Genomic DNA, 57,671 nt, shown 5'->3' with positions numbered 1-57,671 from the left:
CGGATCGAGACGATCTACGCCCACACCGGCTTCGCCGGCATCGACCCGAACGACCTGCGCGGGCGTATGCGCTGGTGGGGGCTGTACACCCAGCGCCGTCAGGGAATCGACGGCGGCAAGACCGCCATCCTCGAGCCGCACGAGCTCGACGACGAGTACTTCATGCTGCGCGTCCGCGTCGACGGCGGCCGGCTGACCGTCGCCCAACTGCGGACCATCGGCGAGGTCTCGCAGACCTACGCCCGCGGCACCGCGGACCTCACCGACCGGCAGAACATCCAGTTCCACTGGATCCGGATCGAGGACATGCCGGCCGTCTGGCAGAAGCTGGAGGCCGTCGGGTTGTCGACCACCGAGGCGTGCGGTGACTGCCCGCGTGTCATCCTCGGCTCGCCGGTCGCCGGAATCGCTGCGGACGAGATCATCGACGGCACCCCGGCGTTGGAGGAGATCCACCGCCGCGTCATCGGCAACAAGGACTTCTCCAACCTGCCGAGGAAGTTCAAGTCCGCGATCTCCGGCTCCCCGCTGCTGGACGTGGTCCACGAGATCAACGACGTGGCCTTCGTCGGCGTCGAGCACCCCGAGCACGGTCCCGGCTTCGACCTGTGGGTCGGCGGCGGCCTCTCCACCAATCCGCGCCTCGGCGAGCGTCTCGGCGCCTGGGTGCCGCTGGACGAGGTCGCCGACGTCTTCGTCGGCGTCATCTCGATCTTCCGCGACTACGGCTACCGCCGTCTGCGCAACCGCGCCCGCCTCAAGTTCCTGATGGCCGACTGGGGCCCGGCCAAGTTCCGCCAGGTGCTGGAGGACGAGTACCTGCACCGCAAGCTCGTCGACGGCCCGGCCCCGGCCGAGCCCGTCGAGCGCTGGCGCGACCACGTCGGCGTCCACCGGCAGCAGGACGGCAACTACTACGTCGGCTTCGCCCCGCGCGTCGGCCGCGTCGACGGCTCGCTGCTCACCAAGGTCGCCGACCTGGCCGCCCAGCACGGTTCGGACCGCCTGCGCACGACCGCCGAGCAGAAGATGATCGTGCTGGACGTGGCCGAGGAGCAGGTCGCCTCGCTCGTCGCCGGGCTTGAGGCGCTGGACCTCCAGGTCACGCCCTCCCCCTTCCGCCGCGGCACGATGGCCTGCACCGGCATCGAGTTCTGCAAGCTCGCCATCGTCGAGACCAAGGAGCGCGGTAAGACGCTCATCGACGAACTGGAGGCGCGCCTGCCGGAGTTCGACGAGCCGCTGACGATCAACATCAACGGCTGCCCGAACGCCTGCGCCCGCATCCAGGTCGCCGACATCGGCCTCAAGGGCCAGCTCGTCACGGACGAGAACGGCGAGCAGGTCGAGGGTTTCCAGGTCCACCTCGGCGGCGCACTGGGCCTGGAGGCCGGGTTCGGCCGCAAGGTCCGCGGCCTGAAGGTGACCAAGGACGGCCTGCCCGACTACGTCGAGCGCGTGCTGCGCCGCTACCTGGCGGACCGCCAGGACGGCGAGCGCTTCGCGCAGTGGACCACCCGGGCCAGTGAGGAGCAGCTGTCATGAGCGAGCGTGCCGCGCCCTTCTACTGCCCCTACTGCGGGGACGAGGACCTGCGCCCGAGCGAGACCGGCGGGCACGGAGCCTGGGAGTGCGCGTCCTGCCGACGCGCGTTCACGCTGAAGTTCCTGGGGCTGCTGTCGGCCTCGTCCACGACCGGGGGAGACGCAGATGACGACCGAGACTGAGTCCGCGTACACCCCCGCGCAGTTGGAGGCCCTGGCCGCCGACGCCGCGCGGGAGCTGGAGGAGGCCTCCGCGCAGGAGATCATGCGTTGGGCCGCCGAAACGTTCGGCCGGCGGCTCGCGGTGACCTCCTCGATGGAGGACGCCGTCGTGGCGCACCTGGCCTCGACCGCGCTCCCCGGCATCGACGTGATCTTCCTGGACACCGGCTACCACTTCGTGGAGACCATCGGCACCCGTGACGCGGTGGCGGCGACAATGCCGGTCAACGTCATCACGCTGACGCCGCGCCAGTCCGTGGCCGAGCAGGACGCCGAGTACGGTCCGCGGCTCCACGACCGCGACCCGGACCTCTGCTGCAAGCTGCGCAAGGTCGAGCCGCTCAACCGCGGACTGGCCGGCTACGACGCGTGGGCGACGGGCCTGCGCCGCGACGAGTCCCCCACCCGGGCGAACACCCCGGTCGTGGCGTACGACCCGAAGCGGCAGAAGGTGAAGATCGCCCCGATCGCCCGCTGGACCCAGGAGGACGTGGACGCCTACGTCGCGGCCAACGGCATCCTGCTCAACCCGCTGCTCTTCGACGGCTACGCGTCGATCGGCTGCTCGCCGGAGTCCTGCACCCGCCGGGTGCTGGAGGGCGAGGACGCCCGCTCCGGCCGCTGGGCCGGCGCCGGCAAGACCGAGTGCGGCATCCACCTCTGACACCCCGTCCGCCCCTACTCCTGTTCTCCCACGGATCCCCTGTCTGGAGCAGACCTTCATGACCACCACAGCTGACGCACCGGCGGCCGAAGCGGCGGCCGCCGTGCAGGCCTGCGGCGCCACCGTGTGGCTGACCGGCCTGCCCAGCGCCGGGAAGACGACGATCGCCACCGCCCTCGCCGAGCGCCTGCGCGCCGAGGGCCACCGGGTGGAGATCCTCGACGGGGACGAGATCCGCGAGTTCCTCTCGCGCGGCCTCGGATTCACCCGCGAGGACCGCGACACCAACATCCAGCGCATCGGCTTCGTCGCCGAGCTGCTGGCCTCCAACGGCGTCAAGGTGCTCGCCCCCGTGATCGCGCCCTACGCGAACTCGCGCGCCGCGGTCGCCGCCCGGCACGCCGCGAAGCACACCAACTACCTCGAGGTGCACGTCGCGACGCCGGTCGAGGTCTGCTCGGTGCGCGACGTCAAGGGCCTGTACGCGAAGCAGGCGGCCGGTGAGATCTCCGGCCTGACCGGCGTGGACGACCCCTACGAGGCCCCGGCCTCCCCCGACCTGCGCATCGAGGCGCACACCCAGACGGTGGCCGAGTCCGCCGCCGCCCTGCACGCTCTGCTGACCGAGAGGGGACTGGCGTGACCACCGCAATCTCCCTGCCCACCGCCGCCGCGCAGGACAACCCCTACGCGCTCTCGCACCTGGACGCGCTGGAGGCCGAGGCCGTCCACATCTTCCGCGAGGTGGCGGGCGAGTTCGAGAACCCGGTGATCCTCTTCTCCGGTGGCAAGGACTCGATCGTCATGCTGCACCTCGCGCTCAAGGCGTTCGCGCCGGCGTCGGTGCCGTTCGCGTTGCTGCACGTGGACACCGGGCACAACTTCCCCGAGGTGCTCGCCTACCGGGACCGCACGGTGACCGAGCACGGTCTGCGCCTGCACGTCGCCTCAGTCCAGGAGTTCATCGACTCGGGCCGACTGCGCGAGCGCCCCGACGGCACCCGCAACCCGCTGCAGACGGTGCCGCTGCTGGACGCGATCGAGTCGAACCGCTTCGACGCCGTCTTCGGCGGCGGCCGCCGCGACGAGGAGAAGGCCCGCGCCAAGGAGCGCGTCTTCTCGCTGCGCGACGAGTTCGGCGCCTGGGACCCGCGCCGCCAGCGCCCCGAGCTGTGGTCGCTCTACAACGGCCGCCACGCCCCGGGCGAGCACGTGCGCGTCTTCCCGCTGTCCAACTGGACCGAGCTGGACGTGTGGCAGTACATCGAGCGGGAGAAGATCGAGCTCCCGGAGATCTACTACGCCCACGAGCGCGACGTGTTCCAGCGCAACGGCATGTGGCTGACGGCCGGCGAGTGGGGCGGCCCCAAGGAGGGCGAGACGCCGGAGCGGCGCCTGGTGCGCTACCGCACCGTCGGCGACATGTCCTGCACCGGCGCCGTCGACTCCGACGCCGACACCATCGACGCCGTGATCGCCGAGATCGCCGCGAGCCGCCTGACCGAGCGTGGCGCGACCCGAGCGGACGACAAGATGTCCGAGGCCGCCATGGAAGACCGCAAGCGCGAGGGGTACTTCTGATGACCAGCACCACCCAGGCCGACTCCCTCACCGCCTCGGAGCTGGCCGCGACCTCGCTGCTGCGCTTCGCCACCGCCGGTTCCGTCGACGACGGCAAGTCCACCCTGGTCGGCCGCCTGCTGCACGACTCCAAGTCGGTGCTCGCCGACCAACTGGAGGCCGTCGAGCACGCGTCGCGCAAGCGCGGCCAGGAGGCCCCGGACCTGGCGCTGCTCACCGACGGCCTGCGGGCCGAGCGCGAGCAGGGCATCACCATCGACGTCGCCTATCGCTACTTCGCCACGCCGCGGCGCCGGTTCATCCTGGCCGACACCCCCGGGCACGTGCAGTACACCCGCAACATGGTGACCGGCGCGTCCACCGCCGAGCTCGCGGTGGTGCTGGTCGACGCCCGCAACGGCGTCGTCGAGCAGACCCGCCGCCACGCGGCCGTCGCCGCACTGCTGCGCGTCCCGCACGTGGTGCTGGCGGTCAACAAGATGGACCTGGTCGACTACGCCGAGCCGGTCTTCGCGGCCATCGCCGAGGAGTTCGGCGCGTACGCCGCGTCGCTGGGCGTCAGGGACGTCACCGCGATCCCGATCAGCGCGCTGGCCGGGGACAACGTGGTCGAACCGTCCGCCAACATGGACTGGTACGGCGGCCCGACGCTGCTGGAGCACCTGGAGACCGTCCCCGTCGGCTCCGACCCGAGCGAGGAGCCGGCCCGGTTCCCCGTCCAGTACGTGATCCGGCCGCAGTCCGCCGAGCACCCCGACTACCGCGGCTACGCCGGCCAGCTCGCCTCCGGCGTGCTGCGCACCGGCGACCAGGTGACGGTGCTGCCCGCCGGCATCACCACCACCGTCGCCGGGATCGACGTGCTGGGCGAGGAGCGCGACATCGCCTGGGCGCCGCAGTCGGTGACGGTTCGTCTGGCCGAGGACATCGACATCTCCCGCGGCGACCTGATCGCGGCCGGGCCCGCGCCCGAGCCGACCCAGGACGTGGTCGCCACCGTGGCGCACCTGGCCGAGCGCCCCCTGCGTGTCGGCGACAAGGTGCTGCTCAAGCACACCACCCGGACCGTGCGCGCGATCGTCAAGGACATCCCTTACGCGATCTCGGTCGACACCTTGGAACAGGTCGAGCGCCCCGGGAGCCTGAACGTCAACGACCTGGGCCGCGTGGTGCTGCGCACCGCCGAGCCCCTGGCCCTGGACGACTACCGCAGCAACCGCCGAACCGGCTCGTTCCTGCTGATCGACCAGGCCGACGGCACCACCCTCACCGCCGGCATGGCGGGCGAGGCGTTCTGAGCCACCGGTCTCATGAAGGGCAATCACACGATGAGTGGCGAGGTCTTCTCGCTCTTTGCGAAGGAAGGCGGGCGCGTCGGCAGCGGCGCGCTGGGGGCCGGCCGCGGCGCCATCGGCGCCTGTCGACCGATGTGCCGCTGACGCGCGGGCTCACGCCCACGCGTCGGCACGCAGCCGCACCGCCTCGTCCTGTCCTGGCCTGTCCCGACCGAGGACTTGCCACTCGTCACCGTGAGGAACCTCTCCCATGTCGCACCGCACCCGCTCGTCCCGCACCACCCGGATCAGACGTGCCGCGCTGGCCGGCGTCGCCGCTGTGACCGCCGCCGGGCTGCTCAGCGCCTGCGGCTACGGCTCGCAGGCCGCCTCCACCTCCTCTGACAACTCCAGCAGCTCCGCCTCGGCCGCCTCCGGCGCGGCGCTCTCCGCGAGCACCGTGCACATCGGCTACTTCGCCAACCTGACGCACGCGACGCCGCTGATCGGCATCCAGGACGGGCAGTTCGCCAAGGCGCTGGGCGGCACGAAGATCGCCACGCAGATCTTCAACGCCGGCCCCAGCGAGATCGAGGCGCTCAACTCCGGCGCGATCGACATCGCCTGGATCGGCCCCTCCCCCGCGATCAACGGCTATGTGAAGTCGCAGGGCAGCGCCCTGAAGATCATCTCGGGTGCCACCTCGGGCGGCGCCGAGCTGGTCGTCAACCCCGCGAAGATCAAGACTGTGGCCGACCTCAAGGGCAAGAAGATCGCCACCCCGCAGGCCGGCAACACCCAGGACGTGGCGTTGCTCAACTTCCTTGCGGGCAAGGGCTACAAGGAGGACCCGAAGACCGGCGCGGGCGACGTCTCGGTGATCCGCACCGACAACTCGCTCACCCCGGCCGCCTACGCCTCCGGTCAGCTCGACGGCGCCTGGGTCCCCGAGCCCACCGCCTCCAAGCTGGTCGCCGAGGGTGCCAAGGTCCTGGTCGACGAGAAGACGCTGTGGCCGAACGCCCAGTTCGTCTCCACCAACGTCATCGTCTCGCAGAGCTTCCTGGGGGCCCACCCGGACGTGGTCAAGGCCGTGCTCAAGGCCTCGGTGGACACCAACGCCTGGATCGCCGCGAACCCGGCCCAGGCCAAGCAGGACGCCAACGCCGCCCTCAAGGTCCTGACCGGCAAGGCACTCGGCGACAGCGTGCTCAACGCCGCCTGGAGCGAGCTGTCCGTCACCAACGACCCGCTGGCCTCCTCCCTCCAGGCCGAGGCCCAGCACGCCGTCACGGCCGGCTTCATCAAGCAGCCGAACCTCTCCGGGATCTACGACCTGACCCTGCTCAACCAGGTCCTCACCGCGGAGGGCAAGCCCGCCGTCTCCGCCGCCGGACTCGGCGCGCAGTAGCCGGAACTCCGGCCCGACAGACTCCGGGAGCCGCTCCGCTCCGCGTCGATGCCCAGTCAAGGCGGCGCGGAGCGGCCCTCGGCCACAGACCCAAAGCACAGACCGCCCAAGCACAGACCGCTCCACCACAGACCGCTCCACCACAGACTCCCCCCGACCGCAGCCAGTACCAGGAGGTGACCGCATGACCGCCCTGCTGACCGAGGCCACCCCCGTGGTCGACACCGCCGTCCGGCTCGACCACGTCACCAAGTCCTTCGGCCGCAGCTCCGCGGCCCATGTCGTCCTGGACGACATCAGCCTGAACGTCGCCCCCGGCGAGTTCGTCTGCCTCCTGGGCGCCTCCGGCTGCGGCAAGTCCACCCTGCTCAACCTCGTGGCGGGGCTCGACCAGCCGACCTCGGGGTCGATCGAGGTGCCCGGCGGCCGCGCCGCGCTGATGTTCCAGGAGCACGCGCTCTTTCCGTGGCTGACCGCGGGCCAGAACATCGAGCTGGCCCTGCGCCTGCGCGGCGTCCCGCGCGGCGAGCGCCGCGCCGAGGCCCAGCGCCTGCTGGAGCTGGTGCGGCTCGGCGGCGCCCACGGCAAGCGCGTCCACGAGCTGTCCGGCGGCATGCGCCAGCGCGTCGCGATGGCCCGCGCCCTGGCCCAGGACGCCAAGGTGCTGCTGATGGACGAGCCCTTCGCCGCGCTGGACGCGATCACCCGGGACGTCCTGCACGAGGAGCTCATCCAGATCTGGAACGAGACGGAGCTCTCCGTCCTGTTCGTCACCCACAACGTGCGCGAGGCCGTGCGACTGGCCCAGCGCGTGGTGCTGCTCTCCTCCCGCCCCGGGCGCATCGCCCAGGAGTGGGCCATCGACCTGCCGCAGCCGCGCCGCATCGAGTCGGCCGGCGTCGCCGACCTCGCGGTGGAGATCACCGACAAGCTCCGAGGGGAGATCCGCCGCCATGTCCAGCACTGAGCTGACCAGCACCGCACTCGAGCCCGCGGAGACCACGGCCGACTCCTCCTCGGACGTCTCCGACATCAGCGCCGGACTGGACGCGCTGGAGACGCAGACCGTCGAACGGACCCCGCTGGTGCGGGTGTTCACCGGCAAGGTGCTGCCGCCCCTGATCGCCATCGCCCTGGTGCTGGTGGTCTGGCAGCTCGCGTACTCCGCGCACCTCAAGCGCCCGGACCTGCTGCCCAGCCCGTTGGACGTGTGGAACAGCCTGCACGACCAGTGGCTGCAGGGGACCATCCTCTCGGTCATCTGGACCTCCCTGTCCCGGGGTGTGCTGGGTTTCCTGATCTCCGTCCTCATCGGCACCCCGATCGGCCTGCTGGTCGCCCGGGTCAAGCCCGTCCGTGCGGCGATCGGCCCGATCCTCTCCGGGCTCCAGTCCATCCCCTCGGTGGCCTGGGTGCCGGCGGCCGTCATCTGGTTCGGCCTGTCCAACGCCACCATCTACGCCGTCGTGCTGCTCGGCGCCGTCCCCTCGATCGCCAACGGCCTCGTCGCCGGCGTCGACCAGGTGCAGCCGATCTACCTGCGTGCCGGCCGCACCCTGGGCGCCACCGGGCTGCGCGGCGTGCGGCACGTCCTGCTGCCCGCCGCCCTCCCCGGCTACGTCGCCGGGCTCAAGCAGGGCTGGGCGTTCTCCTGGCGCTCCCTGATGGCCGCCGAGCTCATCGCCAGCTCCCCCGCGCTGGGCCTCGGCCTGGGCGCGCAGTTGGAGTTCTCCCGCGAGAATCTCGACATGCCCGGCGTTCTCGCCACCATCATTCTGATCCTGCTCGTCGGCATCGGGATCGAACTGCTCATCTTCAACCCGATCGAGCGACGCGTGCTGCGCTCCCGCGGCCTGCTGACGGCACGGCGGTGACCTGATGGACGCCCGTCTGCTCCTCCTCGCCCACGGCAGCCGCGATCCGCGGCACGCCGCGACGATGGACGCGCTCGTCCTCCGGGCCCGCGCCCTGCGCCCCGGCCTGGACGTGCGCGTCGGCTACCTCGACCACTGCGCCCCGCGGATCCCGCGCACGCTGGAGCAGTTGGCCGAGGAGGGGGACGGGCCCGTCGTGGCCGTGCCGATGCTGCTGGCGCGCGCCTACCACGCGAAGACCGACATCCCCGGCGTGCTGCGGGAGGCCGCGGGGCGACTGCCGCGGCTGACCGTCCACCTGGCCGACGTGCTCGGCCCCTCGCCGCTGCTGTGGCGCGCGCTGGAGCACCGCCTGGCCGAGGTGGGCGTACGCCCCGCCGCCGACACCGGCGTCATCCTCGCCTCCGCCGGCTCCTCCGATCCGGCCGCGAACGCGGCGACCCGGGCGACCGCCGCTGCGTGGCAGCGCGCGGCGGGCTGGGGAGGCGTGGCCGTGGCCCACGCCTCCGCAGCGCCCCCGTCGGTGGCCGAGGCCGCACAGCTCCTGCGTGCGCAGGGCCTGCGCCGACTCGCCGTCGCCCCCTACCTCCTGGCCCCCGGCCTGCTCCCGGACCGCATCGCGGCCCAGGCGGCGACGGCGGACATCGCCGCCGTCGCCGCGCCCATCGGCGCGTCCCCCGACCTCGCCGAGTTGCTGGTGCAACGCTACGCGGAGGCACTGACAACGCGGCCCGCGGAGTTCGCCGCCAGCGCGTAGCCGGGCCCAACGTCCGTGCGGCGCGCGTCATATCCAACGTCACAGTGGTGCCGGATCACCGCGATCCACCAGGTGGCCAACCCTGACAAGCTCCGGGCCCCCGCATCGGCACGGGGCACGACACGGGGACGCACTGAGCGTCGGCGCAGGGTGACTCAGAGGGCGATCCAGTACCGTCGCTTCTTCACCCGTGGGGAGATCGGGCGCACATCCTCCAGCACCCCGTCGTGCGCCTCGATCGTGCGCGCCGACGCGACGTTCCCCTCGTCGCAGGTGAGCAGTACCCGCCGCAGGCTCAGCTCCTGGGCGCGTGGCAGGACCGCGCCGAGCGCCCAGGTGGCGACGCCCCGCCCACGAGCGGAGGGCCGGACGCTGTACCCGATGTGGCCGCCCCTGTCGTACAGGAACTGGTTGACGTAGTGCCGCAGGTCGATCGCACCGAGGTACTCGTCGTCCTCGACGATCCACCAGTGCGTGGCGTGCACCGCCCCCTCGGGCAAGGGCAGTGTCCGGTCGGACTGGACCAGCAGCAGCTCGACCCAGGCGGCGAAGTCCTCGGGGGTGTCCAGATCCAGATCAGCGGCCAGCCGCAGTCCGGTGCCGTCCTGGTGCGCGCCGGCCGGCCACTCCGCACGGGCGGCGAGCCAGGAGGCGTGCAGGCGGGCCGTAGGCAAGAGCAGTTCCGGCATGCGCGTGAGGTTAACACCCGCCCGGACCGGAAGGCCGGAGAGCAGCGCGAGGGCCGCAGCCGAAACGGCTGCGGCCCTCGCGGGTGCCGGAGATTCCGACGCGGACTCAGCTGCCTAGCGGCGGCTGGGATCCAGCTCGTCGTCCTGGGAGCGGGTGCCCGCCGAGGAGGCGACCACGCGGCTGCTCTCCGCCCGGCGGCGGTCCGCGTGACCGGGCCACCAGGCGGCGTGGCCGATGAGCGCGGTGAGCGCGGGGGTGAAGAACATCGCCATCACGAAGGCGGCGAGGAAGATGCCGAAGCTCAGCGCGAAGCTCATCGGGACGAGGAAGGAACCCCCGCCGAGCGCCAGCATCGCGAAGGTCGCGGCAAGGATGAACCCGGCTGCGGCCACCGTCGGACCGGCGTGACGAACCGCCATCGACGCGGCCTCACGCGGCTCTCGACCTTCCTGAGCCTCCTCCCGAAGACGGGCGATCATCAGGATGTTGTAGTCCGTGCCGATCGCCACGACGAAGAGGTACATGATGACGGGCAGCATGAACATCAGCCCGGCGTCGCCCTTGAGGTTCTGGAAGATCAGCACGGTCGAGCCGAGGGTCGCGCCGAAGCCCAGGGCCACGGACGCCATCAGGTACCAGGGGGCGACCACGCTGCGCAGCAGCAGACCCAGGATGATCATGATGAGGATCGCCGCGACCGGGAACACCGTCCCGTAGTCGTGGTTGATCGCCGCGTTGAAGTCCTTGTAGACCGCGGTGAGGCCGCCCACGAGGGCCTTGGTGTCGGCCGGAGCCGCCGCATGCGCGGTGTCCCGCACACCGTTGATGGCGGCGAGGGCGGCGTCGGAGCTCGCGCCGTACTTCAGCTCCAGGTTGTAGTCGGCCGTCGTGCCGTCGGCGCTGAGCTTGGGCGGCGCCACCACGGCGACGCCGTCGGTCGTGGCGAGCTTCTGACCGAAGGCCGGCAGCTGAGCCTGGTCGAGCGGCTTGCCGTCGGTGCTGACCAGCAGGACCGTCGTCGGCTCGGCGGCGCCCGCCGAGTAGGCGGCCGTCATCTCGTTCTGGACGATGGTGGATTCGGCCGTGGCCGGGACCGATCCCGCGGAAAGGTCGAAGGTCGCCTTGAAGCCGGTGGCCCCGAGGCTCAGCGCAACCATGAGCACGCCGGAGACCGCGGCGATGACCGCGGGACGGCGGCCCACCATCCGGCCGAGCGAGGCGAAGCGGGAACCCGTGGGCTCCACCTTCCACGACTTCGACGCCCAGAACAGGGCACGCGGCGGGATCAGCGAGCAGATGGCCGGGAAGAGGGTCAGGCCGGCCAGCAGCGTCACGGCGACGGCGATCGCCAGCGCGGGACCCATCTGCTTGAGGAAGCCGACGCTGGAGAGCAGCAGGGCGAGGAAGGCGATGATGACGGTCCCGGCGGCGGAGGCGATCGCCTCGCCGACCCGGTCCACCGCGTTGATCATCGCTTCCTTGGGCTCGTCACCGAGGCGCAGCCGCTCGCGGTAACGGAACATCAGGAACAGGAAGTAGTCCGTTCCCACGCCCAGAAGCACGACCAGCAGGATCGACGACACCGAGCTGTTGGACTGGAGTCCGAAGATCTTGGTGGCGTCCGCGATGAGGCCGTTGGCGGTCGTGTCGACCAGCGCGAACAGCGTGACGATCGGCAGCAGCGTGAGGATGAAGGAACGGAAGATCAGCGCCATCGAGATGACGATGACCAGGACCGTGCCGAGGCCGGTGAGCCCCATGCCCTTCTCGGAGGCCTTCTGCTGGTCGAGCGCGCTCGCCGCCTGGCCACCGACCTTGGCGTCCAGGCCGGTCCCCTTGACCAGGGCGGGCATGTCGTCACGCAGCTTCTGCACGGCGTCGCTCTGGGCCGGCTGACCGGTGGTCTTGCTGTCCATCTGGATGAGGACCATGTCGTACTTGCCGTCCTTGGACGGCATGCCCGGCACGACCTTCTGGACCTGGTCGATGTGCTTGCCCTCGATCGCCTGCGCGAGCTGGGCGGCCTCGGCGTAGTCCGCCTTGCCCATGGCCGCGCCGTCCGTGCGCTGGAGCAGCACGATCGCGGCCGGGGTGAAGGCGCTCGGGAAGGCCTTCGCCTGCACGTCCGCGGCCTGGATGGACTCATAGCTCTTCGGCAGGAAGGAGCTCTGGTCACTGCTCGACGGCAGCGACGGCGCCGTCAGCACGATGGCGACCGCGGCGACCACCCAGGCCACGATCGTCCAGACAGGGTGTCGGACGACAACCCGCCCAATCCGGTGAAACATGTCGATTGCCCCTCCACGGCATGGATCACCGCCACCCCGGGTGAGGTCGAGGGCAGGGCGATCTGGCCACCCGACGACTCGGACGGCAGGAAAGTTCGTAGTTCGAGCATCCTAAGAAACCTACTTGCCGACCGGCAAGTCAGTTCCAACCCAGGTCTGCCTGGATCATCTTCCCTGCCCCCGGGGGCGGACGTCCTCGTCCCCCGGGTGGATCCGTCTCCTGCTCAGGGTGGAGATCGACCCTGGTGTCCGCCTCCGGGTCCGCTCGACCCGGACTTCAGCGCTACTCGCCCAGCAGCCGGCGCAGCGACCGGCGGGCTCGCTGCGGCGCGGCGGGATCTCCCTGGAGCTGGAGGAAGTGGTTCAGCGCGAGCATGACCCCGACGAGGTCGTAGACGAGCTGCCCCACATCGGTGTCGGCGGGCAGCTCCCCGCCGTGGACGGCCAGCCGCGCCTGGATCCGCAGGTCCCGCTGCCAGACGGCGCTCATCCCGGCGATGGCATCACGGACCGGCCCGCCGCGGTCGTCGAACTCCGTGGCCGCCGCGGTGAAGAAGCAGCCACCCGGCAGCACGTGCCGTTCCAGATAGGCGACCCATGCCTCGCACATCGCCCGCAGCCGCGCCAGCCCGGCGGGAACGTCGTGCACGCGCTCCGGCACCTCGCGGGTGAACACGTCCGCCGCCTCGTCCACCACAGCCAGCTGGAGCGTCTCCTTGGTGCCGAAGTGGCCGATCACTCCCGCCTTGCTCATCCCGAGGTCGGCGGCAAGACGGCCGATGGTCAGGCCCTCCAGCCCCTCCATGGAGGCGATCTCCAAGCCGCGGTCCACGATGCGCCGCCGGGTGAGGCGGGTCTCGGCAACGGACTTCCTGGGGCTCATGGGTGCACATGCTACCCACCCGACCACCCTTTAGCTTCCGAACGATCGGTTGCTATATTCACGACAGTCGGGCGTCGCGTTCTTGCTCGCGTCCTGCTTCAGCCCCGCTTGAGCCCTGGAGAGAAGACCTGTGTCTGGTTCCCGCATCACCGCGCTCGGCCACTACCAGCCCTCCCGCGTCCTGACCAACCTCGACCTCGAGGAGCTCGTCGACACGAACGACGCGTGGATCCGGCAGCGGACGGGGATCGTGACGCGGCGCATCGCCGCAGAGGAGGAGACGGTCGCCGACATGGCCGCCGAGGCGGCGGCCAAGGCGCTGGCGGCCTCCGGCCTCGAGCCCTCCGACATCGGCCTGATCACCGTCGCCACCTGCAGCAACCGGGACCGCTGCCCGTCGACGGCGGCTCAGGTCGCCGCCCGGCTCGGCATCCCCTCGGCCGTGTGCTTCGACCTCAACAACGGCTGCGCGGGCTTCTGCACCGCGCTCGCCACCGCGGACCACACCCTCCGCGCCGGAGCGGCGAAGCACGCGCTGGTGATCGGCGCGGAGAAGATGTCGGACGTGGTGGAGTGGACCGACCGCAGCACCTGCATCCTGCTGGGCGACGGCGCGGGCGTGGCCGTGCTCAGCGCGACGGACGACCCGAAGGACGCGGGCGGCATCGGCCCGGTGGTCTGGGGCTCCGACCCGACGCGCGCCGACGCGGTGCGCCTGATGGGCGCATGGCAGCCGCGCTTCGCCCAGGAGGGCCAGTCGGTGTTCCGCTGGGCCACCAGCGAGCTCCCCAGGATCGCCCGCGAGGCCTGCGCACGCGCCGGCCTCACCCCGGCGGACCTCGGCGGCGTGGTCACCCACCAGGCGAACCTGCGCATCATCGAGTCCCTCACGCGGCAGCTCGGCCTGCGCGACGACGTCGTCATCGCCCGCGACGTCGTCGACTCCGGCAACACCTCGGCGGCGTCCGTGCCGCTGGCGCTCTCCAAGCTCGTCGAGTCCGGCGAACTCCCCTCGGGCTCGCCGGTCCTCCTCTTCGCCTTCGGCGGCGGCCTCTCCTGGGCCGGACAGGTCGTCACCTGCCCGTAGTCGCAACTGCGGCCGGGTGCGCCCAGGTCGGTGCGGGGCACCGTTGGACGCCGGTCGCCCCGCGTCGGCCCGGCCGCCGGGCGCCGCCGGGCGCGGAGCCCCGTTCCCGCCCTCGTCATCGGGATCCGCACGCGGTGATGCGATCACCTCGCCGGCCCTGCCAGGACCTCCGCGGCGTCCTCGGCCGCTACCGCAGGGGCCAGGACCCGTCCACGACCGCCTCCGGGTCCTTGCCCCTGCGCAGCCACGCCTGGAGGCCTGCCGCCCATTCCGCGTGCCACGCGGTCTGACGTTCGTGCAGCTCCTGCGGAGCGAGCTCGCCGACCTGCGCCGGGTACTTCTCCCCCAGGGCCAGCGCGACCCGGACCGCGGCCAGCGCGTCCGCGCCCGCCTCGTGGGCGTCCTTGAGGCGCACGCCGTACAGCGCGCTCGCGTTCTCCAGCGAGCGGGAGCCCTTGCGGTACTTGTCCACCGCCCGGTCGACCACCAGCGGGTCCACCACCGGGCCGACCGCCGCGCCGCCCAACTGCCGCTCCAGTGACGGCAGATCGTGCCGCCGCAGCTCCGCGGCGAGCAGGCTCAGGTCGAAGGGGGCGTTGTAGACCACCACGGGTATACCGATCCGCCAGTAGGCGACGAGCGCGGCCGCCACCTCCGCGACCACGTCCTGGGCCGGGCGGCCCTCGGCGACCGCCTGCCGCGTGGTGATGCCGTGCACGGCCGTCGCCTCCGCCGGGATGGCCACACCGGGATCGGCCAGCCACTCCCGGCGGCGGACCGGCTCGCCCTCCTTGACCTCCACCAGCGCGGCCGTGACGATGCGTGACTCGCCCGGCTCGGTACCGGTGGTCTCCAAGTCGAAACCGACCAGCATGTCGTGCAACCAGCTCATCTAGCGCGTCCTCTCGTCCCGTCGGCCACCATCATCCCGTGCGGCACTGACAGGCCGACGGGCAGGTTCCCGGTCAGGGCCGCTGCGGCCGCGCTCAGGAGACCGGGCGGGAGTCGCCCCAGACGCCCTCGAACTCCTCCTGGTAGACCTGGAAGAGGCCGGGCTCCGGCGCCCGGCCGGGGGAGAGCGGCGCGGCGGAGCCGCCGCGCAGGACCATGACCGGCGACTCCATGCCGCGCGAGCGGCGCAGGTAGGGCTGGACCACCGCAAGACCGTCCGGGCCGTCGCCGTCGACCAGGTAGGCCGAGACGCGCGGCAGCTCGTCGTAGACCCGGATCTCGAAGGCGCCGCCGTCGCGCAGCCGGGAGCGGACCCGGCGGACGTGCATGATGTTCGTCTCCACCTGCTTGCCCAGCTCGCCTCGCCCGAGGCCGAGTTCACGTTCTCTTCGGCGCAGGGCGCTGCTCGCGGGGTTGAGGAAGAGCAGCCGGACGCGGCAACCCGAGTCGGCCAGCTGGACCAGGCGGCGGCCGGTGAAGTTCTGGCAGAGCAGGTTGAGACCGATGCCGACGGCGTCCAGCCGCCGCGCCCCGGCGAGCAGGTCCTCGACGGGCAGGGAGCGCTGGAGCCTGACCCGGTCCGGGTGGACGCCGATGACGTCGGCGTAGCGGTCGCCGATCAGTTCCTCGACGGCGTCGACGGGCGCGCGCAGCGCGTGCTGGCCGACCGCCAGGGCGGCCTCGCGGCCGGCGCCGTCGAGCAGGAGCAGCAGCCGCGCGGAAGCGCGTTCGGCCTGGGCCAGGACGTTCTCGGTGAGCGTGCGGTTGCGCGAGACGACGTGCCGGGCGACCTCCAGCTCGTCCAGCGCCAGTTCTATCTCGCGCCGGTCGCCCAGGAACGGCTCGAAGCACGGCCAGTGCTGGACCATCAGCTCGCGCAGCTGCGGCAGCGTCAGGAAGACCACGAGGGCGTCGTCGTCCGGGTCGAGCAGGTAGCCCTTGCGGCGGCTGACCTCGCGCACGGCCCCGGCGCGCTGCACCCACTCCTCGCCGGCGGGGCCGGCGGCGGCGATGACCCAGTCGTCGCCGTGGGCGGGCTCGTAGACGGGGCGCAGCACCTCGGCGACGACGGAACGCAGGCGCTGCTCGACCAGGTTGAGCCAGACGTAGGCGCGGCCCGCGCGGCCGACGCGCAGCCGGGCCTCCTCCCAGGCGGCGGCGGGCCAGGCGAGCGAGGGTTCCAGCGGACCTGACTGCGTAGGAACGGTCCGGCCGGAGCCGGTGCGGACCACCACGGTGGGGGCGTCGCCCCGCGCCGCGCTCCCCGGGGCACCCCCGTCGGGGACCACCATTCCTTCAGTTCACCGTCCCTATCCCGCAACGCCCCGCTCGGCCACCCGACGGCCGCGCCCACACGCTACCGCGCCGAGCGGCCCGATGCGGGCCGTCCGGGACCTCCCGGACGATCAAGACTACTGCCAATTCCGAATCCAGCGCAGCAGTTCGAGCGCGGGCGACGGTCGCGTCCCCCGGTACAGGTAACGAACAGACACTCGTTCGGGCGAAGAACCGGCAAGTCTTTCATGGGAACCGGTGTGCTAGGTCACGATGCACTCGGACATGACGAACCGTCGGTCCGGGCATGACCCCTTGAGGGCCCACCGCGCGTTCGACCCAGCACCACCACCGAGCAGGATTGGTTGAGGACCATGCAAGTCTGGCCGGGCCAGCCGTACCCCCTCGGCGCCACCTACGACGGCGCCGGGACGAACTTCGCCGTCTTCTCCGAGACGGCGGAGCGGATCGAGCTGTGCCTGCTGGCCGAGGACGGCTCGGAGACCTCGATCGAGCTGCGCGAGACGGACGCCTTCGTCCGCCACGCCTACCTCCCCGGCGTCCAGCCGGGGCAGCGCTACGGCTTCCGTGTGCACGGACCCTACGACCCGAGCCGGGGCCTGCGCTGCAACAGCGCCAAGCTGCTGCTCGACCCGTACGCGAAGGCGATGAGCGGTCGGGTCGACTGGGACGAGTCCGTCTACGGCTACCACTTCGGCGCGCCGGAGCGCCGCAACGACCTCGACTCCGCCCCGCACACGATGGCCTCGGTCGTGGTGAACCCGTACTTCGACTGGGGCAACGACCGCCCGCCGCGCACCGACTACCACCGCACGGTCATCTACGAGGCGCATGTGCGCGGCCTCACCGAACTCCACCCGGGCATCCCGGAGGACATCCGCGGCACCTACGCCGGGATCGCGCACCCGGCCGTCATCGAGCACCTGGTCAAACTCGGCGTCACCGCCCTGGAACTGATGCCGGTGCACCAGTTCGTCGACGACCACCGGCTCACCGACCTGGGCCTGTCCAACTACTGGGGCTACAACACCATCGGCTTCTTCGCCCCGCACGGCGCGTACTCCTCGCTCGGGGACCGCGGCCAGCAGGTCCAGGAGTTCAAGTCGATGGTCAAGGCGCTGCACGCGGCCGGCATCGAGGTCATCCTCGACGTCGTCTACAACCACACCGCCGAGGGCAACCACCTGGGGCCCACGCTCGCCTTCCGCGGCCTGGACAACCCGTCGTACTATCGGCTGGCCGACGACCGCCGGTACTACGAGGACACCACCGGCACGGGCAACAGCCTGCTGATGCGCAGCCCGCACGTGCTGCAGCTGATCATGGATTCGCTGCGCTACTGGGTCACCGAGATGCACGTCGACGGCTTCCGCTTCGACCTGGCGGCCACGCTGGCCCGCCAGTTCCACGAGGTGGACCGGCTCTCCTCCTTCTTCGACCTGGTCCAGCAGGATCCTGTGGTCTCCCAGGCCAAGCTCATCGCCGAGCCGTGGGATCTGGGCGAGGGCGGCTACCAGGTGGGCAACTTCCCTCCGCTGTGGACGGAGTGGAACGGCCGCTACCGCGACACCGTGCGGGATCTGTGGCGCGGCGAGAATGCCACGCTGGCCGAGTTCGGCTCGCGGCTGACGGGCTCCTCCGACCTCTACCAGGACGACGGCCGCCGCCCCATCGCCAGCATCAACTTCGTCACCTGCCACGACGGCTTCACGCTGCGGGATCTGGTCTCCTACAACCAGAAGCACAACGCGGCCAACGGCGAGGAGAACCGGGACGGCGAGTCGTTCAACCGCTCCTGGAACTGCGGCGTCGAGGGCGACACGGACGACCCGACCGTGCTCGGCCTCCGCGCCCGCCAGCAGCGCAACTTCATCGCCACGCTGCTGCTGAGCCAGGGCGTGCCGATGCTGCTGCACGGCGACGAGTTCGGCCGCAGCCAGGGCGGCAACAACAACGCCTACTGCCAGGACAACGAGATCTCCTGGGTACGCTGGCCGCTGCTGGACGAGGAGAGCCCGGCCGGCCAACTGCTGGAGTTCACCCGGCACATGGTGTGGCTGCGCCGTGACCACCCGGTCTTCCGCCGCCGCCGCTTCTTCCACGGCCGCCCGGTCTTCGGCACGCACGACGAGCTCACCGACATCGCCTGGTTCACCAACGAGGGGCAGGAGATGACGGCGCGGGACTGGCGCGCGTCCTTCGCCAAGTCGCTCACCGTCTTCCTCAACGGCAACGCCATCTCCGAGCCGGACCGGCGTGGCGGCCGGATCACGGACGACTCCTTCCTGCTGCTGTTCAATGCGGACGCCCAGCCGCTGGAGTTCGCCGTCCCGGTCAACCACGGCCAGGAGTGGCAGGTGATCGTGGACACCTCGCTGCCGTGGACGATCTCGCCCGGCACAGGCGCCAAGGTGCGGGCCGGGGAGAAGCTGCGCCTGGTGGACCGCTCGATGATGGTGCTGCAGCGCCCCTCCGTCTGAGCTGCACCGTCCGATCTGCACCGTCCGGGCCGTGTCCGTGCCCACTGTCCGAGCCCGGCACACAAGCGGCGCGGGTTCGGCCGATTGTCCGGCCCGGGTCGTGCGCTCCGGCGGGGTGGGGTAGGCGTGTACGTATGACGAATGCAGAGCGACGGGCCCCCACGGCCAGTTACCGGCTGCAGCTCCAGCCCGGCTTCGGATTCGCGCAGGCCGCCGACGCCGTCCCGTACCTCGCCGGTCTGGGCGTGTCGCATCTGCACCTCTCGCCCGTGCTGCAGGCCGTGCCGGGCTCGCGGCACGGCTACGACGTGGTGGACCACGGCCGAATCAGCGCCGAGCTGGGTGGCGAGACCGGCCTGCGGGCCCTCGCCGAGCGCGCCCGGGCCCACGGGCTGGGCCTGATCGCGGACATCGTGCCCAACCACATGGCCGCCCCCACCCCGTTGCACCTGAACCGGGCCCTGTGGCAGGCGCTGCGCGAGGGCCCGGCCTCGCCGTCTGCGGCCTGGTTCGACATCGACTGGACCGCGCAGGGGGGACGGGTTCTGCTGCCCGTCCTCGGCGACCGGCTCGGCGCCGTCCTCGCCGACGGCGGCTTCAGCCTGGCCTCGAACGAGGGTCCGGACGGGGAGGAACGGGTGCTGCGGTACGGCCCGCACGTCTTCCCGCTGCGGCCGGGCACGGAGTCGCTGCCGCTGCCGGAGCTGCTGCGCAGGCAGTGGTACCGACCGGCCTGGTGGCGGCTCGCGGACACCGAGCTCAACTACCGGCGGTTCTTCACCGTCAACGACCTGATAGCCGTCCGCGTGGAGCTGCCCGAGGTCTTCGACGCCACGCACGCGCTGCTGCTGCGTCTGCACGCCGACGGCGTGCTGGACGGCTTCCGGGTGGACCACCCGGACGGCCTCGCCGACCCGCGCGGGTACCTGCGGCGGCTGCGCGAGGCCACCGGCGGCGCCCACGTGGTCGTGGAGAAGATCCTCACGGGCCCGGAGACCCTGCCCGCCGACTGGCCCTGCGCCGGCACGACGGGGTACGACGCACTGCGGCAGATCGACGGCGTGCTGACCGACGGCGCGGGCGTGGTCCGTGCGCTGCGCCCGCCGGCGGCGCAGGCCACGGCGGCCGCGTTGCGCGGGCGCACCGAGCTGACACGCCCCGAGGGCGAGCTCGACACCGAGGTCGCCCGGCTGGTGCGGGAGGTCGAGGCCGCCTGCGCCGGCGATCCCGCGCGCAGCGACCATCCGGCGTGGGCGGTCCGCGCGGCCGTGGCCGGCCTGCTGGCGGCCTTCCCCCGCTACCGCCCGTACCCCGTGCCGGGCGAACCGCTCCCGGACGCCGACGTGGCCGCCCTGCGCGCCGAGCCGGACGAGGCCCTCGTGCCCGCGCCCTTCGCGGCGACGGCCGCGCTGGTCAAGCAGCTGCTGCTGGGCCCCGGCTCCCCCACGTCGCTGCGCGCCCGCTTCGCCCAGACGGCCGCTGCCGTGGCCGCGAAAGGCGTCGAGGACACCGCCTTCTACCGGCACCACCCGCTGCTCTCGCTCAACGAGGTGGGCGGCGACCCGGCCCACCCGGGCGTCAGCCCCGAGGAGTTCCACAGCTACTGCGCCCGCATCGCCCGCGACTGGCCCGCCACGATGACGGCGCTCTCCACGCACGACACCAAGCGCAGCGCGGACGCCCGCGCCCGCCTCGCGGTCCTGGCCGAGCTGCCCGAGGAGTGGTCGGGCGAACGCGCGGCCTGGTCCGCGCTCGCTCCCGGCGGCGGCCTGCCGCAGGACCGGGACGCCGAGGACCTGGTCTGCCAGACCGCGCTCGCGGCCTGGCCGATCGACGGCGAGCGGCTGGGCGCCGTCGCCCTCAAGTCCGTCCGTGAGGCGAAGCTCCGCACCAGCTGGACCGATCCCGACCCGGACTACGAGGACGCGGTCCGCGCGCTCGCACTCTCCCTCCCCGCGGAACCGGCCCTGGCCGCCCGCATCAGCGCCTTCGCGGCCCGCCTCGCCCCCCACGCCCGCGTCAACACGCTCAGTGCGGCGCTGCTCCACCTGACCATGCCGGGAGCACCGGACCTCTACCAGGGCAGCGAGTTCCCGCTGTACACACTCGTCGACCCGGACAACCGCGGCATCGTCACCTTCCCGCCCCCGGAGGCACCGGCCGGCAGCCTCGCCGCCGAGAAGGCGGCACTCACCCGAGCGGCCCTGCGCCTGCGCGCCGGCCTGGATCCGAAGGCCGGTTACTCCGCCTGGGCGACACCCTCCCCCCACGCCCTCGCCTTCCTGCGCGACGAGTCGCTGCTGACCGTCGTCACCCGTCTGCCGTACGTCCTCGCCCGCGCGGGCGGCTGGCGCGACGCGACGCTCACCCTCCCGGAGGGTGTCTGGACCGAGGCCCTGACCGGCCGCCAGGGCCTCACCGGCGCCGTGCCGCTGGCCGAACTGCTCGACCGGCTGCCCGTCGCGCTGCTCTCCCGGCTGTGACGGCGACCTCCGGGCCGGGTAGGAAGGCGGGTATGCCGACACCCGTGCCGCCCGCGCCCCCCGTGCCGTCCGCACCGTCCGCGCAGTCAGCGCCGTCCGCACCGCCCCGTGCGCGCCGTCCGCACCGGTTCGCCGTCTGGGCGCCCGACCACGCGCGCGTGGAGGTGGAGGTCGACGGGACCGTGCACGCCATGCGGCCGGACCCCGCCCGGCCGGGCTGGTGGACGGCGGGCGTGGCGGCCGATCCGGCCGCGAGCCGTTACGGATTCCGCCTCGACAACGGCCCGACCCACCCCGACCCGCGCTCGGCACGCCAGCCCGACGGACCGGACGGACTGTCACAGCTGGTCGACCACGCGGCCTTCCGCTGGACCACCCCGGCCTGGCCGGGCCGGGGCCTGGCCGGGGCCGTCGTCTACGAGCTGCATGTCGGCACGTTCACCCCCGAGGGCACCTTCGACGGCGTCGTCGACCGTCTCCCGTACCTGGCCGACCTCGGCGTGACCCATATCGAGCTGATGCCGGTCTGCCCCTTCCCCGGCCGCCATGGCTGGGGCTACGACGGGGTGGCGCCGTGGGCCGTCCACGAGCCCTACGGCGGACCCGAGGCACTCAAGCGCCTGGTCGACGCCGCCCACGCGCACGGCCTCGGCGTGATCCTCGACGTGGTGCACAACCACCTCGGGCCCTCCGGCAACCACCTGCCCGCCTACGGGCCCTACTTCACCGACCGTCACCAGACCCCCTGGGGCTCGGCGGTGAACCTGGACGCGCCCGGCTCCGACGAGGTCCGCGGCTACTTCGTCGGCAGCGCCCTGGCCTGGCTGCGCGACTACCGGATCGACGGACTGCGGCTGGACGCTGTGCACGCGCTCGTCGACGACCGGGCGCTGACCTTCCTGGAGGAGCTGGCCGCCGCCGTCGACGAGCTGGCCGAGCGCACCGGGCGGCCGCTCTTCCTCGTGGGCGAGTCGGACCTCAACGACCCGCGGCTGATCACCGCCCGCGAGGCCGGGGGCATCGGGCTCTCCGCGCAGTGGAGCGACGACTTCCACCACGCCCTGCACGCGGCGCTGACCGGCGAGGACCAGGGCTACTACGCCGACTTCGCCGAACGCCCGCTCCAGGCCGTGGCCAAGACCCTCTCCCACGGTTACTTCCACGACGGCACCTGGTCCAGCTTCCGCGGCCGGACCCACGGCCGACGCCTCGACCCGGCGCGCATCCCCGCACACCGGCTGTTCGGCTACGCCCAGACCCACGACCAGATCGGCAACCGCGCCCGCGGCGACCGCCTCGCCTCCTCGCTGACGCTCGAACGCCTGGCGGCGGGTGCGGCGCTGGTGCTGCTGTCCCCGTTCACGCCGATGCTGTTCATGGGCGAGGAGTGGGGGGCGACGACGCCCTGGATGTACTTCACCGACCACCAGGACCCGGCGCTGGCGAGGGCCGTCCGTGAGGGCCGCCGTCGCGAGTTCGCCGAGCACGGCTGGAAGCCGGAGGAGGTCCCCGACCCGCAGGCGGACTCGACCTTCACCGGCTCCCGGCTCGACTGGTCCCAGCCCGAGCAGGCCGGCGGCGGCCACGCCGCGCTGCTCGACTGGTACCGCCGCCTGATCCGGCTGCGCCCGCTCGCCCACGGGCCCGCCGAGGTCCACTACAGCGAGACGGAGCGCTGGCTCGTGCTGCGTCGCGGCGAGCTGGTCGTCGGCGTCGACCTCTCCACCGGAACCGGGGCGCGGCACGAACTGCCGCTGTCCGGCGGGACGGTGCTCGCGCAGTTCCCGCCCGCGGTGACCGTGCTCCGCGCCCAGTCCCCGGGCGAGCTCAGGGGCGCGGGGGTCTCAACCTCCGCCCAGAGCCAGGGTTCTGCCTGAGCCAGGGCCCCCGCCCGACGCGCAGGGCTCTGCCGAGGACGCGGGCTCCGCCTAGGACGCCGTCTCGGGCCGGTAGCCGGTCAGCTTCTCCCACACCTCGCGGACCTGCGGCGCGAGCCGCTCCAGCGGCCCGTCGTTGTCGATCACCAGATCCGCGACGGCGAGCCGCGCCTCGCGGGTGGCCTGCGCGGCCATCCGCGCGCGGGCGTCCGCCTCGGCCATGCCGCGCAGCTCGACCAGCCGCCGCACCCGCGTCTCGTCAGCGGCGTCCACGACGACGACCACGTCGTAGAGCGGCGCAAGGCCGTTCTCGGCGAGCAGCGGCACGTCGTGGACGACGACGGCGTCGGGCCCCGCGGCGGCCTCCAGCTCGGCGGACCGGCGCCCGACCAGCGGGTGCACGATCGCGTTGAGCGCGGCGAGCCTCGCCGGATCGGCGAAGACGACCGCTCCCAGCTTCGGCCGGTCGAGGGAGCCGTCCGCCGCCAGCACGTCGTCGCCGAACTCGGCGACGACGGCGGCGAGGCCCTCGGTCCCGGGCGCGACGACCTCGCGCGCGATCAGATCCGCGTCCACGATCACCGCGCCCAGCTCCGCGAGCAGCGCGGACACCGCGCTCTTGCCCGCGCCGATGCCGCCCGTCAGTCCGACCTTCACCATGGGCAGCAACCTAGCAGTGCGCGGTCGGGCCCGTGCGGCTAGCTCGCCTTCATGAGCTGCGGCTGCGCCTGGGGCTGAAGCTGGGCCTGCGGCTGCGGCTCGGCCTCCTCCACACGCTGGACCGGCAGGGCCGTCACCACCGGCAGCGGAGGCAGGACCGCGTGCTCCTTGAAGCCGAAGCGGGCGTGCAGGCGGCGGAGGAGCGGCGGGGCCCACCAGTTCAGTCGGCCGAACATCGACATGGTCGCCGGGACCAGCAGCATCCGCACCAGCGTCGCGTCCACCAGGACGGCGACGGCCAGCGCCAGGCCGATCTCCTTGATGTCCAGCATCCGCCCGGTCGAGAAGCCCAGGAAGACGATCACCATCAGCGCGGCTGCCGAGGTGATGATCCGGCCGCTGCGCTGCACGCCCAGCTCGACCGAGCGCGCACAGGAGTAGCCCTCGTCGTGGAGTTCCTTGATCCGTGAGAGCAGGAAGACCTCGTAGTCCATCGACAGGCCGAAGGAGAAGACGAAGACCAGGACCGGGATCCACGCCTCGAGCCCGCCCGTGGGCGTGAAGCCGAGCAGGCCGCTGAACCAGCCGCCCTGGAAGACCAGGGTCATCATGCCGAGCGCCGCGCCCAGCGAGAGCAGGTTCATCACCAGCGCCTTGATCGGCACGACCACGGAGCCGGTCATCAGGAACAGCAGCACGAACGTCGCGGCGACGATCAGTCCGAGCGCCCAGGGTCCGCGCGAGCTGATCTCGTGGTGGAAGTCGACGACGCTCGCGGCGTCGCCGGTGACCCAGGTGGTCAGCCCCTCGCGGTCGGCGCGGAGCTCGCCCACCACGTGCTGGGCGGTCGCACCCTGGGCGCTGCCGTCGACGTGGACGCCGACTGCGGCCCAGGCGGACGAGCCACTGCCGCCGGCCTCGGTCACGGCCGCGGACTTCACGTCCGGCAGGGTGGCGACGTGCCTGGCGTAGCCGTCGGCCGTGGCCGCGTCGCTCTTGACCAGGACGGTGACGTCGGGGTCCTTCAGCGTCGGGTAGTCGGCGGCGACGGCGTCGGCGACGGTCCGCGCGCTGAAGCTGGTGGGCAGGGTCTGGGTGCCCAGGCTCTGCGCGTGGGCGCCGAAGAACGGCGCGGCCGCGGCGATGAGCAGGGCGACGGTGGCCAGCGCCACCGGCAGCGCGCGGCGGCGGACCTTGCGCACCACCCAGGCGAAGCGGCCCTTGTCCCGGACGCCCTGCTTCGGCGGCTTGATCTTCTTCCCGGCGAAGCCGAGCAGCGCCGGGACGAGCGTCAGCCCGGACAGCACGGTGATGACGACGACGCTGACACCCGCGGCGGCGACGGCGTGGAAGATCGGGCTGGTGAGCACGAAGAGTCCGGAGAGGGCGACGGCGACGGTCAGCGCGGAGAACGCGATGGTCCGGCCGGCCGTGGCGCTGGTGCGCTCCACGGCCTGTTCGATGGTCGCGCCCTTGCTCCGCTCCTCCCGGAAGCGGTTGACGACGAGCAGGGCGTAGTCGATGGAGAGGCCGAGGCCGAGCACGGTGGTGATCGGCAGGACGCTGGTGTCGATCGGCATGATCTGGGTGAAGCCCAGCAGTGCCAGCAGCGCGCCCGCGACCGAGCCGATCGCGCCGATCAGCGGGAGCCCGGCGGCGACGAAGCCGCCGAAGATCAGCACCATCACGGCCAGGGTGATCGGCAGGGCGACGATCTCACCGGTCTCGGTGTCGGACTTGGTCTGCTGCTGCACCTGCTGCGCGAGGACCTGGTTGCCGCCGAGCTTGACGTCCGTGCCGCTGTCGGCGCCGATCCGGGTGAGGCGTGCCTCCGCCTGGTCGGCCGCCTTGGCGTCGCTCAGCTGGACGCTCAGGATCTGCGAGGAGCCGTTCTGGGCGCGGACGTCGGTGACGGAGGCGACGCCCGGCATGACGCGCAGGTCCTGCTCCGCAGAGGCGACGGCCGCCTTCACGCCCGCGTCGTCCGGGGACTTACCGCTGACGAGCGCCTGGAGCGCGTCGCCGCTGGTGCCGTACTGGGACAGGAGGGTCGAGCCGGTTGCGGACTCGGAGCCGGCGGCCTTGGCGGAGGGGGCCGCCGCGCTGAAGACCTTGGTGCCGAAGACCAGACCGATCGCGATGAGCACAGCCCAGGCAAGCGCCACCCAGCGACGGTGGCGGAAGCTGAACCGGCCGAGCGCCGCGAAGGGACCGCGGAGCTTCGAGGAGGTCTGGTGCATGTGGACGGCCTGCTTCCGTTCAGGGCAACTCAGTCAAAGGTGACCGAGTTGTCCCATGATCGGTAGAGGCTACCGATATGGGCTGCACCATAGTCGTCAACGGCGCATAAGCCTGCAGTCAACGGAGCCCGGTTGAACGCACACCAAACGACAGAAACGAACGAACCCCCACCCGGTTGCCCAGGTGGGGGTTCGTCAGACGCTAGCGACTAGCGCGTGGGGCAGAGCCTCAGCTCTGGCCACCCGCCAGCTTCTCGCGGAGCGCGGCCAGGGCCTCGTCGGTCGCCAGGGCGCCCGAGGTCTCCTCGCTGCTGGAGGAGTACGAGCCACCGGAGACGGCACCGCCGGTCTCGGCAGCGGCACCCTCGCCCGCGGCAGCGGCCTCGGCGTCGGCCTCGCGGCTCTTGACGACCTGGGCCTGGTGCTGCTCGAAGCGGGCCTGCGCCTCGGCGTACTGGCGCTCCCACTCCTCACGCTGCTTCTCGTAGCCGGGCAGCCAGTCGTTCGCCTCGGGGTCGAAGCCCTCCGGGTAGATGTAGTTGCCCTGGTCGTCGTAGGACGCGGCCATGCCGTAGAGGGTCGGGTCGAACTCGACCGCCATCGGGTCGGCACCGAAGGACTCGTTGGCCTGCTTCAGCGAGAGGCTGATGCGACGACGCTCGAGGTCGATGTCGATGACCTTGACGAAGATCTCGTCGCCGACCTGGACGACCTGCTCCGGGATCTCGACGTGGCGCTCGGCCAGCTCGGAGATGTGGACCAGACCCTCGATGCCCTCGTCCACGCGGACGAACGCACCGAACGGAACCAGCTTGGTGACCTTACCCGGGACGACCTGACCGATCTGGTGCGTCCGGGCGAACTGCTGCCACGGGTCCTCCTGGGTCGCCTTCAGCGACAGGGAGACGCGCTCGCGGTCCATGTCCACGTCGAGAACCTCGACGGTGACCTCCTGGCCGACCTCGACAACCTCGGACGGGTGGTCGATGTGCTTCCAGGACAGCTCGGAGACGTGCACCAGGCCGTCGACGCCACCCAGGTCCACGAAGGCACCGAAGTTGACGATCGAGGAGACGACGCCGGAGCGCACCTGGCCCTTCTGCAGGGTGGTGAGGAAGGTCTGACGGACCTCGCTCTGGGTCTGCTCCAGCCAGGCACGGCGGGACAGGACCACGTTGTTGCGGTTCTTGTCCAGCTCGATGATCTTCGCCTCGAGCTCCTTGCCGACGTACGGCTGGAGGTCGCGGACGCGGCGCATCTCGACCAGGGAGGCCGGGAGGAAGCCACGGAGGCCGATGTCGAGGATGAGACCACCCTTGACGACCTCGATGACGGTACCGGTGACGATGCCGTCCTCGTCCTTGATCTTCTCGATCGTGCCCCAGGCGCGCTCGTACTGGGCGCGCTTCTTGGACAGGATCAGGCGACCCTCCTTGTCCTCCTTCTGGAGGACCAGGGCCTCGATGCTGTCGCCCACGGCGACGACCTCGTGCGGGTCGACATCGTGCTTGATCGACAGCTCGCGGGACGGGATGACGCCCTCGGTCTTGTAACCGATGTCGAGGAGCACCTCGTCACGGTCAACCTTCACGATGGTGCCTTCGACGATGTCACCATCGTTGAAGTACTTGATGGTCTCGTCGATCGCGGCGAGGAAGGCCTCGGCGTCGCCGATGTCGTTGACCGCAACCTGGGGAGTGGTGGGGGCCTCGGTGCTGCTCGTCATTAGGAAAGGGGCTCCGGTACGGACATGAAGTCGTAGGTACTACCACGCCGGGGACCCGTGATCGCTCCACCAAGGACGCCACGCCCACCAGCCGGATGCCGCACAGAAGACAAGCAAGCAGACAAAGAAAACGTGGAGTCTTCAACAGATGCGAGCGCGACCTGCTCCGTCCGAGGCGCGCAGGCCCGCAGCGCAACTTGTAGCATACGGGGACAGCCATGCACGGTCAATGCGGAAGCCGCACTGCGGAATGGGCCCGGACGGATGGATGTCTATCGTCCGAACGGGACTTTCCGCAAGACCCCGAGGTGACCTCGCTTGCTACGGCGCCAAGGCTACGCTATCGGCGACATGATCAATGACACGCCCCCCGAAAAGATCGAGCCCGGTGTCGACGACGACGCCGAGGCCGTGCGCCGCGAGGCCGGCGCAGCCGAGAGCAGCCGCGCCAACCGCGGCTGGTGGGACCGGAACGCCGACGAGTACCAGCTGGAACACGGCGCGTTCCTCGGCGACGCCCGGTTCGTCTGGTGCCCGGAGGGCTTGGACGAGGCCGACGCCGGCCTGCTCGGCGACCACGCCGCGCTGCGCGGCGCGCGCGTGCTGGAGATCGGGGCGGGCGCGGCGCAGTGCTCGCGCTGGCTCGCCGACCAGGGCGCCCTCCCGGTGGCGCTGGACCTGTCCTACCGGCAGCTCCAGCACGCCCGCCGTATCGACGAGCAGGCGGCCCGCCCGCCGCTGCCGCTGGTCCAGGCGGACGCCACCGTGCTGCCCTTCGCCGACGAGAGCTTCGACCTGGCCTGCTCCGCCTACGGGGCGGTGCCCTTCGTCGCGGACACGACGCGGCTGCTGCGCGAGGTGCACCGGGTGCTGCGGCCGGGCTCACGCTGGGTCTTCTCGGTCACCCACCCGATCCGCTGGGCGTTCCCGGACGAGCCGGGTGTGGAGGGCCTGACGGCCACGGCGTCCTACTTCGACCGCACGCCCTACGTCGAACAGGACGAGACCGGCGCCGCCGTCTACGTGGAGCACCACCGGACCCTCGGCGACCGGGTGCGCGAGCTGGCGCTGGCCGGCTTCCGCCTGGTGGACCTGGTCGAGCCGGAGTGGCCCGAGGAGCTCACCTCAGAGTGGGGCGGCTGGAGCCCCCTGCGCGGACGCCACATCCCCGGCACCGCCGTCTTCGTCTGCGTCCGGGACTGAGCCCGGCGCCGCTCCGCCGTAGGGTGTCCCCCCGGCGGTCCGGCGCCGCGCCCGGCCCTCGACCACGAAGGCCAGCGCGAGTGCCACCAGGCCGGACAGCGGTAGCCCGAGCGGGAGGTAGTCGCGCAGCATCAGCAGCAGCGCGCGCTCCTTCTTCACCAGGGCGACGGTCGCGGCCTGGTAGTCGGGGCGGATCTTCACGTCGCCCGAGAAGATCGTCACCGGCGCCATGCCGGAGCTCGGCGGCATCCGCAACTGCTCGTCGTGCACCTCCTCGCCGTTGATCGGCGCGCCGGTGACGGGGTCGACCCAGAACTTGCGGACGGTGGTGTACCAGCGCTGGTAGCCGAGCTTGTCGATCTGGTCGGGCGTGATCGCGACGCCCGCCGGCATGGCCTTGGGGAACGGCACCTGGGTCCACGGGATCGTCTGCTCGAAGTAGTAGACGATCAGCCCGTCGAGCGTGGTGGTCCCCTTGTAGTGAATCGGCGCCGCGGTACGGGTCTGCGGGTCGAAGTACTGGTAGTCGTGCGGCTGGGTGTCGAAGGGAAACTTGTACTCGATGCCGACCCGGCTGACCGTCTGGCCGTCGACGTTCTCCCCGCAGCAGTGCACCGGGTCCTGGGTGTGCGCGTCGAAGGGGTAGATCTCCGGGATGGCGGAGAGCCGCTTGCCGTCGTTGCCGAGGATGTAGGAGAGCGCGTCCCACACGACGACGTCCCGTCCGGTGCGCTTCTTCTCGGCCTGGGCCGCGGCGGCGTCTCCCTTGAGGGTCTCCACGATGGTGACGTGCTGGTGCGGAACCGCGGTCATCGAGCTGTAGTCGATGAGCGTGGCGTCCTTCGCCTCCAGCACGACGGCCTGGTACTGGTTGTCGGGCACGGCGACGACGTTGGGGTAGACCCACACGCGCAGCATGACGCCGAGCACCGCGAGGAAGGCCGCGAGGGCCACCAGGACGAGAGCGAGCCGCTGCCGCATCCGCGCCCCTCCCTACGGATGCGCCGGAGCGCTGGTGAGCAGCGGCTTGGCCGTCGTCGGCCCGTTCTGGTCGGCGAGCGGCACGGCGACCAGGGCCACCACCACCGCCACCGCGGCTCCCACGGCCGCTGCGATCAGCGCACGCACGTCCCCGCCCCTTCCGCTCGATGCCGGGCAGAAGCGCACCGTAGCGTCGCCCGCCATAAATGAGAACAGGTTCTACCCTTCTGCGCCCGCCAGGTGCCGCTCGGCGGACGGGCCGTGACCCGGCGGCCGCCCCTCGACCGTGACGTCAACACGGCCTTCCAGAACTACGCCCTGTTCTCACATCTGTCGGTACGTCAGAACATCGAGTACGGCCTGAGGGTGAAGCGGGTCGCCAGGGCGGAGCGCGCCGAGCGGGCCGAACGGGCCCTGGCCACCGTCCCCTTGGAGGGACAGGGGGAGAGGCGGGCCGCTGGTGGACGTGGTCGCCTCCGCACTCATCGTGCCGTCCGCACTGCCGGTGTGGCCGGCCCACCGGATGAGCACGGAGGCGTCCGGTGGGCCGGCCGCGTAGCAGCCGACTAGTGGCCGGCGTCCTCCCAGTTGCGGCCCGCGCCGACGGAGACGTCGAGCGGGGCGCGCAGCGGGTAGGCGCCGGCCATCTCGCGGCGGACCAGCTCCTCGACCGCGGCGCGCTCGCCCGGGGCGATCTCCAGCACGATCTCGTCGTGGACCTGGAGCAGCATGCGCGAGCCGAGCTGCGCCTCGCGCAGGGCCGCGTCGACCTTGAGCATGGCGATCTTGACGATGTCCGCCGCCGAGCCCTGGATCGGCGCGTTGAGCGCCATCCGCTCCGCCATCTCACGGCGCTGGCGGTTGTCGCTGGTGAGATCGGGCAGGTAGCGGCGGCGCCCGAGCAGGGTCTCGGTGTAACCGGTGCCCCGGGCCTCCTCCACGACGCGCTGGAGGTAGTCGCGCACGCCGCCGAAGCGCTCGAAGTAGGTGTCCATCAGACGGCGGGCTTCGGCCGTCTCGATGCCGAGCTGCTGGGAGAGGCCGAAGGCGGAGAGACCGTAGGCCAGACCGTAGGACATCGCCTTGACCTTGCGGCGCATCTCCGCGTCGACCGCGTCCGGCGTGACGTCGAAGACGTAGGAGCCGACCGTGGTGTGCAGGTCCTCGCCGGAGGTGAAGGCCGCGATCAGGCCCGCGTCCTCGGACAGGTGAGCCATGACGCGCAGCTCGATCTGGCTGTAGTCGGCCGTCAGCAGCGTCTCGTAGCCCTCGCCGACCACGAAGGCGCGGCGGATCATCCGGCCCTCCTCGGTGCGGACCGGGATGTTCTGCAGGTTCGGGTCCGTGGAGGAGAGGCGGCCGGTCGCGGCGACCATCTGGTTGAAGGTGGTGTGGATCCGGCCGTCGGCCGCGATGGTCTTGATCAGACCCTCGACCGTGCTGCGCAGCCGGGTCTGGTCGCGGTGGCGCAGCAGCAGGACGGGCAGCTCGTGCTCGGTCTGGCCGGCCAGCCAGGTGAGCGCGTCGGCGTCCGTCGTGTAGCCCGTCTTGATCTTCTTGGTCTTCGGCAGGCCCAGCTCGTTGAAGAGGATCTCCTGGAGCTGCTTGGGCGAGCCGAGGTTGAACTCGTGGCCGACCGCGTGGTGAGCCTCCTTGACCGCCTGCTGGACGGCCGCGCCGAACTGGATCTCCAGCTGGGTCAGCCACTCGCGGTCGGCGGCGATGCCGGTGCGCTCCATCCGGGCCAGCAGCTCGGCGATGGGCAGCTCCAGCTCGCGCATGAGGGCGAGCGCGCTGTCCTTGCCGAGGCGCTCCTCCAGCGCCACGGCCAGGTCCAGGACGGTGCGGGCCTCGACCATGAGCAGCTCGGCGGCGGCCGCGGCCGCGTCGTCCTCGGAGGCCTCGTCACCGAAGGCGAGCTGGCCGGAGTCGGCGGCCTCGGCGGAGCCGAGGGTGCGGCCCAGGTACTCCTCAGCGAGCACGTCGAGGCCGAAGGTACGGCGGCCCGGCTTCTCCAGATAGGCGGCGAGGGCGCTGTCGGCCTCGACGCCGGCGATCTCCCAGCCGTGCTCGGCGAAGGCCCGCTGGACCTGCTTGGCGATGTGCAGCGCCTTGGGCCGGGACGCGTCGGCGAGCCAGGCCGCAAAGGCCCGCTCGTCCGCCTCGGCCAGGGCGGTCGGGTCGAACCAGGCCGCGGGCCCGGTCTCGACGGCCAGGGCTACAGCCTTGACGTGGCCCTCCCCGAGCGCCCACCGGTAGTCGGCGGCGAGGCCGACCCGGGCCTCGGCGGCGTGCTCGGCGAGCCACGCGGCGAGCGCGCCGGGCTCGGTCAGCACCACGCCGTGGATGTCGACGCCGGGCCCGGCGTGCATGTCGACCCCGCCCTCGGCGTCGCCCGAGCCCGAGCCCGGGTCGACGGCGAAGAGGCGGTCGCGCAGCTGCTGGTTGCGGAACTCCAGCGTGTCCAGCAGCAGCGTGGTGGCCGGGACGTCGTAGGCCTGCCGGGCCAGGTCGTCGAGGCCGAGCGGCAGCTCGACGGTGCGGATCAGCTCGGTGAGCTCGCGGTTGAGCTTGACGTCCTCCAGACCGGCACGGAGCTTCTCACCGATCTTGCCCTTGACCTCCTCGGCGTGGGCGACCAGCTCGGCGAAGCTGCCGTACTGGTTGATCCACTTGGCGGCGGTCTTCTCGCCGACGCCCGGGATGCCCGGGAGGTTGTCCGACGGGTCTCCGCGCAGCGCGGCGAGGTCCGGGTACTGGGCGGGGGTGACGCCGTACTTCTCGAACACCTTGTCGGGGGTGTACCGGGTGAACTCGGAGACGCCCTTGGTCGGGTAGAGCACCGTGACGTGCTCGGTGACCAACTGGAGCGCGTCCCGGTCGCCGGTGAGGATCAGCACCTCGTAGCCCTCGGCCGCGGCGGCGGTGGCCAGGGTGGCGATGATGTCGTCGGCCTCGTACTCGGGCGAGCGCAGGTGCGGCACGCGCAGGGCGTCCAGCAGCTCGGAGACCAGCTCGACCTGGCCGCGGAAGCCCTCGGGCGAGGCGGAGCGGGTGGCCTTGTACTCCGGGTAGATGCCCGCCCGGAAGGTCTTGCGCGAGACGTCGAACGCCACGGCGAAGTGCGTCGGCTGCTCGTCGCGCAGGATGTTGGCCAGCATCGAGGTGAAGCCGTAGACCGCGTTGGTCGGCTGCCCCGTGACCGTGCTGAAGTTCTCCTCGGGGAGGGCGTAGAAGGCGCGGTAGGCCATGGAGTGGCCGTCCATGAGCAGCAGGCGCCCCTTGGCCCCGCTGGTCGTCCCCTTGCTGCCTGCCATGCCTCGCCACCGCCGCTCTGCCGGCTGCCGCCGACTGTCCGTTTCGTTACCGCTGGAATCCTATGACCCGGCACCGACACTTCTCTGCAGAGTCGCGGCCCGCCGGGTGAGCGCCCGCGGAGCGACCTGGGTCACATCGGCCCCGGACCCTTCGGCGTCGTACGATCGCACGGATCTCGCACCACGGTGATCCCGAACGACAACGGCGTCAGGAGCAACATGGCCGACCAGTCCAGCACCGAGCAGCCCGGCAACGAGGAGCGCGGCATCCAGCTGAACGTCCCGCAGGACGTGCTGGACCACTTCGCGAAGCTGGGGGTGACGCCCGAGACCTTCTCCGGTGGCCACCTCGGCGAGAAGCTCGGCATCCGGATCGTGGAGGCCTCCCCGGAGCGCGTGGTCGGCACCATGCCCGTCGACGGCAACCAGCAGCCCTACGGTCTGCTCCACGGCGGCGCGTCCGCGGCGCTCGCGGAGACGCTCGGCTCCATCGGCTCGATGCTGCACGCGGGTCCCGGCCGCTACGCGGTCGGCGTCGACCTCAACGCCACGCACCACCGCAGCGCGACCTCCGGCCTGGTGACGGGTGTGGCCACGGCCGTCTTCCGCGGCCGCACGGCGGCGACGTACGAGATCGCCATCACCGACGACCAGGGCCGCCGCATCACCAGCTGCCGGCTCACCTGCATGCTGCGTGACCTGTAGGCGCCACACAGCGCAGCCACACAGCGCAAGGGGGAGCCGCACCGCGAAAGGTGCGGCTCCCCCTTCGCGTGCTCCCTCACCGTGTTTGGCTCCCCCGCGCCGCGGGCAGCAAGCGCGCATGGCGGGGTCCGGTCCCGAGCCGGTCGAGATCCTCGAATCCCGCGGCGCGGAGCGCAGGTTCAGCAACTGGTGGCGTCGGCAGAGCGCGCGGCGCAGGCTGACGCTGACGCTCGGCCCCGCCGCGCTTCTCCTGCTGGGCTTGCTGACAGCGGAATTGACACGCCATCAACCTCCGCCTCCCGCACCGACGGCATGGCCCGCCGAACACGCCGCCGTCAGCTACGTCGGATTTGCCGGGATGTCCGCCGACGATCCGGCGGGCCGCACCGCCGTCTTCCTCGTCTCCGTGCGCAACCAGGACGCGGCCGCCCTGACGGTTGTTCAAGTCACGGTCGCCTACCGGGGCTTGACACTGCGTACCGCACCCCGCCTGCCGCTCGCCGTGCAACCCGGACAAACAGTGCGCATCCAGCTCATCGCCACCGCGACGGACTGCTCCCGGATCCCGATGGCGGACGAACTACCCTTCGTCGACGTTACGTTCCGTAACATCCGCGCAATCGGGCAGGAAAGCGAAATACTCGGTGACAGATACACCTTGGACCTGCACCGTGCGATGACCGCCGCCTGCCATCGAGGGTGAAGTCTCAAATCTTCCTCAGCTGATAACAGCTCCATCACATAGCCATCCAATAGCTCCCAGGCGAGCGCAATGGAGGCCTAAAGTCACGGCCAGTCACCGCGCCATGGGTAGACAGGTCGGGGCCTGCGCGCGGATCGACCCCCTCATGCCAGAGGAAGGAATCTCCGTGCGAAACCGTTCCCTGCTTGTGCTGACCGCCATCGCGGCCACCGGCACGCTCACCCTCACCGCCTGTGGCTCCCGTGCGTCGAACAGCGGCAGTGGCGGCTCCAGCTCCGGCTCCACCACCGTCACCATCGGCGTCGACGCGCCGCTCACCGGTTCGCTCTCGGCCCTCGGCATCGGAATCCAGAACTCCGTCGACCTCGCCATCAAGACCGCGAACAAGAACAACGAGGTCCCCGGGGTCACCTTCAAGATCGAGGCCCTGGACGACAAGGCCGCGCCGCAGCAGGGCAGCCTGAACGCCACCCAGCTCGTCGGCGACAGCTCCGTCATCGGCGTCGTCGGCCCGCTGAACTCCGGCGTCGCGCTGACCATGCAGAAGACCTTCAACAACGCCAACCTGGTCGAGGTCTCCCCGGCCAACACCAACCCGGCGCTGACCCAGGGCCCGAACTGGCAGACCGGCACCAAGGCCCGTCCCTTCGCGTCCTACTTCCGCACCGCCACCACGGACGCGATCCAGGGCCCCTTCGCCGCGCAGTTCGCCTTCAGCACCCTGGGCAAGAAGAAGGTCTTCCTGGTCGACAACAAGGACGCCTACGGCGTCGGCCTGGTCGGCACCTTCAAGGACGAGTTCACCAAGCTCGGCGGCACGGTGGCCGGCCAGGACCACGTCACCAGCGGCGCGAGCGACTTCTCCTCCACGGTCAACGCGATCAAGTCCTCCGGTGCCGACTTCGTCTACTTCGGCGGCGAGTACCCGGACGCGGCCCCGCTGACCAAGCAGCTCAAGGCGGGCGGCGCCAACATCCCGGTGATCGGCGGCGACGGCAACTACGACCCGACCTACATCAAGCTGGCCGGCACCGCCGCCAACGGCGACTTCGCCACCTCCGTGGGCGCGCCGGTGGAGTCCCTGCCCTCCGCCCAGACCTTCGTGACCAACTACAAGGCCGGCGGCTACTCCCAGGCCTACGGCGCCTACGGCGGCTACTCCTACGACAGCGCCTGGGCGATCATCGAGGCGGTCAAGGCCGTCGTCAGCGCCAACAACGGCAAGCTGCCCAGCAACCCGCGCCAGGCGGTGGAGAAGGCGATGAGCAACGTCAACTTCTCCGGTGTGACCGGCACGGTCTCCTTCGACCAGTACGGCGACGCCACCAACAAGCAGCTGACCGTCTACGGCGTCAAGAACGGCGTCTGGACCACCATCAAGACCGGCACCTTCTCCGGCTGACGCCGCCTGCACCGGCGCGCATCCGCCGAGGCACCTTCTGAGACACCAACCGCGCGGGGGCACCACACCTTGCCCCCGCGCGGTTCCACGTCCGGTCCGCGGACAGGGTCCGACACCGGCTCGAACACGGAGGACCGCGGTGCACGAACTGCCGCAAAACCTGGTCAACGGCCTGCTTCTGGGCGCGACCTACGGACTGATCGCCGTCGGCTACACGATCGTCTACGGCATCGTCCAGCTCATCAACTTCGCCCACGGCGAGATCTTCATGACCGGTGCCTTCGGCGCCCTGTCGGTCTACCTCGGACTCGGATCCGGGACCTCGATGTGGATCGCCATCCCCCTGATGCTGCTCGGGGCCATCGTCACCTCGACGGTGATCGCCGTGCTCACCGAACGGCTCGCCTACCGGCCGCTGCGTAACGCGCCACGCCTCGCACCGCTGATCACCGCGATCGGTGTGTCGATCACCCTGCAGCAGCTCGTCTGGGGCTTCTACCCCAGCGCCAAGTCGCCCCGCGTCTTCCCCAGCCTGCCGGGCGGCCCGTTCCACGTCGGCGGCGTGCTGATCCAGTCGGCGGACATCTTCGTGGTGGTCGCCGCCGTGCTCTCCACCCTGTTCCTCGCCTACTTCGTGCGCACCACGCGCACCGGCCGGGCCATGCAGGCCACCGCGCAGGACCCGGACACCGCCAAGCTCATGGGCATCAACACCGACCGGGTCATCGTCATCGCCTTCGCGCTCGGCGCCGGCTTCGCCGGGATCGCCGGCGTGGCCTGGGGTCTTCGCTACGGCGAGATCAAGTTCGACATGGGCTTCCTCACCGGCCTCTACGCCTTCACCGCGGCCGTGCTCGGCGGCATCGGCAACATCTACGGCGCCATGCTCGGCGGTCTGGTCCTCGGCCTGGTCCAGAACCTCACCGCGATCTACATCGCCGACATCCCCGGCATGAGCCAGTTCAGCAGCCAGTCCTGGTCCAGCGTCTGGGCCTTCGTCATCCTCATCCTGGTGCTCATGGTCAGGCCGCAGGGCCTGCTCGGCGAGCGCGTCGCGGACAGGGCGTAACCACCATGACCGACACCCTCCAGATCCGACCCGAAGCGGCCGCCGCGCCCAAGCCGGCCATACCGCTCCCGACCGCCGCGGCTCGCGCGGTCACCGCGGCGGGCGCCGTGCTCACCGCCGCCTCCGCCTTCCTGTCCTGGACCTACAGCTCGCAGTTCCCCGGGGACCTGACCCTCAGCGGTTACCCCGGCGGACTGCAGTGGATCACGTTCACCGGCGGGCTGCTCACCCTGGTCTACCTCCTCGTGGGCTACGGCACCCCGGGGCTGCGCGGCCTCGCCCCCGGCGGCGCCGAGGGGACCACGGTGATCCTCGCCGTCGGCGCGGCCGCCAGCACCTGGTTCACCCTGATCGCCATCAGCGTCGAGCTCGGCGGCCTGGCCAACCTCACCACCGGCGGCTGGGTCGCCGGCATCGCCTCGCTGCTCGCCGTCGTCGGCGCGCTCGGACTGCCCCGCGACGGGCAGCACCCGCAGGGCCACCGCCTCGGTGCGCTGCTCTACCCGGGCAAGCGCCCCGAGCTGGCTCCTGCCAAGCGGCTGGCCCCCGCCTTCGAGGTGGGCATCGTCCTGCTGACCCTGGCCGCGGCCCTCGGCGTCTTCGCCTACGGCGTCGACACCTCCTACGCCGAGCTGTTCGCCGGGTTCCTGATCCTCGCCGGCTTCGCCGCCTGGGCCCTGAACCGGTCCGGCGACTTCGCCCGGCTCGGCGAGATCATGCAGCGTCACCGCGTCCTCGCCACCGTCGGCGCCTTCGTCGCGGCGGGGCTCTTCCCGTTCACCCAGACGAGCTCCAACGCGGAGGCCAACGCCAACCTCGGCGTCAGCATCCTGATCTTCGCGGCCACCGCCCTCGGCCTGAACATCGTCGTCGGCCTCGCCGGCCTGCTGGACCTCGGCTACGTCGCCTTCCTCGGCGTCGGCGCGTACACCGCGGCCCTGGTCTCCGGCGCCGCCGGCACCGCGTTCAACGTCCAGTTCCCGTTCTGGGCCGCCGCGCTGCTCGGCGCCGTCGTCTCCGGGATCTTCGGCGTCCTGCTCGGCGCGCCGACCCTGCGGGTGCGCGGCGACTACCTGGCCATCGTGACCCTCGGCTTCGGTGAGATCTTCCGCATCGTCGTGCAGAACCTCGACGGGACCTCCGGTCCGAACGTCACCAACGGCGCCATCGGCATCAGCAACGTCCCCGACCTGAACATCTTCGGGTTCGACTTCGGCTCGGCCCACAGCTTCGGACCGTTCGACATCGGCCGCTTCGCCAACTACTTCGAGCTGATGCTGATCTTCACCGCGATCATCGTGCTGGTGTTCGCCCGCTCCGCCAACTCCCGGATCGGACGCGCCTGGGTCGCCATCCGCGAGGACGAGACCGCGGCCACCGCGATGGGCATCAACGGCTTCCGCTTCAAGCTGCTGGCCTTCGCCCTCGGCGCCACCCTGGCCGGCCTGGCCGGCACCGTCTTCGTCCACGTCAACTACAGCATCGTGCCGGACACCTTCCAGTTCGCCGGGCCCACCCCGCCGAACTCGGCCTTCCTGCTGGCCGCGGTCGTCATCGGCGGCATGGGCACGGTCTCCGGGCCGTTGGTCGGCGCCTCGCTGTTCTTCCTGCTGCAGGCCAAGCTCTCGTTCCTGCACGACTACCAGCTGCTGCTCTTCGGCATCACCCTGATCCTCTTCATGCGTTTCCGTCCCGAGGGCATCATCCCCAACCGCCGCCGCCAGCTGGAGTTCCACGAATCCCAGACCGAGGACGGCCAGGAAGGGCCCACCCCCGAACTCCGCACCGCAGAGGCGTGAACGCGATGACCGACACCACCACCGCCACCGTCGACAACGCACCCGCTCCGGGCACCCCGCTGCTCCAGGCGAGCAACGTCGTCATGCGCTTCGGCGGCCTCACCGCCGTCAACGACGTCTCACTGACCGTCAACACCGGCGAGATCATCGGGCTCATCGGCCCCAACGGAGCCGGCAAGACCACCTTCTTCAACTGCCTCACCGGCCTCTACGTCCCCACCGAGGGGACCGTCACGTACAAGGGAGCGACGCTCCCGCCCAAGCCGCACAAGGTGACGCAGGCGGGGATGGCCCGCACCTTCCAGAACATCCGTCTCTTCCACAACATGACGGTGCTGGAGAACGTCCTCGTCGGCCGGCACACCCGCACCAAGGAAGGCCTCATCTCGGCCATCCTGCGCGGCCCCGGCTACCGTCGCGAAGAAGCCGACTCCAGGGCCAAGGCGATGGAGTACCTCGACTTCGTCGGCCTCGCGAACAAGGCGGGCACCCTGGCCCGCAACCTCCCCTACGGCGAGCAGCGCAAGCTGGAGGTCGCCCGCGCCCTCGCCAGCGAGCCCGGCCTGCTGCTGCTCGACGAGCCCACGGCCGGGATGAACCCGCAGGAGACCCGGGCCACCGAGGAACTGGTCTTCGCCGTCCGCGACCGCGGCATCGCCGTCCTGGTCATCGAGCACGACATGCGCTTCATCTTCAACCTGTGCGACCGCGTGGCCGTCCTGGTCCAGGGCCAGAAGCTCGTGGAGGGCGACGCCGCGACCGTCCAGGGCGACGAGCGCGTCGTCGCCGCCTACCTCGGCACGCCCTACGAGGGCAACGCCGACAGCACCACCCCGGAGGAGAACCAGTGACCGCGCTTCTCGAGGTCCAGGACCTCCGCGTCGCCTACGGCAAGATCGAGGCCGTCAAGGGGATCTCCTTCAGCATCGAGGAAGGACAGGTGGTCACGCTCATCGGCACCAACGGCGCCGGCAAGACCACCACGCTGCGGACCATATCCGGGCTGCACCAGCCCACGGCGGGCACCATCCTCTTCAAGGGCGAGCGGATCGACGGCAAGCCCGCCCACGAGATCGTCAAGATGGGCCTGGCCCACTCCCCCGAGGGCCGCCGCATCTTCGCGCGGATGACCATCGAGGAGAACCTGCTGCTCGGCGCGTTCCTGCGCCGGGACACCCCGGGCATCCAGGCCGACGTCGAGCGGGCGTACGAGCTCTTCCCGATCCTCGGCGAGCGCCGCAAGCAGGCCGCGGGCACGCTGTCCGGCGGTGAGCAGCAGATGCTCGCGATGGGCCGCGCGCTGATGTCGCAGCCGAAGCTGCTGATGCTGGACGAGCCCAGCATGGGCCTGTCCCCGATCATGATGCAGAAGATCATGTCGACCATCACCGAGCTGCGCGCGCAGGGCATGACCATCCTGCTGGTCGAGCAGAACGCCCAGGCCGCACTGTCGCTGGCGGACCAGGGGCACGTGATGGAGGTCGGGCGGATCTCGCTGTCCGGTACCGGCGCGGACCTGCTGCACGACGAGTCCGTCCGCAAGGCGTACCTCGGCGAGGACTGAGACACGGAAGAGGGGTGCGAGGCCGTCGGCCTCGCACCCCTCTTCTTTTTGTCTTCTTCTGTCCCCTACTTCTTGGCGTCCTGCGCGGCGCCTTCCTCGATGACGGCCTCGGCGACGGCCTTCATGGTCATCCGCCGGTCCATCGAGGTCTTCTGGATCCAGCGGAACGCGGCCGGCTCGGTCAGCCCGAACTTGGTCTGCAGCACGCTCTTGGCCCGGTCGACCAGCTTGCGGGTCTCCAGACGCAGGTTGAGGTCCTCGACCTCCAGCTCCAGCGCGCGCATCTCGCTGTAGCGGGAGACGGCCATCTCGATGGCGGGGACCAGGTCGCCCTTGTTGAACGGCTTGACGATATAGGCCATCGCCCCGGCGTCGCGGGCCCGCTCCACCAGCTCGCGCTGGGAGAAGGCGGTCAGCATCAGCGTCGGCGCGATGTGGGCCTGGTGGATCTGCTCGGCGGCCGAGAGGCCGTCCAGGACGGGCATCTTCACGTCCAGGATCACCAGGTCGGGCTTCAGCTCCTCGGCGAGCCGGACGGCCGTCTCACCGTCGCCGGCCTCGCCGACCACGGTGTAGCCCTCCTCCTCAAGCATCTCCTTGAGGTCGAGGCGGATCAGTGCCTCGTCCTCGGCGATGACGACACGGGTGGTCGTCGGCGGGACGTGCGGGTCCTGCGCGTCGGCGGCGGTCACGATGCTCCTCGTAGCTCCGGGGCGTACGGCGCAAGCCTACCTAGCTGCATCGCAGTGGGCGCACACGGTATGGTGCTCATGCACACGACCGGCCGGGTTGGTGGAACGGCATACACGGATGTCTCAAACACATCTGCCGAAAGGCTTGCGGGTTCGAATCCCGCACCCGGCACCCCACGAGGGCCCGCTTCGGCGGGCCTTTTTCATGCCGTCTCACGATGTGGACGGGAGCGGTCGGCTCGGCGTGACACGGCGCAAGGGACGCAGTGCCAGCCCGCCCCTTACGTCCTCAGGCGCCCAACTCTGCATAGATCCAGCGGCCTCCCAGGCGGCCTCCAACGAATCTCAAGGCGTGGGCCCCGTATCCATCAGATTCTTAGGGCAACCCGCGTAGATCACTGAATATTCTGCGCCGTTACGAGCCAGGCTCAAATCTTCCTCAGCGACTTGAGCATTCTCTGAGCTGCGAATACACAGCATCCGAAGGCATCTATTCAGTAACGGCGTCTATGCATGGGATAAATGTCGCCCTTACGGTTGGGCAACTCTCAAGCAACTGCTCCCCACCCTCCGAGAGGCTTGCATGAGCACCAGTACCCAACTGCCCTCATCCCCCGCCAAGGGCAGGACCCTGCGCCGCGAGATCGGCCTGATCGGTCTGATGTGGGCATCCGTCGGTTCGATCATCGGATCCGGATGGCTCTACGGCGCGAAGAACGCCGTCATGATGGCCGGTCCGGCCGCTGTGATCTCCTGGCTGATCGGCGCGGTCGCCATCGTGCTGCTCGCCCTGGTGCACGCCGAGCTCGGTGGCATGTTCCCGGTCGCCGGCGGTACCGCGCGCTACCCGCACTACACCTTCGGCGGCCTCGCCGGCATGTCGTTCGGTTGGTTCTCCTGGCTGCAGGCCGCCACCGTGGCGCCGATCGAGGTCGAGGCGATGATCGGCTACGCCGGTCACTGGTCCTGGGCCACCGGGTTCCAGAACGCCGACGGAACGCTGACGACCTCGGGCTTCGTCGTCGCGGTGATCCTCATGGCCGTCTTCGTGGCCGTGAACTTCCTGGGCGTCAAGGTACTGGCGCACACCAACAGCGCGGCGACCTGGTGGAAGATCTTCATCCCGCTGGTGACGATCTTCGTGGTGGCGCTGACGCACTTCCACGGCAGCAACTTCACCTCGCACGGCTTCATGCCGTTCGGTGGCAAGGGCATCCTGGCCGCGATCAGCACCTCCGGCATCATCTTCGCCCTGCTCGGCTTCGAGCAGGCGATCCAGCTCGCCGGTGAGAGCAAGAACCCGAAGAAGGACATCCCCCGCGCCGTCCTCGGCTCGGTCGCCATCGGCGCCGCGATCTACGTCCTGCTGCAGGTCGCCTACATCGGCGCGCTCCCCGGCGCCTCCTTCGCCAAGGGCTGGGCGAGCCTGGCCTACCAGGGCATCTCCGGCCCGTGGGCGGGTCTGGCCTCGCTGGTCGGCCTCGGCTGGCTGGCCTGGTTCCTCTACCTGGACGCGGTGGTCTCCCCGGCCGGTACCGGCCTGATCTACACCACCTCGACCTCCCGCATCTCCTTCGGTCTGAGCCGCAACGGCTACGCGCCGAAGCTGTTCGAGAAGACCGAGCGCCAGGGTGTCCCGTGGTTCGGCCTGATCATCTCCTTCGTGGTCGGCGTCATCTGCTTCCTGCCCTTCCCGAGCTGGCAGGCGCTGGTCTCCTTCATCACCTCCGCCTCGGTGCTGATGTACGCGGGCGCTCCCCTCGCCTACGGCGCGCTGCGCAAGCAGCTGCCGGCGCGTGAGCGTCCCTACCGCCTGCCGTTCGGCCAGGTCATCTCGCCGCTGTCGTTCGTCATCGCGACCCTGATCATCTACTGGTCCGGCTGGAGCACCCTGTGGCGCCTCGGCCTCGCGATCCTGCTCGGCTACGTGCTGATGGGCTCCTACGCCGCGTACGCCTCCGCCACCGGCAAGCCCTACGCGCCGAAGATGGACTGGAAGTCGGCGCAGTGGCTGCCGGTCTACCTGGTCGGCATCGGCCTCGTCTCCTGGCAGGGCCAGTTCGGCGGCACCGGCAACATCCCGCTGTGGGTGGACATCGCCATCGTCGCCGTCTTCGCCCTGGGCGTGTACTACTGGGCGATCGCAACCTCGCTCAAGGCCGCCGAGATCGAGCGCAACATCGAGGACGTCGAGGTCGTGGACGAGGGTGGGCACTGACCTCCCTCGGATGACATGACCGAGCCCGGTCGGAGCAACGTCGCTCCGGCCGGGCTCTTCTTGTGCGTGCGTTACGGCCGGGTCGGCAGCGGCAGGTCGTCCTGGCCGACGTGGTGGACCCGGACCAGGTTGGTGGACCCGGCCAGCCCCGGAGGGGAGCCGGCGGTGATCACGACGATGTCGCCCACATCGCACCGGCCGATGGCCAGCAGCGCCGCGTCCACCTGGTCGATCATCTCGTCCGTGGTGCCGACGAACGGGCCGAGGAAGGTCTCCACACCCCAGGTCAGCGCCAACTGGCTGCGCACGGCCGGTTCGTAGGTGAAGGCCAGAACCGGGATCGGCGAGCGATAGCGGGACAGCCGCCGCGCGGTGTCGCCGGACTGGGTGAACGCGACCAGGTACTTGGCGTGCAGGAAGTCGCCGATCTCCGCGGCCGCGCGGGCGACCGCGCCGCCCTGGGTGCGCGGCTTGCTGGTGGCGCTCAGCGGCGGCAGCCCGGCCGCGAGGATGTCCTCCTCGGCGGCGCAGACGATGCGGGACATGGTCCTGACCGTCTCCACCGGGAACTTGCCGACGCTGGTCTCGCCGGAGAGCATCACCGCGTCCGCGCCGTCGAGGACGGCGTTGGCGACGTCGGACGCCTCGGCGCGGGTCGGCCGCGAGGCGTTGATCATCGAGTCCAGCATCTGCGTGGCCACGATGACCGGTTTGGCGTTGCGGCGGCAGAGCTTGATGGCGCGCTTCTGGACCAGCGGCACCTGCTCCAGCGGCATCTCGACGCCCAGGTCCCCGCGGGCAACCATGACGGCGTCGAAGGCGTCGACGATCTCCTCGAGCTTCTCGACCGCCTGGGGCTTCTCCACCTTGGCGATGACCGGGACGAAGCGCCCCTCCTCGCTCATGATGCGGTGGACGTCCTTGATGTCGTCCGCGCTGCGGACGAAGGAGAGGGCGACCAGGTCGGCGCCGATGCGAAGGCCCCAGCGCAGGTCGGCGACGTCCTTGTCGCTCAGCGCGGGAACGGAGACGGCCACACCCGGGAGGTTGAGGCCCTTGTGGTCGGAGACCATGCCGCCCTCGACGACGGCGCAGTGCACGTCCTGCCCCTCGACGGCAGTGACTTCGAGCGTCACCCGGCCGTCGTCGACGAGGATGCGCTCACCGGGGGTGACGTCGTGGCACAGGCCCTTGTAGGTGGTGCCGCAGCGGTTTCGGTCGCCCTCGACGTCGGCGGTGGTGATGGTGAAGGAGTCCCCGCGCTCCAGGAGCACGGGCCCCTCGGCGAAGGTGTCCAGGCGGATCTTGGGGCCCTGCAGGTCGACCAGGATGCCGACGCTGCGGCCGGTCTCGTCCGCGGCCTTGCGGACTCGGCGGTAACGGTCCTCGTGCTCGGCGTAGCTGCCGTGGCTGAGGTTGAAGCGGGCCACGTCCATACCGGCTTCCACGAGCGCTTTGATCTGCTCGAAGCTGTCGGAGGCGGGGCCTAGCGTACAGACGATTTTTGCTCGGCGCATAAAACGAGCCTAGTTCCTACCCTCTGGTAGCTTCGTGGCGCTGGCGGTCCGTCAGATGTCTTTTGTCCGACGGAGCGTTGAAGATTCCGAAACGTACACGCGCCGAACGCGCGGATGAACCGCGGGGGAACACTTCCTTGACGTACACCCCTCCCCCTGTCGAACGCCCGTCGCCGCTGCCTAGGCTTCCGCGAGTGGAACGGGTACGACGAACGACGGCACTGGCTGCCGCCGCGGCTGTGGCGCTGACCGGCGCGGCTGTCTGGCAGCTTTCGGGGGGCGCGGGGGCCGCGCCGAGCGCGGGGGGCACGTCCGGGCAGCAGGCGGACGGCTACTCCGGACTGCCGCACACCTTGGTCCAGGTCTCCCCCGGCGGCTGCGGCGCGGGCTGGAGCAGCGGGCACACGACAACCGGGCTCCAGGTCTTCGACATTTCCAACTCCGGGATCGCGCCCGCCGACGTGCAGCTCGTCGAGCCCGCTTCGGGCGCGGTGGTCGGCGAGGTCGAGGGGCTGGCACCGAACCGCTCCCGGCCGCTGCTGGTCCGCCTGGCGGCCGGCTCCTACGCCTTCCGCTGTCTGCAGCAGGACGTCGACGCCGCGACCGGCCCCACCGTCAAGGTCACCGGCGCCGGCACCGGCGCGGGTCAGGGCACCCCGGCCGTCGTGCCGGTCACCCAGCAGGACCTGATCCCGGCCGCGCTCGCCTACCAGCACTGGGTCGCGGGGCAACTGCCCGGTCTGGTGACCGACGTGGACGCGCTGCACAGCGCCGTCGCCTCCGGCGACCTCGCCGGGGCCAAGCAGCGCTGGCTCACCGCGCACCTCGCCTACGAGCGCCTCGGCGCCGCGTACGGGGCCTTCGGCGACGTCGACGACGAGATCAACGGTCCGCGCAGCCACGACACCGGCTTCCACGGCGTCGAGTACGGGCTGTGGCACCAGGGCTCGACCACCGGCCTGGAACCGGTCGCCGCCAAGCTCCTCTCCGACGTGCGGGGGCTGGAGGCTGCCTGGCCGAAGGTCCAGCTGGACCCGGCCGTGCTGGGCGTGCGCGCGCACGAGATCGTCGAGAACGCCATCGAGTTCGAGCTCAGCGGGCGCACCGACTACGGCAGCGACTCCAACCTGGCCACCGTCGGCGCCAACCTGGACGGCACCACGGAGGTGCTGACCCTGCTGCGTCCGCTGCTGATCTCGCGCGTCCCGATGCCGCGGATCGACGCGGCGATGGCGGCGGCCCGCGCCCAGCTGACCGCGGCCGGGAACACCCCGCTGGGCAGTCTGACGCAGCCGCAGCGCGAGAAGCTGAACGCCGTCTTCGGCGACCTGGTCGAGCAGCTCGCACCGGTGGCGTCGGTGCTGGAAGTACGGAGGACGCAGTAGTGGCGCGGGACGCAGTCGGGAAGAACGTGGCACGGCGGTCCGTGCTGGCGGGCGCTCTGGCCACCGGTGCCGCGGCGGCGTTGACGGGGGCGTCGGCGGCGCGGGCGAGCACGCCGTCGCCGGCGGCTCCGCGCGGTTTCCACGGCGCGCACCAGGCCGGCGTGCTCACCCCGAAGCGCAGGGTCGCGGCGTTCGTCTCCTTCGACGTGACCGCCGGCGACCGCGCCGGGCTCGCGGACCTCTTCGGCGCGCTGACCGACCGGGTGCGGACGCTCACCGCGGGGGGCGTGCCCGAGCCGCTCGGGATCAGTGCGCCGCCCGCCGACTCCGGCGTGCTCGGCCCGGTGCCGCCCGGCGGCCTGCTGACCGCTCTCGTGGCGGTCGGCGCCTCCCTCTTCGACGAGCGCTTCGGCCTCGCCGCGCAGAGGCCCGTCAGGCTCGGCACCATGCCGGCCTTCCCCGACGACGACCTCGACCCGTCGGTCTGCCACGGCGACCTGCTGCTCCAGCTGGAGGCCGACGACACCGACGTGATCGCCAACGCCCTGCGTGACATCGCCCGGCACACCCGGGGCGCGATGCAGGTGCGGTGGCGCATCGACGGCTTCGCCTCGCCGCCGCGTCCGGTCGGCACGCCGCGCAACCTGATGGGCTTCCGCGACGGCACCGCCAACCCCGACACGACGGACACCCGCCTGATGGACCAGCTGCTGTGGGTCGACGCGGGACAGGGCGAGCCGGCCTGGGCCACGGACGGCTCCTACCTCGCCGTCCGGCTCATCCGGATGCTGGTGGAGTTCTGGGACCGCGTCGGCATCACCGAGCAGGAGCGGATGTTCGGGCGCCGCAAGGACTCCGGCGCCCCGCTGGACGGTCAGACCGAGACGGACACGCCCGACTTCGGCGCCGACCCGACCGGCGACGTCATCCCGATGGACTCGCACATGCGGCTCGCCAACCCGCGCACCGCGCAGACCGCCGAGCAGCGGCTGCTGCGCCGCGGGTTCAACTACGACCGCGGCACCGACGCCGACGGCAACCTCGACATGGGTCTGGTCTTCTGCGCCTTCCAGCAGGATCTGGAGCGTCAGTTCGTCACGGTGCAGAAGCGTCTGGCCGGAGAACCCCTCGTCGACTACATCCGACCGTTCGGCGGCGGGTACTTCTTCGTCCTGCCGGGTGTTCGGGATGCGAACGACCGTTATGCTCGGGGCCTGCTCGGGTGATCTACGCGCGCAGAGACCAGGCTTCGTGTGGCGTTTACGGACACGTCACCTGAGCGGTCCCAGCGCGTCGGCCGTCACGCGAAGGATGCGGACGCACAGTTGATGAGCGTTCAGCTTGAGGAACGTGCAGTTACCGGAGGGGATGCGGCATGAGCGGCAACACGGATAGAGCGAAGGGCGTGCGCCGGGGACGGCGCTTCGCGGCGCTCGCAGGCGCGGCAGCACTGACGGTCGCCGCGGGCACCGCGCCGGCCTGGGCGGCCTCTGCGGACCACGGCAGCCACGGCCACGGCAAGGTGCACACCACCACGCCGATCAAGCACCTCGTGGTGATCTTCCAGGAGAACGTCTCCTTCGACCACTACTTCGGCACCTACCCGAAGGCCACCAACACCGACGGCACCCCGTTCACCGCGGCCAAGAACACGCCGAAGAAGGTGAACAACCTGGTCAACTCGGGTCTGCTGACCAGCAACCCGAACCTCTACGCGCCGCAGCGCCTCTCCGGCCAGCAGGCCCTGACCTGCGACCAGAACCACAACTACACGCCGGAGCAGTACGCCGCGGACGGCGGCAAGATGGACAAGTTCGTCCAGAACACCTCCAAGGACACCTGCTCCGGCGGCCTGTACGGCGCGCCCGGCCTGGCCATGGACTACTACGACGGCAACACCGTCACCGGTCTGTGGAACTACGCCCAGCACTACACGCTGAGCGACAACTCCTTCTCGGACGTCTACGGCCCGTCCACCGTCGGCGCGCTCGGCCTGGTCTCCGGCCAGACCCACGGCGTCATCTCGGTCACCGGCAACGGCAGCACCACCAACCCGACGCAGACCACCACGCCGGACTCCTACACGGTGCACTCGCCCAACGCCCAGGGCGTCGGCACCGTCACCGCCGACCCGGACCCGGCCTACGACGACTGCGCCAACAACAACCACGCCTCCAACAACGCGCTGGCCGAGATGCAGGGCACCAACGTCGGTGACCTGCTCAACACCAAGCACGTCACCTGGGGCTGGTTCCAGGGCGGCTTCCGCCCGACCACGGCGTACAACGGCACCAGCGGCTACGCGGTCTGCGGCGCCTCGCACACCAACATCGGCGGCGCCTCGGTCGCGGACTACAGCGCGCACCACAACCCGTTCGAGTACTACAAGTCGACCTCCAACCCGCACCACCTGCCGCCGGCGAGCGAGGCGGAGATCGGCAACGCCGGTCAGGCCAACCACGAGTACGACCTGACCGACTTCGACTCGGCGCTGGCCAAGGGCAACCTCCCGGCCGTCAGCTTCCTCAAGGCGGGCGAGTACCAGGACGGCCACGCGGCCTACTCCGACCCGATCGACGAGCAGAACTTCCTGGTCAAGGAGATCAACGCGCTGGAGTCCTCCCCGGAGTGGTCCTCCACCGCGGTCGTCGTCGCCTACGACGACTCCGACGGCTGGTACGACCACGTCTACCACGCGCCGACCAACGGCTCGACGGACTCCACGGTCTCCGGCACCGTCACCACCGACTCCCCGGCCTGCCAGGCCGGCCCGGCCGCCAAGAAGGGCTACGCCGACCGCTGCGGCGTCGGCCCGCGTCAGCCGCTGCTGGTGATCTCGCCCTACGCGCGAACCAACAACATCTCGCACACCTTCACCCAGCAGGCCTCGATCACCCGCTTCATCGAGGACAACTGGAAGCTGGGCCGCATCGGCGACGGCTCCTTCGACGCCACCGCCGGCAGCCTGAACTCGGACTTCGACTTCTCCTGCCCGAACAACGTCCGAGTGCTGCTCAACACCAACGGCTCGGTCGCCTCGGTGACGCGGATCAAGCACCACGACAACAGCGACACCCCCGAGGCCATCCAGGCCTCCCCGGCCGCGGCCTCGGCCACGTCCGACAACGGCTCGACGATGCTCTCCATCAGCCTGGGCGCGGCCGCCATCGCCGCCCTCGGGACCGGCTGGACGGTCTCCCGCCGGGCGCGCCGCAAGGCCACCGTGTAACAAGGCCCCCGTCCAACGCTGCCCGAGTGCACCAAGGGCCGGATCCGCGTCGCGGGTCCGGCCCTCCTCGCGTTCCCTGGAACCGGTCAGCGGGGACGTGCGTCGCAGGGGTATGCGACCTGTTCGTGCTCTTGCCGTTCCTGTCCTGGCGCTCGCCGGTGCCCTGCTCACCGCTGCCCTCACCGGTTGCGCGAGCGCGAGTCCTCCGGGCGTGTCCGTCCAGGCGTCACCGAGCCCGTCGGGGCCGGGCTTCCAGACGCGCGCGAGCGAGCTGGCGTCCCGCTGGCTCGGTTCGCCCCTGCAGCAGGCGTGGGAGTCCGGCTACGTGCCGCTCCAGGACACCACGCACGAGCCTGCGGGTGTCTTCCACTCGGGGGCGGACAAGGCCGCCTACGAGGCCGGACAGTTCCATGTGACCGTCCCCCTGCCGTACGGACCGGCCACGCAGACCGTGCGCTTCGACCACGGCACCACCCGCACCCTGCCGGCTCTCGGCGCCGACAAGGCGCTGCACACCGAGAGCCTCGGGCACTGCCCGACCGCGAGCTGTCCGGCCTGGCTCACGGTCACGGGCATCCGCGCCACCACCGAGCGCGTGCGGACCAGCCAGGGCGAGGCGACCGTGCCCGCCTGGGCCTTCCAGATCAAGGGCTACCAGGGCGAGTTCGTGTTCGCGGCGGTCAGGCCCGAGGCGTCCCTGGGTTCGGCCCCCGGCCAGGAGCCCACGCCGCCCCCGACGCTGCCCGGCTACCAGGGCGCCTCCTTGATCTCGGTCTCCGCCGACGGCCGCACCCTCACCCTCGGCGCGGCCACCGGCTGCGGCAAGCTGCCGCCGACCGGCCTGGTCTACGAGACCAAGGACGTCGTGGTGGTCGGCGCGACCGACAAGCCCGCACCAACGTCGCCGGGCACCGTCTGCGCAGCCGACGAGCGCCTGGTCCGGCTCCAGGTGCACCTCGGCGACGTCCTGGACGGCCGCACGGTGCTCGATGTCGCGAACGGGCAGCCGGAGGCGGCCATGGGGTAGGCCCCGCCGGAGACGAACAACGGCACCAGCCCCCCGAACTTGGTCGGGGACAGGGGGCGGGTGCCGCTTTCTTGGTTCGCCGCGTGCGATCCGGCGCCGTTGCAGGCCACGCGGACGTACTTGCTCGTCAGACCGTCAGCGGGCGGTCCGTCGGGCGGATCGGGGAGGGCAGCGTGGAGGCGCGGCCCGAGAGGTAGGAGTCGACCGCCTTGGCCGCGGAGCGGCCTTCGGCGATGGCCCAGACGATCAGCGACTGGCCGCGGCCGGCGTCACCGGCCACGTAGACGCCATCGACGTTGGTGGCGAATCGACTGTCGCGGGCGACGTTGCCTCGCGCGTCAAGGTCCACACCGAGCTGCTCGACCAGGCCGTTCTTCACGTCGGTGCCCGTGAAGCCCATGGCCAGGGTGACCAGCTGGGCCGGAATGGCCCGCTCGGTGCCGGGGACCGGCTCGAAGCGGCCCTCGGTGAACACTACCTCAACCAGGTGGAGCTGCTGGACGTTGCCCACTGCCTGTCCCTCTTCGGGGGCGGACCCGCTGAAGTGGGTGGTGTTGACGGAGTAGATCCGCTCACCGCCCTCCTCGTGGGCCGAGGTGACCTTGAAGACCATCGGCATGGTCGGCCAGGGCTGGCCGGTCGGACGGTCGTCGCCCGGACGCGGCATGATCTCCAGCTGGGTCACGGACGCCGCGCCCTGACGGTGCGCGGTGCCGACGCAGTCGGCGCCGGTGTCGCCGCCGCCGATGACCACGACGTGCTTGCCCGCGGCGCTGATCGGCGAGTCGACGTAGTCGCCCTCCTGCACCTTGTTGGCCAGCGGCAGGTACTCCATGGCCTGGTGGATGCCGTGCAGCTCGCGGCCCGGCACGTTCAGGTCGCGGGCCGTGGTCGCGCCGGCGGCGATGACCACCGCGTCGAAGCGCTCGCGCAGCTGACGGCCGGTGATGTCGACGCCCACCTCGACGCCGGTGCGGAACCGGGTGCCCTCCGCGCGCATCTGCTCGACGCGGCGGTTGACGTGGCGCTTCTCCATCTTGAACTCGGGGATGCCGTAGCGCAGCAGGCCGCCGACGCGGTCGGCGCGCTCGTACACCACCACGGTGTGCCCGGCGCGGGTCAGCTGCTGGGCGGCGGCCAGGCCCGAGGGGCCGGAGCCGATGACCGCGACGGTCTTGCCCGAGAGGCGGTCCGGGGCCTGCGGCGTGACGCCGCCGTTGTCCCAGGCCTTGTCGATGATGGTGACCTCGACGTTCTTGATGGTCACCGGGTCCTGGTTGATGCCGAGGACGCACGCCGACTCGCACGGGGCCGGGCAGAGGCGACCGGTGAACTCCGGGAAGTTGTTGGTCGCGTGCAGGCGCTCGCTGGCGCCCTTCCAGTCGTCGCGCCAGGCCAGGTCGTTCCACTCGGGGATGAGGTTCCCGAGCGGGCAGCCGTTGTGGCAGAACGGGATGCCGCAGTCCATGCAGCGGCCGGCCTGCTTGCTGATGATGGGCAGCAGCGACCGCTCGACGTAGACCTCGTTCCAGTCGCGGACGCGGTCGGCGACCGGACGGCGCTCGGCGAGCTGCTTGGGCGTGGTGAGGAAGCCCTTCGGGTCAGCCATTAGCCGCCTCCATCATCTTCCGGGTGGTGTCGGACTCGGAGAGCCCGTCTCGCTCGGCGGCGTCCTTGGCGGCGAGCACAGCCTTGTAGTCGGTGGGCATGATCTTGGAGAAGCGGGAGACGCCGCTCCCCCAGTCCGCGAGCAGCTCGGCCGCGACCGTGGAGCCGGTCTCCTCGTAGTGCTGCTGGACGGTCTCGCGCAGCCATTCGCGGTCGCCCGCGTCGGGCGCCTCGATGCCGACCATGCCGCCGTTGACGTTGGCGGGACGCAGGTCGAGGACGTAGCTGATGCCGCCGGACATGCCGGCCGCGAGGTTGCGGCCCGTCTCGCCGAGGATGACGACGCGGCCGCCTGTCATGTACTCCATGCCGTGGTCGCCCACCCCCTCGACGACCAGGGTGGCGCCGGAGTTGCGGACGGCGAAGCGCTCACCGGCCTTGCCGCGCAGGTGGATCCGGCCCGCGGTGGCGCCGTAGCCGACGGTGTTGCCGGCGATCACGTGGCTCTGCGCGTCGGCGCCGATGGCGGAGGCGTCGCGGGACGGGCGGACGATCACGACACCGCCGGAGAGGCCCTTGCCGACGTAGTCGTTGGCGTCGCCCTCGAGGCGGATGGTGATGCCGCGCGGCACGAAGGCGCCCAGCGACTGACCGGCCGAGCCAGTCAGGGTGACGTCGACGGTGCCCTCCGGCAGGCCCTCGCCGCGGTAACGCCTGGTCACCTCGTAGCCGAGCATGGTGCCGACGGTGCGGTTGACGTTGCGGACCGGCAGCGCGATCTTGACGGCGTTGCCGCGCTCCAGGGCGTCCTCGGCCAGCTCGATGAGCTGGTTGTCGAGCGCCTTGTCCAGACCGTGGTCCTGCTGGGTGGTCTGGTGCAGGGCGGAGCCCGTGTCGGGGACGTGCAGCAGCGGGGCGATGTCCAGGCCGCTGGCCTTCCAGTGGTCGACGGCGTCGGTCGCGTCGATGAACTCGGCGTGGCCGACGGCCTCCTCGATCGAGCGGAAGCCCAGCTCGGCGAGGATCTCGCGGACCTCCTCGGCGATGAACTCGAAGAAGTTCACCACGAACTCCGGCTTGCCGGAGAAGCGCTCGCGCAGCACCGGGTTCTGCGTGGCGACGCCGACCGGGCAGGTGTCCAGGTGGCAGACGCGCATCATGATGCAGCCGGAGACCACCAGCGGGGCGGTCGCGAAGCCGAACTCCTCGGCGCCGAGCAGCGCGGCGATCACCACGTCGCGGCCGGTCTTCAGCTGGCCGTCGGTCTGCACGACGATGCGGTCGCGCAGGCCGTTGAGCAGCAGCGTCTGCTGGGTCTCGGCGAGGCCGAGCTCCCAGGGGCCACCGGCGTGCTTGAGGGAGGTGAGCGGGCTCGCGCCGGTTCCGCCGTCGTGGCCGGAGACCAGCACCACGTCCGCGTGGGCCTTGCTGACGCCCGCCGCGACCGTGCCGACGCCGACCTCGGAGACCAGCTTCACGTGGATGCGGGCGACCGGGTTGGCGTTCTTCAGGTCGTGGATGAGCTGGGCGAGGTCCTCGATGGAGTAGATGTCGTGGTGCGGCGGCGGAGAGATCAGGCCGACGCCCGGGGTCGAGTGCCGGGTCTTGGCCACCCACGGGTAGACCTTGTGGCCGGGCAGCTGGCCGCCCTCGCCGGGCTTGGCGCCCTGCGCCATCTTGATCTGGATGTCGTCCGCGTTGACCAGGTACTCGGAGGTCACGCCGAAGCGGCCGGAGGCGACCTGCTTGATCGCGGAACGGCGGGCCGGGTCGTAGAGGCGGTCCGGGTCCTCGCCGCCCTCACCGGTGTTGGACTTGCCGCCCAGCTGGTTCATCGCGACGGCGAGCGTCTCGTGCGCCTCCAGCGAGATGGACCCGTAGGACATCGCGCCGGTGGAGAAGCGCTTGACGATCTCGCTGACCGGCTCGACCTCCTCGATCGGGATCGGCCCGCGGTCCTCGCCCGGCTTGAACTTGAAGAGGCCGCGCAGCGTCATCAGACGCTCCGACTGCTCGTTCACGCGCGAGGTGTACTGCTTGAAGATGTCGTAGCGCTTGGTGCGGGTCGCGTGCTGGAGCCGGAAGACGGTGTCCGGGTCGAACAGGTGCGGCTCGCCCTCGCGGCGCCACTGGTACTCGCCGCCGATCTCCAGGCGGCGGTGCGCCGGGGAGATGCCGGAGGCCGGGTAGGCCTGGGCGTGGCGGGCGGCGGTCTCCTTGGCGATCTCCTCCAGGGTGATGCCGCCGAGCTTGGTGGTCGTGCCGGCGAAGTAGGCGTCGACCAGCTCCTGGCCGAGGCCGATGGCCTCGAAGACCTGGGCGCCGCGGTAGGAGGCGACGGTGGAGATGCCCATCTTGGACATCACCTTCAGCACGCCCTTGCCCAGCGCCTTGATCAGGTTGCGGATCGCCTTCTCCGGCTCGATGCCGGTGATGAAGGTGCCCTGCGCGACCAGGTCCTCGACGGACTCCATGGCCAGGTAGGGGTTGACCGCGCCGGCGCCGTAACCGATCAGCAGCGCGACGTGGTGCACCTCGCGCACGTCTCCGGCCTCGACGATCAGGCCGACGTGGGTGCGCTGCTTGGTGCGGATCAGGTGGTGGTGGATCGCGGAGGTGAGCAGCAGCGAGGGGATCGGCGCGTGCTCGGCGTCGGAGTGGCGGTCGGAGAGCACGACCAGGCGGGCGCCGTCGGCGATCGCCGCGTCGGCCTCGGCCGCTATCTCCGTCAGGCGGGCGGCCAGGGCCGCGCCGCCGCCGGAGACCTTGTACAGGCCGGAGAGCGTGACCGCCTTCAGGCCCGGCAGGTCGCCGTCCGCGTTGATGTGGATCAGCTTGGCCAGCTCGTCGTTGTCGATGACCGGGAAGGGCACGACGACGGAACGGCAGGAGGCGGCCTCGGCGTGCAGCAGGTTGCCCTCGGGGCCCAGGTTGGAGCCGAGCGAGGTGACGAGCTCCTCGCGGATGGCGTCCAGCGGCGGGTTGGTGACCTGCGCGAACAGCTGCGTGAAGTAGTCGAAGAGCAGCCGGGGCTTGGAGCTCAGCGCGGCGATGGGCGAGTCGGTGCCCATCGAGCCGAGCGCCTCGGCGCCGCTCTTGGCCATCGGCGCGAGCAGGACCCGCAGCTCCTCCTCGGTGTAGCCGAAGGTCTGCTGGCGGCGCGTCACCGACGCGTGGGTGTGCGCGATGTGCTCGCGCTCGGGCAGCGCGTCCAGCTTGATCGAGCCGGCGTGCAGCCATTCCGCGTAGGGGTTCTCGGCGGCCAGCGCGGACTTGATCTCCTCGTCGTCGACGATGCGGCCCTCGGCGGTGTCCACCAGGAACATCCGGCCCGGCTGCAGGCGGCCCTTGCGGGCGACCTGGTCCTGCGGGATGTCGAGGACGCCGACCTCGGAGGCGAGCACGACGAGGCCGTCGACGGTGACCCAGTAGCGGGCCGGGCGCAGCCCGTTGCGGTCGAGCACGGCGCCGATCTTGGTGCCGTCGGTGAAGGTGACGCAGGCCGGGCCGTCCCAGGGCTCGATCAGGTTCGAGTGGAACTGGTAGAAGGCGCGGCGGGCCGGGTCCATGGTGGCGTGGTTCTCCCACGCCTCCGGGATCATCATCAGCACCGCGTGCGGCAGCGAACGGCCGCCGAGGTGGAGCAGCTCCAGCACCTCGTCGAAGGAGGCGGTGTCGGAGTGGTCCGGGGTGCAGATCGGGAAGATCCGGTTGAGGTCGCCCGGGATGAGGTCGGTCGCCAGCTGCGACTCGCGGGCCGTCATCCAGTTGCGGTTGCCCTTGACGGTGTTGATCTCACCGTTGTGGGCGACGAAGCGGTACGGGTGCGCCAGCGGCCAACTCGGGAAGGTGTTGGTGCTGAAGCGGCTGTGCACGAGGCAGAGCGCGGAGGCGAAGGACCGGTCCGAGAGGTCCGGGAAGAACGGCTCCAGCTGCCCGGTGGTGAGCATGCCCTTGTAGACGATCGTGCGCGAGGACAGCGAGGGGAAGTAGATCCCGCTCTCCCGCTCGGCGCGCTTGCGCACGACGAAGGCGATCCGGTCGAGCTCCAGGCCGGTCTTGTGCGCTTCGGCGTCGGTGACGAAGAGCTGACGGAAACGCGGCATGACCGAGCGCGCGGTGGCGCCCAGCAGGTCGGGCGTGACCGGGACGTCGCGCCAGCCGAGGACCTTCAGGCCCTCCTCGGCGGCGATCGTCTCGATGGACGAGACGGCGGCGGCGTCGGCCGCGTCGTCGTCCGGCAGGAACGCGATGCCCACGGCGTAGCGGCCCTGCTCGGGCAGCTCGAAGCCGGCCTCGGCGGCCTTGGCCGCCAGGAAGGCGTGCGGGATCTGAGTCAGAATGCCGGCACCGTCACCCGAGTCCGGTTCGGAGCCGGTGGCTCCGCGGTGCTCGAGGTTGCGCAGAACGGTGAGCGCCTGCTCGATGATGCGGTGCTCAGCGACACCGCTGAGCGAGGCGACGAAGCCGACGCCGCAGGCGTCGTGCTCGTTGCTGGGGTCGTACAGGCCCTGCTTGGCGGGGCGTGCGTCCGCCAGGGCGGCATAAGGCCGCGGGGCGGGGTACGCAGACGCAGGCAGCATTGGCTCTCCCGTCGTCGTGATCGGCATGGAGGTCAATTCACATGCGCATCCGGGACGACGCTGGCCCTTAGCGATTGCGTGTCGTGCAGGTTACATGATGCCCCGAGTTCCACTCAGTGGATTTTTCAGTCCATCATGTGGACGAGCCAGCTGCGTGCGGCCGTGGGTGGAGGCCGTAGTGAAGGACATCCCGTGGGAGTACGTCCGCCTCGACCCCGGGTCCGGGGTCTTAGGACGTCCTCGCAAGTCTGCCCGATCGCCGCGCTCGCGAAACAGGGGGTTCATGCAATTGCACTGTGTGAGTAACACCACCTCGTGCCTGGTCAGGCGCATGAGGTAGACGTGACCCACAGGGCTGGAGGGCGAGGGCGGCGGTCAGCCGATGTGTCCGCCGATCAGGTGGCCGAGCAGGAAGGTCACTCCCGCCGCGGCCCCGCCCAGCACCAGCTGGCGCAGGCCCGAGAACCACCAGCTGCGCGCCGTCACCTTGCTGACCACCGCGCCGGCCGCGAACAGGCCCACCGCCGCGACGGCCACCGCCGGCAGCAGCGAGGTGGCGCCGAGGAGATACGGCAGCAGCGGGAGCAGCGCGCCCAGCGCAAAGGCGGTGAACGAGGAGACCGCGGCGACCAGCGGCGACGGCAGGTCGTCCGGATCGATGCCCAGCTCCTCGCGGGCGTG

43 protein-coding genes and 1 tRNA gene (2 of these 44 only partly in view) are annotated in these 57,671 nt (G+C 70.9%); 28 read left to right on the top strand and 16 right to left on the bottom strand.

What is annotated here, in order from left to right:
- From TR49_RS21150 to TR49_RS21105, 10 genes are all read left to right on the top strand, one after another.
- Window positions 1–1,545, top strand: the 3' portion of a protein-coding gene (locus TR49_RS21150) for a nitrite/sulfite reductase (protein ID WP_042383765.1). Its footprint begins 144 nt before the window's first position; the window shows 1,545 of its 1,689 coding nt (coding positions 145–1,689); the start codon falls outside the window, past its left edge; its stop codon occupies window positions 1,543–1,545.
- Window positions 1,542–1,727, top strand: coding sequence for a hypothetical protein (locus tag TR49_RS21145; RefSeq protein WP_042383763.1), 186 nt, complete (start codon window positions 1,542–1,544; stop codon window positions 1,725–1,727). The genes TR49_RS21150 and TR49_RS21145 overlap by 4 nt, the downstream gene beginning before the upstream one ends.
- Complete coding sequence (locus tag TR49_RS21140; protein ID WP_042383761.1) at window positions 1,711–2,430, top strand: phosphoadenylyl-sulfate reductase; 720 nt, start codon at window positions 1,711–1,713, stop codon at window positions 2,428–2,430. The genes TR49_RS21145 and TR49_RS21140 overlap by 17 nt, the downstream gene beginning before the upstream one ends.
- A gap of 58 nt (window positions 2,431–2,488) precedes the next feature.
- Window positions 2,489–3,073, top strand: coding sequence for an adenylyl-sulfate kinase (cysC, locus tag TR49_RS21135; protein WP_042383759.1), 585 nt, complete (start codon window positions 2,489–2,491; stop codon window positions 3,071–3,073).
- A complete protein-coding gene (gene cysD, locus TR49_RS21130; protein ID WP_042383758.1) occupies window positions 3,070–4,011 on the top strand; it encodes a sulfate adenylyltransferase subunit CysD in 942 nt (313 codons plus the stop codon). Before cysC ends, cysD begins: the two co-directional genes overlap by 4 nt.
- A complete protein-coding gene (locus TR49_RS21125) occupies window positions 4,011–5,309 on the top strand; it encodes a sulfate adenylyltransferase subunit 1 (protein WP_042383756.1) in 1,299 nt (432 codons plus the stop codon). The genes cysD and TR49_RS21125 overlap by 1 nt, the downstream gene beginning before the upstream one ends.
- Window positions 5,310–5,556: 247 nt before the next feature.
- Entirely contained in the window at window positions 5,557–6,696 is a 1,140-nt protein-coding gene (locus TR49_RS21120) for an aliphatic sulfonate ABC transporter substrate-binding protein (RefSeq protein ID WP_052434481.1), read from the top strand.
- A 184-nt stretch (window positions 6,697–6,880) separates the two neighbouring features.
- Entirely contained in the window at window positions 6,881–7,663 is a 783-nt protein-coding gene (locus tag TR49_RS21115; protein WP_042383754.1) for an ABC transporter ATP-binding protein, read from the top strand.
- Window positions 7,650–8,570, top strand: a complete 921-nt coding sequence (locus TR49_RS21110; protein ID WP_084725150.1) for an ABC transporter permease — start codon at window positions 7,650–7,652, stop codon at window positions 8,568–8,570. Before TR49_RS21115 ends, TR49_RS21110 begins: the two co-directional genes overlap by 14 nt.
- A gap of 4 nt (window positions 8,571–8,574) precedes the next feature.
- A complete protein-coding gene (locus TR49_RS21105; protein ID WP_042383753.1) occupies window positions 8,575–9,327 on the top strand; it encodes a sirohydrochlorin chelatase in 753 nt (250 codons plus the stop codon).
- Window positions 9,328–9,482: 155 nt separating this feature from the next.
- Here TR49_RS21105 and TR49_RS21100 read toward each other — a convergent pair whose 3' ends face one another.
- From TR49_RS21100 to TR49_RS21090, 3 genes are all read right to left on the bottom strand, one after another.
- Window positions 9,483–10,016, bottom strand: coding sequence for a GNAT family N-acetyltransferase (locus TR49_RS21100; protein ID WP_042383752.1), 534 nt, complete (start codon window positions 10,014–10,016; stop codon window positions 9,483–9,485).
- A gap of 114 nt (window positions 10,017–10,130) precedes the next feature.
- Window positions 10,131–12,305: an MMPL family transporter gene (locus TR49_RS21095; RefSeq protein ID WP_042383750.1), complete on the bottom strand. Its 2,175-nt coding sequence runs from the start codon at window positions 12,303–12,305 to the stop codon at window positions 10,131–10,133.
- Window positions 12,306–12,588: 283 nt separating this feature from the next.
- Entirely contained in the window at window positions 12,589–13,188 is a 600-nt protein-coding gene (locus TR49_RS21090) for a TetR/AcrR family transcriptional regulator (protein ID WP_042383749.1), read from the bottom strand.
- Between the two features lie 130 nt (window positions 13,189–13,318).
- Here TR49_RS21090 and TR49_RS21085 point away from each other — a divergent pair, with 130 nt between their 5' ends.
- Window positions 13,319–14,275 carry a beta-ketoacyl-ACP synthase III gene (locus tag TR49_RS21085; protein ID WP_042383747.1) on the top strand — a complete coding sequence of 319 codons (957 nt, stop codon included), beginning with the start codon at window positions 13,319–13,321 and terminating at the stop codon, window positions 14,273–14,275.
- 187 nt (window positions 14,276–14,462) lie between these two features.
- Here TR49_RS21085 and TR49_RS21080 read toward each other — a convergent pair whose 3' ends face one another.
- Both TR49_RS21080 and TR49_RS21075 read right to left on the bottom strand, forming a co-directional pair.
- Window positions 14,463–15,167 carry an exonuclease domain-containing protein gene (locus TR49_RS21080; RefSeq protein ID WP_042383746.1) on the bottom strand — a complete coding sequence of 235 codons (705 nt, stop codon included), beginning with the start codon at window positions 15,165–15,167 and terminating at the stop codon, window positions 14,463–14,465.
- A 94-nt stretch (window positions 15,168–15,261) separates the two neighbouring features.
- Window positions 15,262–16,518: a DUF5919 domain-containing protein gene (locus TR49_RS21075; RefSeq protein ID WP_160311624.1), complete on the bottom strand. Its 1,257-nt coding sequence runs from the start codon at window positions 16,516–16,518 to the stop codon at window positions 15,262–15,264.
- Between the two features lie 357 nt (window positions 16,519–16,875).
- Between TR49_RS21075 and glgX the strand changes: the two genes are divergently transcribed.
- The 3 genes from glgX to treZ all read left to right on the top strand — a co-directional run bounded on the left by glgX (window position 16,876) and on the right by treZ (window position 23,362).
- Window positions 16,876–19,002: a glycogen debranching protein GlgX gene (gene glgX / locus TR49_RS21070; RefSeq protein ID WP_042383745.1), complete on the top strand. Its 2,127-nt coding sequence runs from the start codon at window positions 16,876–16,878 to the stop codon at window positions 19,000–19,002.
- A gap of 134 nt (window positions 19,003–19,136) precedes the next feature.
- Complete coding sequence (treY, locus tag TR49_RS21065; RefSeq protein ID WP_042383744.1) at window positions 19,137–21,485, top strand: malto-oligosyltrehalose synthase; 2,349 nt, start codon at window positions 19,137–19,139, stop codon at window positions 21,483–21,485.
- 32 nt (window positions 21,486–21,517) lie between these two features.
- Window positions 21,518–23,362, top strand: a complete 1,845-nt coding sequence (treZ, locus tag TR49_RS21060) for a malto-oligosyltrehalose trehalohydrolase (RefSeq protein WP_084725148.1) — start codon at window positions 21,518–21,520, stop codon at window positions 23,360–23,362.
- 51 nt (window positions 23,363–23,413) lie between these two features.
- Here treZ and coaE read toward each other — a convergent pair whose 3' ends face one another.
- The 3 genes from coaE to rpsA all read right to left on the bottom strand — a co-directional run bounded on the left by coaE (window position 23,414) and on the right by rpsA (window position 27,988).
- Window positions 23,414–24,022: a dephospho-CoA kinase gene (gene coaE / locus TR49_RS21055; protein WP_042383743.1), complete on the bottom strand. Its 609-nt coding sequence runs from the start codon at window positions 24,020–24,022 to the stop codon at window positions 23,414–23,416.
- Between the two features lie 38 nt (window positions 24,023–24,060).
- Window positions 24,061–26,262: an MMPL family transporter gene (locus TR49_RS21050; RefSeq protein ID WP_052434480.1), complete on the bottom strand. Its 2,202-nt coding sequence runs from the start codon at window positions 26,260–26,262 to the stop codon at window positions 24,061–24,063.
- Between the two features lie 229 nt (window positions 26,263–26,491).
- Window positions 26,492–27,988 (bottom strand): 30S ribosomal protein S1, encoded by a 1,497-nt coding sequence (rpsA, locus tag TR49_RS21045; RefSeq protein WP_042367001.1) that lies wholly within the window; start codon window positions 27,986–27,988, stop codon window positions 26,492–26,494.
- A gap of 351 nt (window positions 27,989–28,339) precedes the next feature.
- Between rpsA and TR49_RS21040 the strand changes: the two genes are divergently transcribed.
- Window positions 28,340–29,191, top strand: a complete 852-nt coding sequence (locus TR49_RS21040; RefSeq protein ID WP_042383742.1) for a class I SAM-dependent methyltransferase — start codon at window positions 28,340–28,342, stop codon at window positions 29,189–29,191.
- On the opposite strand, the gene pgfA is transcribed toward TR49_RS21040, so the two are convergent.
- The 3 genes from pgfA to polA all read right to left on the bottom strand — a co-directional run bounded on the left by pgfA (window position 29,114) and on the right by polA (window position 33,489).
- Entirely contained in the window at window positions 29,114–30,172 is a 1,059-nt protein-coding gene (gene pgfA / locus TR49_RS21035; protein ID WP_063770142.1) for a cell envelope lipid trafficking protein PgfA, read from the bottom strand. The two genes, TR49_RS21040 and pgfA, sit on opposite strands and share 78 nt — an antisense overlap.
- Window positions 30,173–30,184: 12 nt before the next feature.
- Window positions 30,185–30,319 (bottom strand): SPW_0924 family protein, encoded by a 135-nt coding sequence (locus TR49_RS42970; RefSeq protein ID WP_152627380.1) that lies wholly within the window; start codon window positions 30,317–30,319, stop codon window positions 30,185–30,187.
- A gap of 419 nt (window positions 30,320–30,738) precedes the next feature.
- Complete coding sequence (gene polA / locus TR49_RS21025) at window positions 30,739–33,489, bottom strand: DNA polymerase I (protein ID WP_042383740.1); 2,751 nt, start codon at window positions 33,487–33,489, stop codon at window positions 30,739–30,741.
- A 219-nt stretch (window positions 33,490–33,708) separates the two neighbouring features.
- Here polA and TR49_RS21020 point away from each other — a divergent pair, with 219 nt between their 5' ends.
- From TR49_RS21020 to TR49_RS20990, 7 genes are all read left to right on the top strand, one after another.
- Window positions 33,709–34,194, top strand: coding sequence for a PaaI family thioesterase (locus tag TR49_RS21020; protein WP_236653467.1), 486 nt, complete (start codon window positions 33,709–33,711; stop codon window positions 34,192–34,194).
- 118 nt (window positions 34,195–34,312) lie between these two features.
- Window positions 34,313–34,897 (top strand): hypothetical protein, encoded by a 585-nt coding sequence (locus tag TR49_RS21015; RefSeq protein ID WP_052434479.1) that lies wholly within the window; start codon window positions 34,313–34,315, stop codon window positions 34,895–34,897.
- 166 nt (window positions 34,898–35,063) lie between these two features.
- A complete protein-coding gene (locus TR49_RS21010) occupies window positions 35,064–36,299 on the top strand; it encodes a branched-chain amino acid ABC transporter substrate-binding protein (RefSeq protein ID WP_042383739.1) in 1,236 nt (411 codons plus the stop codon).
- 139 nt (window positions 36,300–36,438) lie between these two features.
- On the top strand, window positions 36,439–37,368 hold the full coding sequence (locus tag TR49_RS21005; RefSeq protein ID WP_042383738.1) for a branched-chain amino acid ABC transporter permease: 930 nt from the start codon (window positions 36,439–36,441) through the stop codon (window positions 37,366–37,368).
- Between the two features lie 5 nt (window positions 37,369–37,373).
- A complete protein-coding gene (locus tag TR49_RS21000; protein ID WP_042383737.1) occupies window positions 37,374–39,167 on the top strand; it encodes a branched-chain amino acid ABC transporter permease in 1,794 nt (597 codons plus the stop codon).
- 5 nt (window positions 39,168–39,172) lie between these two features.
- On the top strand, window positions 39,173–40,018 hold the full coding sequence (locus tag TR49_RS20995) for an ABC transporter ATP-binding protein (RefSeq protein ID WP_042383822.1): 846 nt from the start codon (window positions 39,173–39,175) through the stop codon (window positions 40,016–40,018).
- A complete protein-coding gene (locus TR49_RS20990; protein ID WP_042383736.1) occupies window positions 40,015–40,731 on the top strand; it encodes an ABC transporter ATP-binding protein in 717 nt (238 codons plus the stop codon). The genes TR49_RS20995 and TR49_RS20990 overlap by 4 nt, the downstream gene beginning before the upstream one ends.
- Window positions 40,732–40,796: 65 nt before the next feature.
- On the opposite strand, the gene TR49_RS20985 is transcribed toward TR49_RS20990, so the two are convergent.
- Complete coding sequence (locus TR49_RS20985; RefSeq protein ID WP_042383735.1) at window positions 40,797–41,423, bottom strand: ANTAR domain-containing response regulator; 627 nt, start codon at window positions 41,421–41,423, stop codon at window positions 40,797–40,799.
- Between the two features lie 91 nt (window positions 41,424–41,514).
- Between TR49_RS20985 and TR49_RS20980 the strand changes: the two genes are divergently transcribed.
- A tRNA-Leu gene (locus TR49_RS20980) sits at window positions 41,515–41,595 on the top strand.
- Window positions 41,596–42,006: 411 nt separating this feature from the next.
- Window positions 42,007–43,641, top strand: coding sequence for an APC family permease (locus TR49_RS20975; protein WP_042383734.1), 1,635 nt, complete (start codon window positions 42,007–42,009; stop codon window positions 43,639–43,641).
- A 71-nt stretch (window positions 43,642–43,712) separates the two neighbouring features.
- Here TR49_RS20975 and pyk read toward each other — a convergent pair whose 3' ends face one another.
- Complete coding sequence (gene pyk, locus TR49_RS20970; RefSeq protein ID WP_042383733.1) at window positions 43,713–45,158, bottom strand: pyruvate kinase; 1,446 nt, start codon at window positions 45,156–45,158, stop codon at window positions 43,713–43,715.
- Between the two features lie 194 nt (window positions 45,159–45,352).
- On the opposite strand from pyk, the gene TR49_RS20965 reads away from it, so the two are divergent.
- The 4 genes from TR49_RS20965 to TR49_RS20950 all read left to right on the top strand — a co-directional run bounded on the left by TR49_RS20965 (window position 45,353) and on the right by TR49_RS20950 (window position 50,799).
- A complete protein-coding gene (locus tag TR49_RS20965; RefSeq protein ID WP_160311623.1) occupies window positions 45,353–46,543 on the top strand; it encodes an EfeM/EfeO family lipoprotein in 1,191 nt (396 codons plus the stop codon).
- The gene (gene efeB, locus TR49_RS20960; RefSeq protein ID WP_052434478.1) at window positions 46,543–47,769 is read left to right on the top strand and encodes an iron uptake transporter deferrochelatase/peroxidase subunit; all 1,227 of its coding nucleotides are present in this window, start codon (window positions 46,543–46,545) and stop codon (window positions 47,767–47,769) included. The genes TR49_RS20965 and efeB overlap by 1 nt, the downstream gene beginning before the upstream one ends.
- 149 nt (window positions 47,770–47,918) lie before the next feature.
- Window positions 47,919–49,772, top strand: coding sequence for a phospholipase C (locus TR49_RS20955; RefSeq protein ID WP_042383732.1), 1,854 nt, complete (start codon window positions 47,919–47,921; stop codon window positions 49,770–49,772).
- A gap of 211 nt (window positions 49,773–49,983) precedes the next feature.
- On the top strand, window positions 49,984–50,799 hold the full coding sequence (locus tag TR49_RS20950) for a hypothetical protein (protein ID WP_042383731.1): 816 nt from the start codon (window positions 49,984–49,986) through the stop codon (window positions 50,797–50,799).
- 127 nt (window positions 50,800–50,926) lie between these two features.
- On the opposite strand, the gene TR49_RS20945 is transcribed toward TR49_RS20950, so the two are convergent.
- The 3 genes from TR49_RS20945 to TR49_RS20935 form a co-directional block, all read right to left on the bottom strand.
- Window positions 50,927–52,408 carry a glutamate synthase subunit beta gene (locus TR49_RS20945; protein WP_042383730.1) on the bottom strand — a complete coding sequence of 494 codons (1,482 nt, stop codon included), beginning with the start codon at window positions 52,406–52,408 and terminating at the stop codon, window positions 50,927–50,929.
- Window positions 52,401–56,915 carry a glutamate synthase large subunit gene (gene gltB / locus TR49_RS20940; protein WP_042383818.1) on the bottom strand — a complete coding sequence of 1,505 codons (4,515 nt, stop codon included), beginning with the start codon at window positions 56,913–56,915 and terminating at the stop codon, window positions 52,401–52,403. The genes TR49_RS20945 and gltB overlap by 8 nt, the downstream gene beginning before the upstream one ends.
- A gap of 450 nt (window positions 56,916–57,365) precedes the next feature.
- Window positions 57,366–57,671 carry the 3' end of a VIT1/CCC1 transporter family protein gene (locus TR49_RS20935; RefSeq protein WP_042383816.1) on the bottom strand. Its footprint extends 417 nt past the window's final position, so 306 of the gene's 723 nt are visible here — the last part of the coding sequence; the start codon falls outside the window, past its right edge; it ends in the stop codon at window positions 57,366–57,368.

The sequence above is a fragment of the Streptacidiphilus melanogenes genome, assembly GCF_000787835.1.
In the GTDB taxonomy this organism is placed as follows: domain Bacteria; phylum Actinomycetota; class Actinomycetes; order Streptomycetales; family Streptomycetaceae; genus Streptacidiphilus; species Streptacidiphilus melanogenes.
The sequence above is the reverse complement of the archived record's forward strand: the minus strand, read 5'-3'. Positions and strand labels throughout refer to the sequence as shown.

Bases quoted from the DNA above. Each gene is read 5' to 3' on its own strand.
- pyk (WP_042383733.1), bottom strand. From the start codon at position 45,158: ATGCGCCGAGCAAAAATCGTCTGTACGCTAGGCCCCGCCTCCGACAGC.
- TR49_RS20975 (WP_042383734.1), top strand. From the start codon at position 42,007: ATGAGCACCAGTACCCAACTGCCCTCATCCCCCGCCAAGGGCAGGACC.
- TR49_RS21140 (WP_042383761.1), top strand. From the start codon at position 1,711: ATGACGACCGAGACTGAGTCCGCGTACACCCCCGCGCAGTTGGAGGCC.
- TR49_RS21090 (WP_042383749.1), bottom strand. From the start codon at position 13,188: ATGAGCCCCAGGAAGTCCGTTGCCGAGACCCGCCTCACCCGGCGGCGC.
- TR49_RS20945 (WP_042383730.1), bottom strand. From the start codon at position 52,408: ATGGCTGACCCGAAGGGCTTCCTCACCACGCCCAAGCAGCTCGCCGAG.
- cysC (WP_042383759.1), top strand. From the start codon at position 2,489: ATGACCACCACAGCTGACGCACCGGCGGCCGAAGCGGCGGCCGCCGTG.
- TR49_RS21120 (WP_052434481.1), top strand. From the start codon at position 5,557: ATGTCGCACCGCACCCGCTCGTCCCGCACCACCCGGATCAGACGTGCC.
- TR49_RS21050 (WP_052434480.1), bottom strand. From the start codon at position 26,262: ATGCACCAGACCTCCTCGAAGCTCCGCGGTCCCTTCGCGGCGCTCGGC.
- glgX (WP_042383745.1), top strand. From the start codon at position 16,876: ATGCAAGTCTGGCCGGGCCAGCCGTACCCCCTCGGCGCCACCTACGAC.
- TR49_RS21105 (WP_042383753.1), top strand. From the start codon at position 8,575: ATGGACGCCCGTCTGCTCCTCCTCGCCCACGGCAGCCGCGATCCGCGG.
- rpsA (WP_042367001.1), bottom strand. From the start codon at position 27,988: ATGACGAGCAGCACCGAGGCCCCCACCACTCCCCAGGTTGCGGTCAAC.
- TR49_RS20995 (WP_042383822.1), top strand. From the start codon at position 39,173: ATGACCGACACCACCACCGCCACCGTCGACAACGCACCCGCTCCGGGC.
- coaE (WP_042383743.1), bottom strand. From the start codon at position 24,022: ATGGTGAAGGTCGGACTGACGGGCGGCATCGGCGCGGGCAAGAGCGCG.
- TR49_RS20955 (WP_042383732.1), top strand. From the start codon at position 47,919: ATGAGCGGCAACACGGATAGAGCGAAGGGCGTGCGCCGGGGACGGCGC.
- TR49_RS21100 (WP_042383752.1), bottom strand. From the start codon at position 10,016: ATGCCGGAACTGCTCTTGCCTACGGCCCGCCTGCACGCCTCCTGGCTC.
- pgfA (WP_063770142.1), bottom strand. From the start codon at position 30,172: ATGCGGCAGCGGCTCGCTCTCGTCCTGGTGGCCCTCGCGGCCTTCCTC.
- TR49_RS21110 (WP_084725150.1), top strand. From the start codon at position 7,650: ATGTCCAGCACTGAGCTGACCAGCACCGCACTCGAGCCCGCGGAGACC.
- TR49_RS21145 (WP_042383763.1), top strand. From the start codon at position 1,542: ATGAGCGAGCGTGCCGCGCCCTTCTACTGCCCCTACTGCGGGGACGAG.
- TR49_RS21080 (WP_042383746.1), bottom strand. From the start codon at position 15,167: ATGAGCTGGTTGCACGACATGCTGGTCGGTTTCGACTTGGAGACCACC.
- TR49_RS21000 (WP_042383737.1), top strand. From the start codon at position 37,374: ATGACCGACACCCTCCAGATCCGACCCGAAGCGGCCGCCGCGCCCAAG.
- TR49_RS21015 (WP_052434479.1), top strand. From the start codon at position 34,313: ATGGCGGGGTCCGGTCCCGAGCCGGTCGAGATCCTCGAATCCCGCGGC.
- TR49_RS21020 (WP_236653467.1), top strand. From the start codon at position 33,709: ATGGCCGACCAGTCCAGCACCGAGCAGCCCGGCAACGAGGAGCGCGGC.
- TR49_RS21040 (WP_042383742.1), top strand. From the start codon at position 28,340: ATGATCAATGACACGCCCCCCGAAAAGATCGAGCCCGGTGTCGACGAC.
- TR49_RS21095 (WP_042383750.1), bottom strand. From the start codon at position 12,305: ATGTTTCACCGGATTGGGCGGGTTGTCGTCCGACACCCTGTCTGGACG.
- polA (WP_042383740.1), bottom strand. From the start codon at position 33,489: ATGGCAGGCAGCAAGGGGACGACCAGCGGGGCCAAGGGGCGCCTGCTG.
- TR49_RS21115 (WP_042383754.1), top strand. From the start codon at position 6,881: ATGACCGCCCTGCTGACCGAGGCCACCCCCGTGGTCGACACCGCCGTC.
- treY (WP_042383744.1), top strand. From the start codon at position 19,137: ATGACGAATGCAGAGCGACGGGCCCCCACGGCCAGTTACCGGCTGCAG.
- TR49_RS21075 (WP_160311624.1), bottom strand. From the start codon at position 16,518: ATGGTGGTCCCCGACGGGGGTGCCCCGGGGAGCGCGGCGCGGGGCGAC.
- treZ (WP_084725148.1), top strand. From the start codon at position 21,518: ATGCCGACACCCGTGCCGCCCGCGCCCCCCGTGCCGTCCGCACCGTCC.
- TR49_RS21125 (WP_042383756.1), top strand. From the start codon at position 4,011: ATGACCAGCACCACCCAGGCCGACTCCCTCACCGCCTCGGAGCTGGCC.